Origin of the sequence: Paraburkholderia sp. SIMBA_030 (genome assembly GCF_046535245.1) — a bacterium.
GTDB lineage: Bacteria > Pseudomonadota > Gammaproteobacteria > Burkholderiales > Burkholderiaceae > Paraburkholderia.
Genome location: NZ_JAWRXB010000019.1, coordinates 1 through 57,671 on the forward strand (window position 1 = coordinate 1; position 57,671 = coordinate 57,671).

Sequence of the window (57,671 nt, forward strand, 5' to 3'; positions counted from 1 at the left end):
ACCAGTCCAAAGATGGTGTGGATGTCGTTCAGTTTCAGCGCATCGATGACGAGATGGAATCCGTCGGTCGTTTCGGTAGCTTGTGCGTCGTTTGTCATGTTGAGATGTCTCGCTGTCTTGCCTTCTATGGAACTTGTGCTACGCGGCGGGCCGTCGTTACGGCGACGTGCGCGGCAACCTGCAGGTGGAGGACGCGGAGGATGTGCAAGCCTTCCTCAACCCGGCCATCATTGCGGTCGATGAGGTGCTCTGCGGCAAGGGTCTCCCAGGTTCTGGCATGACGTCTCTCCTTGACGTGTGTCGTGATATACAATATTCCACACACAGTATTTGTACAAGCGCATTTTGAGGCTGTGATGTCATTGCTGCGCTGCGATGGACTGAATCGCCCGAATTCAACGGCGACCCACGGAATTCGATTTGCGACGCACAAAGCTTTGACGACGCCGAAACTAGCCTTCGAGCGTCGAATTCTGACGGCCCGCATAGACGGATGTACCAACCGAGCGGTGGTGAAATGTAATATTTCGTATTTCAGATGACGCGCTCCCAGACACCCAGCGACGCGTTGGCGCTCGAACCCGGCGCAGATGCACGCGAGCGAGCCACGCGGGCGCGATCATCTCGCGGCCGCGCAGGCTCGGCGGCCGCAAAGATCGACGCAATGAAACCGGCAGGTATTCACGTGGCCGCTTCACTGGCCACGTTGGGCGACACGATGGTTCGTGTGCGATGAGGGGCGCCCGGTAAGCGCGTGTGAACAAGTGCAGGGCGAGAATGAGAAGCGCTGCAACGCGTCGGGCGTTTCAGCGCAGCGCCGCTCTGGTGCTTCGGGTTGGCGTGCTCCGGTTGCCCTCTCTCCGGTTGCCCTTTTGATTCACCATCCGAAGGACATCGCGTCGTCAGTCGAGGAATTCGCAGTTGGCTTCGACGAACGCCGCGAGATCGAGCGAGTGCTGGCGCACGAGCCGCTCGACCAGCTCGGTGTCGCGCTTCTCGAGTGCTTCGATGATGCGCATGTGATCGACGATCGAGCGCAACGAGCGGTCACTCTGCGCGATCGTTATCTTCCGGATCGCGCGCACTTCAAGGCGCTTTTGTAATCGTCTGCGAAGTGCGCTGGAAGGTGCGTGATGGCAGAAGCCCGCAGTGTATGCGCCAAAAATGGCCAGCAGCCCGGCGGCCTTGCTTAAACCTGGAAAGAAAAGGTCAGCAAAAATCAGCGCAGACGCCGTGCCGTAGATACTGAAGTCGCACCACTCCATTGCGCTGCCTGCCGTGCTCGCAGCAATCACGCGGCGAAGATCGGCCATTCCGGCTGTCTGCGCGACATGCGAGTCGCCAGCCAACAGCTCTATCGCGTCAGTCGTCATAAGATCGTCTCCTCGGCTACCTGCCTCTTCAATGTTCAACATGCACCTGCTCGCTCTCCTGCATGCGGACGGCATGCGGATACGACACTACGGAATCGACATGCGGAATCCCGAGGTGCCAGCACAACGCCTCGATCACCAGTTCATGGTCCTTAACGTGATCCAGCCCGGACACCGACATGGCGCCGACGATACCCGCATTGGCGACCCGAAGAGGCACGCCTCCGCCGAACAGCGTGTAGTCCTGCCCGGACAACCCATGTGAGGACAGCGTCCACCCCTCGTGTGCGAACATGACACCTACCTCCAGCGAACTCCGGCCAAAATGGAAGACAGTGTTCTCCTTGCGGCGAATCCATTGAGCGTTGTCGGCGCAGCTCCCTTCCAGCGCGCAATAGAAGAGCGCATTGCACGGACGAACCACGCTCACGGCGATCGGAAGACCGCGCCGGGAGGCGATATTCACGACGATCTCTCCAAGCTTGCGCGCGATTTCCGCGTTGAACGCAGGCAACATTGTTCGCATCGCCTGCTCCTCGAGCGTCTCGTCTTTCAAAGTAACCCTATTCGGCATCTCTACCTCTCACGGCGCGATCCAGTCCGCAACCATTGCAATACAGGTCACTGGACGATTCCTGCCCGAACCTGCATGTATGCTTTCATCCGCTGCACGGCGAGTTCGGGCCTGATCAACACCCCACAGGCGTCCGCCTTCCGGAATACCTCGGCGAAATGCAGCATCGACCGCGCCGACTCCATGCCGCCAGCCATTGAGAAATGGTCCTGGTGTCCGTTGAGCCATGCGAGGAAGACTACCCCCGCCTTGTAGTACTGTGTCGGCGAACAAAAGAGCTCACGCGACAGCGCCACCGTGGGGCGCATCGTGTTGTGGTAGGCCTCGATATCGCTTCTGGCCAACTGGTCCAGCGCTTTTGCTGCAACCGGTGCAATCGGGTCAAAAATGCCCAGTAAGGCGTGCGAGATGCCCGTGCTGTCACCCGCAATCAGGTCGCCGTAGTTGAAGTCGTCACCGGTATACATCCGCACGCCATCGGGCAATTGCGCGCGAAGCTCGCACTCGTATTCGGCATGCAACAACGAGATCTTGATGCCCTCGATCTTGCCCGCGTGCTGGCGAATGATGTCGAGCACGGTTGCCATTGCGGCGCGAACGTCACTACTGCCCCAGTATCCCGCGAGCGAAGCGTCGAACGCTTCGCCCAGCCAGTGAAGAACGACCTTGTCACGACGCTCGGACAGCACAGCGTCGTACACATTCCTGTAGTCATCAGGCGATCGCGCCGCGGCGCACAGTGCGCGACTCGCCATCATGATGGCCCGGCCGCCCGCCGACTCCACGACTTCGAATTGTTCCCTGTACGCCTGAATAACGTCTGACAGGCTATGCCGGCGTCGATCGTCCAGATGATCGGTGCCTGCACCACAGGCAAGGTCCGCTCCAGGGATCGTTCGCGCGTGCGCGATGCTCCGGCGGATGAGTTCGGAGGCCGTCTTCCAGCCCACACCCATCCCTCTTTGTGCAGTATCCATGGCTTCGGCCACCTTGAACCCGAGGCCGTACAGATAGCTGCGAAACGCGAGCGTCCTGTCCCAGTCGATCGCTGGCGCGTCCGACCACGGTTCATCGTCGCGAGCGGGATCGACCACGACATGGGCAGCCGCGTATGCCACGCGGTTGAACTCGTGTCTCGACTGCGGCGCGACATACTCGTCCACGTTGTTCAATGCGTAGGGAGTCAGTTCGCCATTACGGGCTGGCAGAAGGATCTTCATAGCTATCTCTCAGAAGGCGGTCGATGTCGGAACCATGTTCACGCCTCGATCGGCACGCACGGCGTTTGGCTGCTGGATGCGCCCGAGGATATGATCGGCGGCTTTCTCCGCGATCATGATGGTCGGCGCATTGGTGTTACACGACGGAATGAATGGCATCACAGATGCGTCCACCACCCGAAGTCCGTCGATGCCGATCACGCGCAGGTCCGGCGTCACGACGCTATGTTCGTCGTCCGGCCGTCCCATCCGGCACGTACCAACCGGATGGTGATCGGTCTTCGCATTGGCACATGCGTAGTCAAACAGCTCATCGTCTGTGTTGACCTTCGCGCCCGGCAGGATTTCCGTCTGCACAAAGCGCTTGAGCGCCGGCTGTTTCATCAACTCACGCGCCAGGCGCAAGCCCTTGATCGCGGCATCGCGGTCTTCCGGCTCAGACCAGTAGTTCGGATCGATCAGGGGCGCTGCCGCCGGGTCGGCACTGGCAAGACGTACGCTTCCGCGCGATTTGGGACGAAGGTACGCGGTATTCAGGGTGACGCCTCCATGGCGAAGCTTCGCCATGCCTGCTTCAATCCCTGAGCCGAGGCCCAGATGGAACTGGATGTCAGGCGACCGGGCGTGTGTCGAAGCGATCCCGTCCGCATACCAGAAGCCGCCTGTCTCGAACAGGCTCGAAGCGACCGGGCCCTTCTTCAGGAGCAGGTACTGCAGGCCCGCCCACGCAGCATAGTGCAGTTTGTTGTACCTGTCGTACGTGTGATCGCCCGTACACTCGGCGATGACGAACAGGTCGAGATGGTCCTGCAGATTGGAGCCGACGCCCGGCATGTCATGTACGACGCGAACACCGGCTGCCTTCAGGTGATCAGCCGGTCCGATGCCCGATTGCATCAGCAGCTTGGGGGACCCAACGGCCCCGGATGACACGATCACTTCGCGTTTGGCTCGCGCAACAACCGGCGTGCGATCGGTTCCGCTCACCAGTTCTACCCCGACGGCGCGTCCCCCTTCGACGATCACGCGCAGTGCCTGGGACTGTAGCCTGACCGTGAGGTTAGGTCGCCCGAGGATCGGATCAAGGAAGCCGACGGATGCCGATGCACGCCGGGCATCGAGCTGCGTCAGCTGATAGTACCCGAGCCCCTCCTGGTGAGCGCCGTTGAAGTCGGGGTTGAATGGCATGCCCATCTCCTGACCGGCCTGGAAGAACGCTTCGCAAATCGGCAGAGGACTGATCGGGTTTGACACCCCGAGCGGGCCACCGTAGGCGTGGTACTCATTCGCAAACCGCTGATTGTTCTCCGACCGTCTGAAATAAGGCAGTACGTCGCGGTAGCTCCAACCCGCTGCGCTGCCGAGGCTTTCCCACTCATCATAGTCCGCTGGCACACCACGCGTATAGATCTGGGCGTTGATCGACGAGCCGCCACCGATTACCTTCGCTTGCGTGAAGCGCAGGACACGGTCCTTCAGATGCTTTTGCGGCACGGTGTACCAGCCCCACGAACCGATGCCTTTGGTCATCTTCGCGAAACCAGCCGGCATGTGGAAAAGAGGGTTCCGGTCCCGGCTGCCTGCCTCAAGCAGCAGAACCGTCACGGCAGGATCGGTGCTCAGGCGGTTCGCCAGTACACAACCGGCCGATCCGCCGCCCGTAATGATGTAGTCGTAGCTATCGGTTTTCATGCTGCTCACCTTCAAAAGGCAGAAATCGAGAGGCCACCGTCAACGTGCAGCACGCTGCCCGTGGCAAACTGCAACGCCCCGCCCGCAAGCTGGCCGACTGCCTTCGCGACATCCTCAGCCTCCCCCCAGCGGTTCATTGGAACGAGCCCATCCTTGAAACGCGCCTCATACTTCTGCGCAACCGCTTCGGTCATCGGCGTTCTGATAATTCCGGGCCTCACTTCAAAAACCGGGATACCTGCTTTGGCGAGGCGTAGTGCGAACAGCTTCGTCATCATCGGCAACGCTGACTTCGAGAGGCAATACTCAGCCCTCTCAGGCGACGCCATCATGGCTGATACCGAAGAGACCGTGATAATCGAGCGCGGGCGATCTGGTTCGCCGCTCAACATATGCCGCGCAACCGCCTGGGTCATGAAAAAGGTGCCGCGCAGATTCACTCCAAGCACGGTGTCGAAAGCCTCCGGGGCGACATCCAGCAGATCCCCGCGCGCAGGCGAGCCGATTCCCGCGTTGTTCACCAGGCAATCCAGATTGCCGGACCACGCCAGCACACGTTCGAGCACCCGCGCGTGGGATTCGACCTCCTGCAGGTTCGACTGGACAAACAGAGACCGCCGTCCCTCGTCCTCAATCGCGCGGAGCGTCAGAGCCGTATCTTCGTCGTCGATCACGTCGGTAATGGCCACGTCGTAGCCGCGCGAGGCGAGTTCAACAGCGATCGCGCGCCCTATTCCCCTGCGCCCACCGGTAACGAGCGCTGTGAGAGATTGCTTTGCATCGTCAGGCATGCCGGCCTCCGTCAAAAGCGTGGGGCCCACTGGCTGTCGCGCTGCCGCTCAGCGCAGAACGAAGGTGTTCGCCGACCCGTAGAGCCTGTGCCGCAACGGTCAGTGCGGGATTGACGGCAGCAGACGAAGGGAAAAAGCTCGCATCGACGACGTACAGGTTCTGGTGGTCATACGCCTTGCAGAACGGATCGAGCGGCGCGGCCCCAGGGTCATTGCCAAACCGGATCGTCCCACACTGATGGGAAGGCGTGTCGTCGCCAAACCGTCTGCTGACGACCAGCGGATAACCCGCATCCTTGAGCAGACGCTTCGTTTTTTGCACGAAGCGTTCATGCGGTTTGAGATTGGTGCGTCGCCACGTAAGCCGGATGTCGCCGGACGACGTCAGTTCGACGCGACTATCCGCGCTCGGCAAGTCTTCCGACATCGCGTAAAGATCGACACTGTGACGACTGATGTAATCCAGAACCCTCCGCGGCACATAGGGAAGCGCGCCACGAAGCATGGGTTCGCGGATTTTTCCCAGCATTTGCAGGTTGCCTAGCGGCCACCGGTCGTGCACGCCCCCGAAGTAGAAGTCGTTGACCGACAGCGTTTTCGGAAAACGGGTGTCGTTGACCGTTCTCGGATCAATGGCCAGAATCGCGGTGCAGTTATGGTTCATGTAGTACCGGCCGACCGCTCCAGACGTGTTCGCAAGCCCGTTCGGAAATTTATCGTTCGCCGAGGCAAGCAACAGTACGGCGCTGTTGATCGCCCCTGCCGCCAGGACAAATGTGTCGCCAGTCACGGTCAGCGGGCCATCCCGTGTTTCAACCTCGACGCTGGAAATCCTTCGTCCCGTCGGGTCGGTCACCAGTCGCGTCGCTCTTGCGCCTGTCAGCAGGGACACGCCGCCTTTATTCAGCGCGGGGCGTAGCAGACACATTTCCGCGTCGCCTTTTGCGTCCACGCGGCAAGGGAACGCATCGCACGTGCCACATCGCACGCACTTGCCGCCGTCGCCGAAGTCGACCGAAGCCGGCATAAAGAACGGATGCAGACCCTGGTCCCGAAGTTTCTCCCGAAGCCGTGCAATCACCGGCTCATCAGGTACCGGCCTGTGACCATAGTTACCGGATCTCGGAGGCTCAGTGGGATCCTGACCAGCGGCCCCTCTCACGCCGAAGAGTTCCTCGGCGAAGTCGTAGAATTGCTCCAGGTCCTGGTATGTGATCGGCCACGCGGGCGACACACCTTCCTCATGTGCCAGTTCAGCGAAGTCTTTTTCACGCAGCCGGAACATCGCGGTGCCGAAAAACTTCGTATGCCCGCCGACGAAGTAGTACTGGCCAGGGCGATAGCGCTTGCCGTCGCCATTGAGCCACGTGTCGCGCGTGCGATAACGGAGCTGACCGAACACAGCTTCCGCGTCCCAGTTCTGCAATTCGCGGGGCAGATTGTCTCCCCGCTCGATCACCAGGACACGGGCGCCGGTTCCGGCGAGCTGGAGCGCTATGGCGCTCCCACCGACGCCCGAACCGATGATGACGATATCGGCGTGCATCACGCGATCCTTTCTTCCGTTTGCGCATCGAACAGGACCAGCTTCGACAGGTCTACCTGCAGGTTGCAGTTCTCGCCAGGACTGTGTGGCATGTCGGCGCCAAGCCGGGCTGCGACCTCGACGCCACCCATCTCGAGAGCAGCCAGCGTGTCCGGTCCGGTTGGCTCCATGACCAGGACCTTCACCGCTACCTCGCGCACCGCATCGGGGACCCGCGAGCTTTCCACGCCGATCGCTTCGGGCCGAAGGCCGGCGATGACCTTCTTGCCCACGTATTGGGCAACCGCAGCTGGCTGGGGCGGCAGATCGAAGCTGATCGCCGCACTGCCTTCCCCCATCGTCAAAACGAGTGTGTCGCCGCTCCGCGCGGAGAGCGCGGCCGGAATGAGGTTCATCGACGGAGAGCCCATGAACGTCGCCACAAAGGTATTGGCCGGCGTGCTGTAAATCTCCGCTGGCGTGCCGAATTGCTGGATCACCCCGCCTTTCATGACCGCGATACGTGTCGCGAGTGTCATTGCTTCGATCTGGTCGTGAGTCACGTACACAATCGTGGCGCCGAGCCGTTGATGGAGCTTCTTGATTTCCGTGCGCATGTCGACGCGCAGCTTCGCATCCAGATTGGACAGGGGTTCGTCGAACAGGAAGATCTTCGGGTCGCGCACCAGCGCCCGGCCCATCGCGACGCGCTGGCGTTGACCGCCCGAGAGCTGGCCCGGGCGCCGCTTCATCAGATGCTCGATCTGCAGGAGCTTTGCCGCGTCTGTGACTGACTTCTCACGATCTGCCTTCGGCACCTTGCGCATCTCGAGGCCGAAGCTGATATTCTGGCCTACCGTCATGTTGGGATATAGCGCGTAGCTCTGAAACACCATCGCGATATCCCGCTCACTGGGATGCAGGTCGTTTACACGGTCGTTGTCGATCCGGATTTCCCCACCGGAGATCGTGTCAAGTCCGGCGATAAGCGATAGCAACGTCGATTTTCCGCAACCGGACGGTCCCACGAGTACAAGAAAATCGCCATCGGTTACGTCGATGTTGATGTCCTTCAGGATTTCCGTCGCACCGTAGGCCTTGCGGACATTTGCAATATGCAGAGCAGCCATTTCCTTACCCCTTGACAGAACCGGCCATCATGCCGCGCACGAAGTAGCGGCCGCCGATCACATAGACCAGAAGAGTGGGCAGCGCGGTAATCACGGCAGCTGCCATCTGAACGTTGTACTCACGGACTCCCGTCGACGTATTCACGATGTTGTTCAGCGCTACCGTAATAGGCGCTGTGCCGCCGGTCGTGAAGGAAGCCCCGAAGAGGAAGTCATTCCAGATATTGGTGAACTGCCAGATGACAGTCACGGTGATGATGGCGCCGGAGCACGGCAACAGGATTCGCAGGAAGATCCTGAAGAATCGCGCGCCGTCGATCATCGCGGCCTTCACCAGTTCATCGGAAAATGCGCTGTAAAAGTTGCGGAAATACAGGGTCGTGAAACACAGACCGTAGACAACGTGCACGAAAACCAGGCCGGTAATGGACTGTGCCAGTCCGATCTTCCCGAGGAACGTCGCCATCGGGATAAGCACGATCTGGAACGGGATGAAACACCCGAAGAGCACGAGACCGAACAGGATGTTGTCGCCCTTGAACCTCCATTTGGTCAGCACATAACCGTTCAGTGCACCAAGGAAGGTGGAAATCGCAACCGCCGAAACCACCATCCTCGTCGAGTTCCAGAAGAAGCCCTTTACACCTGAACAATCGAGGCCGACACAGGCTTCCCCCCAAGCCTTGAGCCACGGCTCCAGCGTCCAGGCTCGCGGCAGCGCGAGAATGTTTCCGCTGTACACCTCCGCAAGAGGTTTGAACGACGTAAGCATCATCACCACGAGCGGGACCAGATAGACCACGGCAAAGATTGCCAGCAGCCCGTATATCACGATCCTCGATACGTAGTTATGCTTACCCATCACCATTTGAGGTGAGTCCCAGCCTTTTTTCAACATGACGATCTCCTGACTGGATTAATGCGAGCCGCTGCCGCTACGCGGACGGAGCTCTGAATACAGGTACGGAACCATGATCGCGGCGACCGTGCACAGCATCATGACCGCACTCGCCGCCCCCATTCCCAGCTCGTTTCGCGTGAAGGTGAATGAGTACATGAACGTCGAAGGCAACTCAGTCGAATAACCGGGACCTGCGCCCGTCAATGCCACCACCAGCTCATAGCTCTTGACCGCGAGGTGTACGAGGATGACGAATGCAGAGACGAAAGCCGGACGCAGCTGCGGAATGATGATGCGTCGATAGATAGCCGGCAGTCTTGCCCCGTCGATCGAAGCGGCCTTGACCATATCCTGATCGATACCCCGCAGGCCTGCGAGGAACATGGCCATGACGAAGCCGGACGCCTGCCACACCGCGGCGATGACGACGGTGTAAATCGCCATCTTGCTATCGATGATCCAGTCGAACCTGAAACTGCTCCAACCCCAATCGTGGAAGAGCTTCGCCAGCCCGAGACCGGGATTCAGTATCCATTTCCAGGCTGTCCCCGTGACGATGAAGGAAATCGCCATCGGATAAAGGAAGATCGCACGCAGGCCGCCTTCCGCCCTGATGCGCTGGTCGAGCAGGATGGCGAGGGTCAGCCCGATCGCCATGCAGAGGACAACGTACAACGACGCATAGATACCCAGGTTGGTGACCGCGACGTGCCAGCGCGGATGGTCCCAGACGCGCCCATACTGCAGCAGACCGGCCCAGTGCAGATTGGCAAAGGCGCGTGACCGCGTGAACGACAGGACTGTTGTCCAGACGATAAAGCCGTAGACGAAAATCAGCGTCGTGATCAACGTGGGCGACAACACAAGCTTCGGCAAAGCCAGCTCAAACCGGTTTCGTAGACTCGAACGGCGTTTGTCGTCAAGATGGGATTCGTCCACAGTGCCTTGTGTCGGGGCGTGAGCGGGCCGGTGTGTAATATGCATGGCAACCACCTTTACTTCAGGAGCATCGGTGCTCACAGAGGCGCACCGTAGCGCCGCGTGAGCTCTGGGAGGGCCTAGTGCCTACTTCGCGTTGTTGACAGCGTCGACCAGCTGTTTCACCGCATCGGCAGATGACTGGTTAGAGTTGAAGAAATGGGTGACAACGTCATAGACGGCGTTCTTCGGCCCATCGGGCATCGCGTGTCCATGCGCGAAGCTGCCCACCATCGTGCCGTTCTTCAGCGCTGTACGAAGGTCAGCCATCGATTTCTGGCCACACTCGTCGAAGCCGTCGGACGGCACATCGAGACGCGCCGGTATCGATCCCTTGATCTGGTTGAATTTGGCCTGGACCGACTTGTCCATCACCGTTGAGGCGAACGCGTGTTCGCCCGGCAGGCTGGCATCGCCCTTCTTGAACGTCGCGAACTGGTCCGTGTTGAAGATGAAGTCGCCCTGGGTGCCGGGGTACTGGAAGCACAGGTAGTCGACATTGGCCTTCTTGCCCGCGCTCACGAACTCGCCCTTCGCCCAGTCGCCCATGATCTGCATGACAGCCTTGCCGTTGATGACCATCGACGTCGCGAGGTTCCAGTCACGGCCCGGGAAGTTCGGATCGACCATGCCACGCAGCGTGCGCATCTGGTCAAATGCCTTTTCCATCGTCTTCGAGCCAAGCGCATTCGTATCGAGATTGACGAGGGCTTGCGTATAGAATTTCGGGCCGCCGGCAGACATGACCGCGCTGTCGAAAATCGTTGCTTCCTGCCACGGCTGCCCACCATGGGCAAGCGGGATATAGCCAGCCTTGCGGATCACGGCGGCATCGGCCACCAGCTGGTCGAACGTCTGCGGCGGCGTGAGATGCAGTTGATCGAAGATCTTCTTGTTCGCCCAGATCCAGTTGGTCCGGTGGATATTGACGGGCACCGCTACCCAATGGCCGTCGACCTTCGAGAAGCGCTGGATCGGACCTGGTACGAGCTTGTCCCATCCCTCTTTCGTCGCGACAGGATCGAGGTTGGCCAGATAACCCTCCGATGCGTACTCGGGAATCGTAAAGCCGAGCATCTGGATGGCGTCGGGAGGATGACCGGATGCAACCCGCGCTTTCAGTACCGTGCGCGCTGCTTCGCCGCCGCCCCCTGCAATCGGTGCGTCCTTCCATGCATAGCCCCGCTGCTTCAAGCCGTCCTTTAGCACCTCAAGGGCCTTGGCTTCGCCGCCCGAGGTCCACCAGTGCATCACTTCGACGGTTTTGGTGTCGGCCGCCGATGCCGCGCCGCTGCCACTTACGGCGATAGCTGCCACGAGGGCAAAAAGTGTCTTCCTCAACATGTCTCACTCCAGTCTGGTTGCTCTCTCTTGCGGAGAGGGTTTTAAGGTTTTTCCCTACGATCCTTCCGCCTGAGGCTTATTTCTCAACTGCTACTTCTTCGCCGGCAGCCACAGGTTCTTGCGTCCGCCAATGTGCAGTTGAATCGTCTTCGTCTCTGTATAGTCCTCCACCGCCTGTTTGCCGAGCTCCCGGCCGACACCGCTCGCCTTGAACCCGCCGAACGGGAGTTCCGGATAGCCATCAAGGAAGGTGTTCACCCAGATCGTCCCTGCGTCGACACCGCGAGCGACCTTCAGGCAGGTATCGATGTCGCTGCTCCACACCGCCGCCGACAAGCCGTATGCGGTGTCGTTGGCAATTTCGATTGCATGATCCAGGTCGCGGAAAGCGATCACGCTCAAGACCGGGCCGAAAATTTCCTCTCTTGCGGCGCTCATGTCGGCCGTGACGTCAGTGAGGACCGTCGGCTGCAGATAAAGGCCGTCGGCACCGGCGTAGCGCGTGCCACCGAGACGCACCTTCGCACCCGCCGCGACGCCGTTCTCGATATGCCCAAGGATGTCTTTCATCTGCTGTTCGCTGACGATCGCGCCAACCTTCGCATCAGGATGAAGCGGGTCTCCGACAGGCACCTCACGGGCACGCTCGACGACCGCAGCGGCAAACCGCTCGACAATGGATTCATGCACAAGCACCCGGCTACCGCTATTGCAGCATTCGCCAGCGTTGAAGTACACGCCGAACACGACCGCATCGACCATCGCGTCCCAGTCACAATCCGGGAAAACGATCTGTGGATTCTTGCCACCCAGCTCCAGGGCAACTTTCTTGAGCTTCTTTGAGGCAACCCCGGCGAGCATTGATCCCACGCGAGTCGAACCGGTGAATGACAGCATGTCGACAAGGGGACTTTCAGCAAGCGGCTGGCCGACGCTCGGCCCCGTGCCTGTCACGACGTTCGCGACGCCGGCTGGCACGCCCGCCTTTTCGAGGATCTCCATCAGCATGACGGTCGTGCCGGACGTCAGTTCGCTGGGCTTGATCACGCATGTACATCCCGCCGCCAGCGCGAACGGCAGCTTCTGGCACAGGATCCACAGCGGAAAGTTCCACGGCGTGATGATGCCGACCACCCCGATCGGCTGGCGCAACACCAGACCTAGCATGTCCTCACCGAGGGTGTTGTAGGCATCGCCGCTTGTGGTACGGGCGAGGCTTGCTGCGTACTGCCACAGATCGACGCAACCGGCGACTTCGGCTCGCGCCTGGGTGAGCGGCTTGCCGTTCTCCAGCGACTCGATCAGCGCAAGACGCTCAACCTGGGCCTGGATGCCATCCGCGATCGCCAGCAGGACGCGGGCACGCTCCGCTCCCGTCATTTTTGGCCATGGGCCTTTGTGAAATGCGTGATGAGCTGCGTCGATCGCCGCCTGGACGTCTTCAGGCGTCGCAACGGCATAGGTACTCACAACGTCGCCGTGCGCCGGACTGCGCCGCTCGCTGCGTTCGCCATCAGCCGCATCGCGCCACTGCCCATCGATGTACAGTCGGCCGTGGTACACGTCAAAGTCAGGCTTCTGCGACGCCACAAGCAGGGGCGCCGGTTCCGGATTCGTATTTGCAGTCGTCATCTCAGTTACCCTCAAAATTTGCAGTGCGCTTCTCGCGAAAGCTCAGCATTCCCTCACGCGCATCCGCGGTGGTCGCGGCCAGTGCCCCCGCCATCGCCTCAAGGGTGACGGCAGCGCCTTCTCCGTTGGCGGCGTTCACCAGTTGCTTCGTAAGCTGAACCGACACAGGCGCGAGACGGGCAACCTGCTCAGCCATTTCGATTGCCGCCTTCAACGCGCCACCCGGTTCCGCAATTTCTTCGACAAGACCGATTTCACGCGCGCGCATTGCGTCAATTCGCCTGCCGGTGAGCGCCAGCAACTTCACCTTGCTTGCCCCGATGATCGAGACGAGCCGTTGGGTGCCGGACCAGCCCGGGCACGTCGCAATCCCCGCTTCCGGGAGCGCGAAGGTCGCGGCAGGGTCAGCGATCCGGATGTCCGCGACCGCGGCTAGCTCCAGGCCACCGCCGAGTGCGTGTCCATTGATTGCTGCGATGACCGGTGCACGCAGCGCGGCCAAACGGTCAAAGATCCTGTGTCCACGCGGCACCCACTGACGCCACATATCAAGTGGCGCAAGCGCGGACCATTCATTGATGTCTGCGCCCACGCAGAAGGCCTTCGGTCCCGCACCCGTCAGGATCACAGCGCGCACATCGGTCCCCGCGTCAAGCTCCGCAGCGACCGCCTCCATGCGCTCGAGCATGGCCGGCGTCAAGGCATTGAGTTTTTCCGGGCGGTTCAGCGTGACAACTGCGATCGCGCCTCGGCGCTCAACCTGGATTCCATCGATATCAGCCACGATGAGCCTCTTCCTTGAGTTGCAGTCCGAACGGCGATTCGCTGAAAATCGCGGCATCCATGATTTTTAGATCCGGTGAAACGAGCAGCGGGAAGTCGGCCTGCTCAAGTACGTCCTTCGTCAGGTCGATGCCCGGTGCGACCTCAATCACCTCAAGACCATTACTCGTGAGCCGCAGGACACAGCGTTCAGTCACATACAGCACCTGCTGACCACGCTGCTGCGCCATGCGGCCGCTGAAAGTGACGTGGTCGACGTCGCCGATGAACTTCTTCGATTTGCCTTCCTGGAGAATCGTCAATCGCCCGTCACCGACCTGCAACCTGGCGCCGGCCGTAAAGAAGCCGGAGAACACCAGCTTTTTCGCGTGGGTTGTGATGTCGATGAAACCGCCGCATCCCGCGGTCAGATACGGCTTGCTTGGCAGCTTTGACACATTCACATGGCCAAAGCGATCGATCTGCAGGAACGACAGCAACGAAACATCGAAGCCGCCTCCCTGGAAGTAGATGAACTGCGACGGCGACGGCATGATCGCGTCGGCGTTTGCCGAACAACCGAACGCGAAGCCAAGCAACGGCATCCCGCCCACCGCGCCCTGCTCGATGACCCAGGTCACTCTGCCGTTGAGTCCTTCTTCAAGGAGAATGCGCGGCACGTTGGCCGAGATGCCAAAGCCGAGATTCACCGCGTCTCCATCCGCGAGTTCCATCGCCGCGCGACGGGCAATCACCTTTTCCGCGTTCCACTCGGCAAACTCAAATTCGCTATCCGGGACCTTGATTTCGCCGCTGATCTCCGGGTCGTATTCAATCTGCGTCGTCTGTTTCTGCTCGCGATCCACGACAACGTAGTCAACGAGATTGCATGGAATATGCACCTGCTGCGTGCCGAGCGACCCTGCCTTCACGACGCGCTTGACCTGTGCGATGACGATGCCGCCGTTATTGCGCGCGGCGAGCGCCTGATCCCGGCCGCCCAGAAGCGCGCCTTCGTGTTCGTACGACAGGTTGCCCTTTTCGTCGGCAGTCGTGGCGCGCACGATGGCAACGCGCGGCACGATGTTCGGAAAGAAGAGCCATTCCTCACCTGCGAACGTGACCTTTTCCACGACCGGCTCGGATTCCGAGAGACGGTTCATTGCGCCGCCCTGCCGGTCCGGGTCGACAAAGGTGTCGAGCCCCACCTTGGTGAGGACACCCGGACGCTTCGCAGCCGCATCCCGATGCATGTCGAACATGACGCCGCTTGGCACGTTGTAGGCACGGATTTCGTTGTCGACCACCATCCGCCAGATGTCGGGCATCGGAAGACTCGACGGGCCGCTCGGAAATGAGCCCGCGATGATCGACTTGATCAGACCATGTTTCGCCAGATGATCAACGCCCTTGACGCCATACATATCGCCGGCCGCGATCGGATGCAGCAGCGTAAGCTGGCGAGGATGGCCTTCGGTCTCAAAGCGCGCCCCAATCGCCGCCAGCATGGCGTCGGGACAACCCAGACCGCTCGACGAACTGACGGTCACGACATCACCGTCGTTGATCAGGCTTGCGGCGGTCGCCATCGAAATAACTTTGCTAGAACCCACAATACATCTCCTCAAACTGACTCAGCGCGCGAATTGGGACGACACGGCGACGTGAGCACCGTTTGAAGCTGACTCTTGAAGCGCCAGCGCGGTGGCGAGTGAGCGGTAGCCGTCCCGACCGGTCGCTGCAGGATCCTCACCGAGGAGAACAGCGCGATGGAACTGGGCGACCGCCGTGACATAGATGTCCTTGGGGACGACCTCGACGATTTCGAAACCTTTTGCCGAACGCAGCTCGATTTCTCCGACGGCGCGCTGGGTCATCACGTCACGTGCGAAAAGCGAGCCTTCGGTCCCGTGGATCTCGAGGCCGGTCGGCGCGTAGGGCACGTTGAACGCGTCATGAATCTGCGCAAGCACACCGTTACTGAAGCGGATGATTCCCATGACACCATCTGCAAGCCCCGCTGCCCCCATGCTTCCGGAAGAGGTCATCGCGCTCGCCTCGAGGGGTTCTGCGTCCAGAAGGAAGCGAAGGGTGTCCGCGTCGTGCACGGAAATGTCGAGGACGACGCCGCCGCCCGCATCCGGGCGCTCGATTCGCCAGCCGCGGAGATGGGGAGGTAACGAGACCGCGTGAAAGACGCGCACATAAAGCGGCGTCCCGACTGCACCTGAACGGATGAGGTCGCGCATACGGCGGTGGGTCGCCGCACACCGCAGGTGATGGTTCGTGCCGAGGACAACCTTGTGTACAGCGCACGCCTCGATCATCTGGCGGGCGTCAGCCTCTGAGAGCGCGAGCGGCTTTTCGCAGAGCACGTGTTTGCCGGCTGCGGCAGCCGCCAATACCTGAGGCAGGTGTTTTTCGTTTGTGCTGCTGATGTAGACGGCGTCGATATCGCGATCTGCAAGGATCTCGTCGAGGCGTGTGCTGGCCCTCGAAATTCGGTGCTTGTCAGCGAACTCGCGGGCGCGCCCGGCGCTGCCGCTGACCACCGCTTGGATCTTGCCGTCCGGCTGCGACCGGATCGCGTTGACCATCCACTCGTCTGCTATGGTGCTGGCGCCAATCAGCGCCCAGCGAATATTGGTAGCCATCGTCTCTCTCCATTGGAACGTTCCAATTCGTGCGCGTTGGATCGTTCCAATAAACTGTAGTAGACTGATCTCCTGGTGTCAAATATTTTTTGGAACGTTCCAATTTCGCAGAGCAACATGAAAACAGGTCCGACCATCCAGGATATCGCCGCAGTTGCCGGAGTGTCCAAGTCGACGGTCTCGCTGGTCCTTCAGCAGAGCCCTAAAATCAAGGCGGAGACCGCCGACAAGGTTCGTGCGGCGGCGCAACTGCTCGGCTATGTGTACAACCGCGGCGCAGCAAATCTGCGTGGCGGCCGCAGTACCACCGTGGGTATGGTAATTAACGACCTTACTAACCCGTTCTTTGTCGAACTGCTTGTCGCTATCGAACGGGTACTCGCGCAGTCCGGATACACCACCCTGATGGCACACACTGCGGAAAGCCTCGCGACTCAAACACGGGTTCTGCAATCGATGCGCGAGCAGAATGTGGCTGGCCTGATCATGTCTCCCGCGCTCGGAACCCCTGAGGAGCTGCCAGCCGAAATCAAGTCCTGGGACATTCCGCTTGTCCTGGTTATGCGGCCGATGGGCCCGGATGTCGACACAGTCGGTGTCGACAACAGCTTCGGATTCGCTCTCGCGACGGAACATCTGATCACGCAGGGACATACACGTATCGCATTCGCGGGAAACCGAACGGGGTATGCCGTTGCGAACCAGCGTAGACAGGGCTACCTCACGGCGATGGCAAATCATGCGCTGCCTGTCTCCGACGAATGGATCATCGACGTTGAACTGACTCCGGAGGGCGGCCGCAAGGCAGTCCGCTCTATCTTCGATATGCGGCCTCGTCCGACGGCGGTGGTTTGCTACAACGATCAGGTTGCGTTTGGCGTACTGCACGAGCTCGACAGAATGGGCAAACGTGCGGGCAAGGCGCTCGCGGTCGTAGGCTGCGACAACGTGGTGGCGGCGGAACACACCAATCCGCCGCTCACCACTCTTTCTGCCGGCGCGGACAAACTGGGCACCATTGCGAGTGAGACGCTTTTGGCCCGACTTGATCCCGCGGCGGACGGGAAAGAGCCGCCCGTGCAGTACTTCGCCATTCCCCAGCTAGTCGTCAGGGAGTCAAGTGTGGGCTCCACGGCGCGCCAGCCGCGTCTCTCGCCTGACGCAAGGCGCACGGAACGTCGCGTTGCAGGCCAGCCCCAATAGACTTCCTTCGCCTCGTGCATGGCTCGTCAGCCCGCGTGCCCGACCGGAGCTCGCGGGTCCGTTTTGCTGACGCAAACGGACCGCGCTATCCGCGAGCATACGACCGTCGACATTCATCCTGGAGTCGAGCGTACGAGCCATGTTTCGGTCGATCGGGGACGCAGCAGAAGCTGCATAGCGGCCGTCCGCGATCAAGCGTTTCATGAGCGACGTTATGCCCGATGGCCCGGCTCAGATCATCCGCGCAGCACAACCAGAAGCCCTCCACATGCTTCTTCGCAAAGCGGCGATGTCGATGCGCTCGCCTGGACGGATTATGTGCCGCCCGCCTGACCGCTCGCGATCGGTTCGGCGGTCGCGCGCAACATGACCGGATGGATTGCCGGCGCTGCGTTGTAGGGGGATGCTTGCCCGCCTTGAAGTCGGCCCTCAAGGCGTCGAGTGTCTCCCGCATCGACATGACACTTCTCCATCGATTCCTGAAGGCTGAACGAATCACTCTTCGTCAGGGAGCGCCCGGCATGGCTCGGCTTCGGCAACTAGCGGCAGCGCAGCCGGCGAGCCTCCATCATGGCTTGCGACGCCGTTTCACTTCTGTCGTCAGTCTTACCGCTAGCGTCGCTGCATCGGCAGGACTCCTCGCGGCCTGCACCGTGGGACCCGACTTTGTGCCGCCAAAGCCAGCGATGCCGGCGAGCTTTACCGAACAAACCAGCGCGGCAAAAGCATCGCAAACCTCGGACGACGCGTGGTGGAAAAGCTTTGGTGACGCAACGCTCGATTCGCTGATGGCGGACGCGCTGCAATCCGCGCCCGACCTGGCCGTTGCCCAGGCGCGCATACGCGAAGCGCGAGCCTTGCGTGGCATCGCCGGAGCAGAGCAATATCCTACCGTCGACGTCGGCGCGCAATACGATCGCACGCATGGCGCGTCCATCTATCGCATTGGCGCGCTGATCGGGCAACCACCGGAACAACTGCTGGCCCAGCTGGATGCGCCGCAAGCAATTCCGTTGGCAGTGGCGGAGGTGCCTGTCGGCCTTCCGTCCGACCTCCTGCGCCGCCGGCCGGATATCCGGGTGGCCGAACACCGGATTGCCGCCGCGAACGCCCGTATCGGCGTCGCTCAGGCCGATCTCTATCCGCACTTCTCGCTGACTGGCGCTGCGGGCCTGGAGAGCCTGAACGCGTCGACGTTTCTCACCGCGCCGAGCCGCTATTTCTCGATCGGTCCGAACATCAGCTGGCTCATATTCGGTGCGGGTAAGGTCCGCATTCCAAATGCGCGCCGAAGAGGCGCGGACCGAAGTGCGATGACTTTTCGACGGCACTACTCGGACGTTGGCAGGAGAGCTGGAAATGATCGCCTTTAGCCGCACTCCGACCCAAGATTTGATCGCAGGTGGTCTCGAGTGAACGAGTCTATGCAGAGGCATAAGACGACCCAATTCGGCTGTTCGTCATGCCTCGTTCCAGATGGCCGCTTCCTCCTCCATGTTCTGCCCGGCGGCGTCCATCGTATCCGTCACTTCGGACTGCTCGCCAACCCGGTGAGCCGGGGCCAGTCTCGCGAAGGTGCGTGAACTGCTACACGTCCCGACCGGGGTCAACACCTCCCCCCGAAACCGTCATCGAAACGCGCCCCGCCTTCATCTGCCGGCACTGCGGCGCGCCGATGATCGTCATCGATATCCTTGCGCGCACCGCGCCGATTCGCGCATCACCCACGCGCCTAGGCGAGACATGAGAACAACTGTCCCAGGACAAGCAACCCGACCGTCGGCTCTGCGGCAGGACGTTTGCGCCTACAGCTTTGCGTAGTCCCTCGCACGTCCGCTTCGCCATCACAACTGCGCGACTGCACCGCTTCGGCACAGCATCAGCGCCCATCCACCATCCCGCCTGCCCGCACGCGCCGTCGCGCGCCCCGAACCCACGGACATGGGCAGGCGTCGAACAAACCTCAAGAAAAGCCGCCTACTAGCCGCTGCCCCTCGCGGCAATGCCGACGGCAACTGCATTACCCAGGAGCTGCAAACCGCCGCGCATTAAGATCACGTAATTCCGCCGAGCCTAGCTTCCATTTGGACGCTAGAATCGTAAGCTGATGGTATGCCATGAAGGCCGTTCGCAGTGAAGTGCTCGACAATGACGCCAAATTTTAGTCAAAAAAATCCTTAACTGTTATTTTTAGTCAGGCAGACCGATGCCCCTTGCACAGCGGGCCTCGCAGCCCATCAAAAAGTCCATAACTTTAGGAAAATAAAGTCTGGTACGCTGCGCGCTTTGCCACCGCTTGCATTCGATTCGATGGAAACCCCTTTCAATGATCGTGGCGTATCGGTCACGCGTAACGCGCTCTCAGCCGCCGGCCAGGTGTTCCCGCTGCGCGACGTTCTGGACGTGCAGGTCGTCACCGTGCAGAAGAACAAAGTCTTACCGTCCACGATCTCGCTGATCGGGCTGGCCGGCGCCATTGCCGGCGCGATATGGCACTCGCCGGCGGGCATTGTGTGCGGCACGATGCTGGCGGTGGTCGGCTGGCTCACCTGGGCGACCCAGGACATCACCCATCGTCTGATGGTGCAGACCGCCGATGGCGAACGTGAGGCACTGGCGAGCATCGACCGCGAATTCGTCGAGCGGGTCGCCGTGGCCGTGCATGAAGCGAAGGCGGCCGCTGCCGCGCCCGCGGCTTAAGCCGTGCGCAAAGCGCTCGGCGTGGTGCGCTCAAGTGGCACATTCAGGCGCCGCGCGTTAACACAAAATTAATGCGCGGCGCGGCAGCTTTTGCGCGTCGTTGAGGCGCGCATCGCTAGAGTGGACAGGTATCAACAACGCGCGCCGCCTCGCCGCAGCGGCGCAATCACGATGCTAACGTCCGCTGCCACATCAGAACTCTCCCTGCCGCGCGCGCTGCGCGTTGCCCGTCCCACGCATCTCATCATTCCGCTCGTGATCATCGACGTGACCGTGCCCGGCACGTCGTCCGCGAGCGGACGGCGCGCATTGCATGCCGCGCTCGGGGACGATTTGCGTCTCTATGTCGTCACCATCGACAAACAACACGAGTGCATGACCTTTCGCATCGAAGTCACCTCGCGCACGCTCGACGACGTCATCGGTCTGCTGACAACGGCCCTCGACCGCGCCACGTTGGGCCGCGCGCAGACCACCGTGATTCGGCGTCCACGCGACTATTGACATAGATCAATGCTTGCACGGGCGCATCTTTAGCAGCACGCCAAACCTTTACACATCTTTGCAATTGCCCGCGGGTGGCCATGTAGAGTCGGCGCTCCTGTTATCGCGTGTTCCCTCCCGCAGGCCCCCGCAAGCGTCCCGGTTTCCCCGCCCGCGCCGCGGCAAACCAGTGAAATTGCCGCCCGTGCTGTCCATTTCGCAGCTCACGATGCTTCGCCTTCGCCAGGGACCGCCTTTTTTGCAAAGCGTGATCCTATGTTCCTGTCGTCTCCCGATGCCACCCACCGGTCCTTTCGGCATTTTCATCATCATTTTCGTCATTGCACCGCGGCGGCGCTGGCCGCGACCGTCGCCAGCGTCGCGCTGACCGGCTGCTCGACTACCTTCCCCACGCCTACCCCGCCTGCCTCGACTGCCGCGCTGATCAACGGCGGCAATGACGGCCTGCTGATTCCGCTGCATGTGGAGCGCGCCGACGAAGATCACGCGCGCCTCGGCCTGCCGGTTCAGCTCGACGGCAAGCCGGTGTATGTTGCGCTCGACACGGGCACGCAAGGCGTACGGGTATTGAAGTCGGTGCTGCCCGGCTCGAACTACGCGAGCGCCGGCGGCGTGTCGTCGCTGCCGTTGGCGAACGGCGCGGAAGTTTTGGGCGCGGCGCTGAAGTTGCCGCTCAGCATCGCCGGCACGACACCGGTGCAGGTCACCGCTCAAGCAGTCGAAACCGTGCGCTGCCAGCCCACCGCAAGGCGCTGCGTCGCGATGGACGGCTACACCGGCGAGTTCGGCTGGGCCTTTTCCGGCATTTTCGGCGTCGGCGCCGGCGCCGGCGCCGCGCAGCCGAATGACGGCAGCTACACGCAACCGCTGCGCGCCCTGCCCGGCAACATCGGTCAACGTTATCTGGTGCATTCGAACTTCGCGAAATCGTACATGGTGCTGAGCCCATCGAGCACGATTACGAAGGACTACACGATGGTGCCGATGACCGTGTCGAAAGACGGCACCGCGCAATGGCCGAGAGGCTGTGTGAACGTGGGCAACAAGATGACTTTTTGCGCGCCGCTGGTGTTCGCAACCGGCAGCACCGGCATGATCCGCATCGAAACAGACAAAGCGCCGAACTGGACCGGCGACGACGAAGAAGGCAAGGTGCTCAATCGGGGCAACTACGAAGTAGCAATTGGCACGGGGCCGTGGGTGCACCGTTATGAGAGCGCGCAGGTCGCAATCGTGAAGGCGAAACCGCATTCAAACCGCATCGTGGTCGGCTTGATGGGGATGCAGAACATCGACGTGCTGTTCGACTTCCCGCGCGGGCAGCTGGGTCTGTATGCAGCGAAGGTGAGCGAAAGGTTCGCGCCGTGATAATCGTCGAGCGCTAGAAAAAAGGCCGGTTCTCTCGAACCGGCCTTTTTCTTTGAAGCAAACAACCGCACCCCGTCACTCCATATCGAGCGACTTCACATGCCAGATGTCGCGCGCATATTCGCCGATCGTGCGATCCGACGAAAACTGCCCCATGCCCGCAACATTTTCGATCGCACTCCCGGCCCACGCGCGCGGGTCGACGAAACGCGCATCCACGTCGTCCTGCGCCTTCGCAAATGCCGCGAAATCGGCGAGCACCATGTAGTGGTCGCCCCAATCGACTAACGTGTGGAAGATGTCGGAGAACCGCAGCGGATCGTCCGGCGAGAAGAAGCCCGTGCGAATCTGGTCGAGCGCCATGCGCAAGTCCGGATTCTCCTCATAGAGTTGCCGCGGCCGGTAGCCGGTGGCGCGCAAATCGTCCACTTCGTCGGCGGTGTGGCCGAAGATAAAGATGTTCTCGCGTCCCACCGCGTCGCAGATCTCGATGTTCGCACCGTCCATCGTGCCGATCGTCAACGCACCGTTCAGCGCGAGCTTCATGTTGCCGGTGCCTGACGCCTCGGTGCCGGCCATCGAAATCTGTTCGGACAGATCGGCTGCCGGAATGATCAGCTCGGCCACGCTCACGCCGTAGTTCGGCACGAACACCACCTTCAGCCGGTCGCCGATCAGCGGATCGTGGTTAACCTTTGCGCTGACGTCGCCGATCAGCCTGATGATCGTCTTCGCCATCCGATACGCAGAGGCGGCCTTGCCGGCGAACATCACTACGCGCGGCACCCAGTCCCGCGCGGGGTTCGCGCGAATCTGGTTGTAGCGCACGATCACGTGCAGCACGTTCAGCAACTGCCGCTTGTATTCGTGGATGCGCTTGACCTGGAGGTCGAATAGCGCGTCGGGATCGAACTGAAGTTTCGTGTGATGCGCGAGCCGTTGTACGAGCCGCAATTTGGTTTGCCGCTTCGCTTCACGGAAGGCGTCGATGAACGCCGAGTCGTTGCGCAAATCGCGCAGCTGCGCCAACTCGAACAGATTGCTGCGCCAATGCTTGCCGATCTGCTGATCGATCAGCGACGACAACGAGGGACTCGCCTGCGCGAGCCAGCGCCGCGGCGTGATGCCGTTGGTCACATTGGTGAAGCGCTCCGGAAAGATGCGCGCGAAGTCGGCGAAAATATCGCGCGTCATCAGTTGCGAATGCAGCTTCGACACGCCGTTCACCTTGTGACTCGCGACGATCGCCAGGTACGCCATCCGCACGCGCCGCTGGCCATATTCGTCGACCAGCGAAATGCGGCGGATCATCTCGGCATCATGCCCCGAACGCTCGCTGACATGCTTGAGAAACTCCGCGTTGATCTCGAAGATGATCTCCAGATGGCGCGGCAGCAGACGCGCGAGCGTCTCGACGTCCCACGTTTCGAGCGCTTCGGGCATCAAGGTGTGGTTCGTGTACGAGAACATCTGCGTGATCTGCTTCCACGCCTTGTCCCACGGCACGTGATGCACGTCCACCAGCAAACGCATCAGCTCCGGAATCGCCAGCACCGGGTGTGTATCGTTCAGATGCACCGCCACTTTTTCGGCGAAACGGCCGAACGTGCTGTGCGTGCGCTGATAGCGGCGGATCAGATCCTGCATCGTCGCCGAAACGAAGAAGTACTCCTGGCGAAGCCGCAACTCGCGGCCTGCCGGCGTCGAATCGTCGGGGTACAGCAGGCGCGACACGTTCTCCGACATATTCTTCGTGTCGACCGCGTTTCGATAGTCGCCGCGGTTGAACGCGCCGAGGTCGAGTTCTTCGGTCGCACGCGCCGACCATAGGCGCAGCGTGTTCGTCGCGCCAGTCGCGTAGCCGGGAATGACCGTATCGTAGGCCATGGCGTTCACATGCTCGGTGTCGATCCACTCGACGTGCTCGTTGCGCTGCACCGTGCGGCCGCCGAAGTGCACCATGTACTTGATCTCGGGCCGCGGAAACTCCCACGGATTGCCCGCGCGCAGCCAGTAGTCCGGCGCTTCGACCTGCTCGCCGTTGACGATCTCCTGACGGAACATGCCGTATTCGTAACGGATGCCATAGCCGAAGCCCGGAATGCCGAGCGTCGCCATCGAATCGAGGAAGCAGGCGGCCAGCCGCCCGAGGCCGCCGTTGCCGAGCGCGGCATCCGGCTCGAGATCGGTCAGCGCTTCCATGTCGACGCCCAGGCTCGCGAGCGCTTCCTTCATCTGATCGTAGATGCCGAGCGCGAGCAACGCGTTCGTGAAGGTGCGCCCGATCAGGAATTCCATCGACAGGTAGTAAACGCGCTTCACGTCCTGTTCGTATTGCAGGCGCGTGGTCTTCATCCAGCGCGCGACCAGCCGGTCGCGCACGGCCAGCGCGGCGGCGTGCAGCCAGTCGTGCGGGTGAGCAGTGACGGCGTCTTTGCCGACGCCGTACATCATGCGATTGGAAATTGAGCGCCGTAGCGCGTCGACGGTACTGTTGAGCTGGTCGAATTCCAGATCGACGGCTGTCATCGAAGCCTCCGGGAGAAAGCGACGCGGCATGCGCAAACCGCACAGTTGACGGACGGGAGGCGCGTGCCGGTCAGGCGGGTTAACAAGCAGAGTAGAACATTTTACGGCCCGCGGACACCGGCGAGCGCGAGCGGCTACCACGCACATGCCATGCCCGCCGACATGCGGTACTTCGCAGGTTTTGCGCACGCGCGCGGTGCAAGCGGCGCATTCACGGCACTGCGCACGTGCATCGGTGTGCAAAAAAAGCAAACGATCCGGCAAACGCCGGCGAGCGATGAGCGTGCGCTTCGACGAGACGCAGCGCGATTATTTTTCTATCGTGTGACGTGCGGATGAACGACTCGATGCCGGCGATAGGTGGTCGAATCGGGCCGCCTCGCCTGCTCGACGTGTTTCCCGCGCGAGCTTGTATCGTGCGGTCGCCGCCCGAGTTCGAAGACGCGGCGCGGGCTTGACCGTTAGTTGCATTAAGACGTCACCAGAACCGCCGCCCCTGCCGCCGCCTTCTCAGCACGATTTCCACGTCTCTGTAACAATTGCTACATTCACTGCGCAAGCCGCCCTGACCGCTGCACTCAGGCCATGCGCGCTTCACTCCACACCCAACCCTGCCGCATGCGCACCGCGTCATCCTTGACGCGGCCGGCGCTTCGGCATGCTTAACCCGACGAGCCACGCCTTGTCCGACAAATCCAACGCCAATTCCGCTCACACTTACCCGGCGGACGGCCCGATGTCCGCAGCGAACCGCCGCGCGATGGCCGCGATCATGCTGGCCGTCGCGCTCGCCACGCTCGACACCGCGATCGCCAACACCGCCCTGCCCGCCATCGCCGCCGATCTGCACGCCGCACCCGCCGCGTCGGTATGGGTCATCAACGCGTACCAGCTTGCGATGGTCGCGACGCTGCTGCCGCTCGCCGCGCTCGGCGACATCGTCGGGCATCGGCGCATTTATATCGGCGGCATTGCACTGTTCACGCTGGCGTCGCTGGCCTGTTCGCTCGCTTCGACGTTGCCGCAACTGGCCGCCGCGCGCGTACTGCAAGGGCTCGGCGCGAGCGCGATCATGAGCGTGAACACCGCGCTGATCCGTTTTCTCTATCCGCCGCATCGGCTCGGCCGCGGCCTGGGCACCAACGCGCTGATCGTCGGCGTGTCGTTCGCGGTCGGGCCGACGGTGGCGTCGCTGATTCTGTCGGTGGCGGCATGGCCGTGGCTATTCGCGATCAACGTGCCGCTCGGTCTGCTGGCGCTCGCCTTCGCATGGCCGGCGTTGCCGCACACCGGGCGCGGCACGCACAACTTCGACCCGGTCGCCGCGCTGCTCAACGTGATCACTTTCGCGGCGCTGATCTTCGCGCTCGGCGAGGCCGCCCAGCGGGCTCCGGCGCAACAGGTGCTGAGCGCCGCGGCGGTTGCCGTCGGGTTCGGGCTGCTGCTGATCCGGCGTGAAGCGGGACACCCGGCGCCGATGCTACCCGTCGACCTGTTCAAGCGGCCGGTATTCGCGTTGTCGGCGGTGACCGCCGTGTGCTCGTTCGCCGCGCAAGGGTTGGCGTTCGTGTCGCTGCCGTTCTACTTCGAAGATGTGCTGCATCGCAGCCAGGTCGAGACCGGCTTTCTGATGACGCCGTGGCCGGTGGTGGTGGCATTGGCCGCGCCGCTGGCAGGCAGGCTGTCCGACCGCTATCCGGCGGGCTTGCTCGGCGCGATCGGCCTCGCGGTGATGTCGGTGGGAATGGCGTCGCTCGCGTTGTTGCCGGCGCATCCGCACGTGCTCGATATCGGCTTCCGAATGGCGGTGTGCGGCGCGGGCTTCGGCTTCTTTCAGTCGCCGAATCTCAAAGCGTTGATGGCGAGTGCGCCGCCCGAGCGCAGCGGCGGCGCCAGCGGCATTGTCGCGACCGCGCGGCTGCTCGGGCAAACCACCGGCGCGGCGCTGGTCGCGCTGAGCTTCGGCATCGCGGGCCGGCACGGGCCGACGCTCGCGCTAGGCGCCGGGGCTTTCTTCGCCGGCGCAGCGAGCCTTGCGAGCGGGCTGCGGCTTCTGGCGCCGTCTCACCGGACCGGCATGCCCGCAAAAGCGACGGCGAAATGAACAAAGCGGGCGCACTGCCGTGACAGTGCGCCCGCTTTTTGCTGCTTCAGTGCTTCAAATGCGTCGCCGCTTCAATGCGCGGCGAAATACCCCTTCACTGCCGCGATAAACGTATCGATATCGGCACGCGACACATCCTTATGCGTGACGAATCGCGACGCGTACAGCATCTGCGTAAGAATGCCACGCTCCTTGAGCCACGCTTCGAGCCGCACGCAATGCTGCTGCGGAAACTGCGCGAACACCATGTTGGTCGCCACGGACTGCACCTCGACCTGCCCGATGTCGGCGAGGCCGGAAGCCAGATGCGCGGCGTTCGCGTGATCGTCGGCGAGACGCTCGACATTGTGATCGAGTGCATACAGGCAAGCAGCCGCCAGCACGCCCGCCTGGCGCATGCCGCCGCCCAGCACCTTGCGCCAGCGATGCGCCACGTCGATCAGCGCCTGGCTGCCGACCAGCACCGAGCCGACCGGTGCGCCCAGGCCCTTCGAAAAGCAGATGGATACGGAATCGAACGGCCCGCACAGCGCCCCGACCGGCTGCCCGGACGCGACCGCCGCGTTGTAGACGCGCGCGCCGTCGAGGTGAGCCGACAGCCCGTGCTGGCGCGCCAGTTGCACGGCTTGCGCGACATAACCCGCCGGCAGCACCTTGCCGCCGATGGTGTTTTCCAGCGCAAGCAGCCGCGTGCGCGCGAAATGGTTGTCGATCGGCTTGATCGCGGCGGCAATCCTGTCGAGCGGAATCGAACCGTCGGCGGCGTTGTCGAGCGGCTGCGGCTGAATGCTGCCGAGCACCGCGGCACCGCCGCCTTCGTACTTATAGGTATGCGCCAGCTGGCCGACGATATATTCGTCGCCGCGCGCGCAGTGCGCCATCAGCGCGGCCAGGTTGCTTTGCGTGCCGCTCGGGAAGAACAGGCCGGCCTCTTTGCCGGCACGCTCGGCGACGCTCGCTTGCAGACGCAGCACGGTCGGGTCGTCGCCCCAGACGTCGTCGCCCACTTCGGCGGCCGACATGGCGGCGAGCATGGCCGGCGTCGGACGGGTTACGGTATCGCTGCGCAAATCGATCATCGTGAGAATCCTCTGTTTGACGGCCCGCCACGGCGGGTCGGCGGGCCGCTTCGCATGCTTCATCTGGCGGGCGCGGCTCCGGTTGTCGAACCACACAGTGTATTTCAATTACCGCAGCGCCGTGAATCGCGCCCAAAACCTGCGCACGCCGTCTCCGCTTGCTCCCGGCCAGGGCACGGAACTCAGCCGCCGGACTTGGGCAACCAGCCAAGCGGATCGACCGGTTGGCCATTCTGGCGCACTTCGAACTGGATCGACGCCACACCCCGGCTATCCACGCCGACTTCGCCGATGGTCTGGCCTTGCGCGACGGCGTCGCCTTCCTTGACGAGCAGCGTGCTGTTTTGCCCGTAGGCGGTAATCAGTGAATCGTCGTGCTTGATGATGATCAGCGGCCCGTACGCCTCGATACCGGAGCCCGCGTACACCACCCGGCCGGTGGCGGCCGCCTTGACCGGATCGCCGGGATGTCCGCCGATTACGATGCCGTTCGACCTGCCCGGCGCGAAGCCTTTGAGCACCGGCCCGCGCAACGGCCACAGCAACACGCCCTGCTGCGGAGCGGCGGCGGCAGGCGCGCCAGCGGGGCCGTTCGCGCCGGCCACGTTGACCGGTGGCGTCACCACGCTGCCGGAGGCCATCGGCGGCGCAACGCGCAGCACCTGCCCTGGGTTGACGGCCGCGGTGTTCGGCGCCAGACCGTTCCATGTCGCGAGGTCCTGCGGCCGACGGCCGAACGCCGAAGCGATCCCGGCGAGCGTGTCACCCGGATTGACGCGATAGAAACCGGCCGGCACGGGGACCGTGCCGAGGGTGGTCGGCCGGCTCGGCGTACTGTTATAGAATGGCGTGCTTTCCCACGGCATCGTCGTGCAGCCGCCGAGCACGACGCCAAACGTGGCCGCGATCAGAAACCGCGTCCCCGTGAATTGTTGCCATTGTCTTGTCATGTGATGATCCTCGACACGTTGATTCAATTGATCTGCCAGCGTGCGCGGCAAAGCGCAGCTGTCGTGTTCAACCGAAGCGGCAACACTCATTATGCCCGCCGCGCGCGCCCGTACCGGCACCGCCGCGAATGATCTTCGTAGTGATTTGACGGTTGACGAGCACGGCACAGCCTTCCCGCTCTCCATCCGGCATACAGGCCAGCCGGGGCAGCGCACCCGCATGTTTCGGCTGGCCCCATTATATGACTCGCAGCGGCGCTCTCAGCGGGTCGCACTGCCGCCCGAAAACCGCGCCGCGCTATTCGTATGACTGATTGAATCCTTTGAGGCCTCGCCTATACTCAGTCATGCTGCCGCAACGTGCCGTACGCAAAACGCTCTGATCTGTGAGGAGTCGGGGATGAACAAAGCCACCTTTCTGGCCGTGCAACTCAACGTCGACGATGTCGCGGCGTCGCCCGGGCTGGTCGAGTTGCTGAACACCCATCTGGTTTTCGCGGTGGACGTGGCCGAAGCCGCCGACGCGCTGGTGCAGCTCGCCAGCATCGCGGGCCTGTCGAGCGGTGTCGAGGCGAGCGTCGAGATTCCCGCCGTGGCGATCGAGCGGCTGCGCGAGGCGCTCGACAATTTGAGCGGTTACGATGAATCCTGGCTGCTCGCGCTCGAACCGAGCCGCGCGCTGTTCGACGATATCGGCCACCGGCATCGCACCTTGCATTAGGCCGCATCCGCACTGGCGCGCCGCGACCTGCAACGGCGCGGCGCGCAGGAGCAAGCGGTGTCGAACCGGCAGAATGCGCTCAGGCGAGCCGCACACGACAAAACGCCGACCGGAAGCGGTCGGCGTTTTTTATTGCGCACCACCTGTTCGCCACGCGACGCTTGCATCAGCTTCGACGCAAATTAGTTGCCGAAGTAAACCGATTGACGGTCGTTGCCGCTGATCGGGCGGCCAGCTTGCGAGCTGCCGGCGATCGGTGCGCCGTAGCCACTATTCACGGCTTGAGCAGTACCGTTCTGTGCGTCGACACGTGCTTGTGCGGCCTGAAGGTTGGCCGGATAGTCGATGCGATCGCCATTCGGGTTGTAGCCGGCCTTTTCGAGTTGCACCAGTTCAGCGCGAACTTGAGCGCGCGTCACGGGCTGATTCGATTGGGCAAACGAAGCAACAGGAGCGGCCAGAGCGGCGGCAACAACAACTGCGGAAATAAACGTCTTCATGATTAACCTCCAAAACTTGTTTTGAATTCGCTTCGGGACCCATGTCTCGTAGCGCTTAAGAACAAGTTTAGGAGCGTCGACATCTAGGGGAAACCCCTGAAACGACTAAACTCTATTTCGCTTTTCGCAACAGTTGGTAGACCATTGTGTCCGCATGCTATTTGAATAATAGCTTTCAGCAATAATTGCCAGCCCCGATTTCAATCGCTGCCGCAACCCGGCACGCCTTATGGCAAGCGCGCGACGGGCCGCGGTTCAAACGCCTAGCTCCAGTTCGCGTGGAAGCTGCCCGGCTTGTCGATACGCTCGAACGTATGCGCGCCGAAGAAATCGCGCTGTGCTTGCACCAGGTTCGCCGGCAGGCGTTCCGAACGATAAGCGTCGAAATACGCAATGGCCGAGGCAAAAGCCGGCACCGGCACGCCCGCATCGATCGCGGCGATTACCACGTCGCGCAACGCCGACTGGTAATTCGCCGCGATGTCGCGGAAGTATGGGTCGAGCAGCAGATTGGCGATCGCTTTGTCTTTCGTATAAGCGTCCGTGATCTTTTGCAGGAAGCGGGCGCGGATGATACAGCCGGCGCGGAAAATCTTCGCGATCGTGCCGAAGTCGAGATCCCACTTATATTCCTCCGACGCCGCCCGTAGCTGCGCGAAGCCCTGCGCGTACGAAATCACCTTGCTGAAGTACAGCGCGCGGCGCACCGACTCGATGAACGCTTCACGCTCGGTGCCGAGCGGCTTCGCCCGCGGTCCTTCGAGTACCTTGCTCGCGGCCACGCGTTGAGTCTTCAGCGACGACAGCACGCGCGCGAACACGGCTTCGGTAATCAGCGGCAGCGGCGCGCCGAGATCGAGCGCGTTCTGGCTGGTCCACTTGCCGGTGCCCTTTTGTGCGGCGCGATCGAGAATCACGTCGACCAGATCCTTGTCGGTTTCCTCGTCTTTCTTGCCGAAAATCTTCGAGGTGATTTCGATCAGGTAGCTGTCGAGTTCGCCCTGATTCCATTCGGTGTAGACCTTGCCCAGCTCTTCATTCGACAGACCCGCCACCTGCTTGAGCACCGCATAGCTCTCGGCGATCAGCTGCATGTCGCCGTATTCGATGCCGTTGTGCACCATCTTCACGAAGTGGCCCGCGCCGTCCGGTCCCATGTAGGCGACGCACGGCTCGCCGTCCGGCGCCTTCGCGGCGATTTCGGTGAGGATCGGTGCGACCAGATCATAGGCGTCACGCTGACCGCCCGGCATGATCGACGGGCCTTTGAGCGCGCCCTCTTCGCCGCCCGACACGCCCGTGCCGATGAAGTGCAGACCGGCTTTCGCCAGTTCCTGATTGCGGCGGATGGTGTCGGTGAAGTGCGTATTGCCGCCGTCGATCAGGATGTCGCCCTTGTCCAGCAAAGGCTTGAGCGAGGCGATGGTGGCGTCGGTCGGCTCGCCTGCCTTGACCATCAGCAGAATGCGGCGCGGCTTTTCCAGCGACTCCACGAAAGCTTCCAGCGTGAAGGCCGGCACCAGCTTCTTGTCCGGATATTCGGCGATGAGTTCGTCGGTTTTCTCGCGGCTACGGTTGAACACCGACACCGCGTGGCCGCGGCTCTCGATGTTGAGCGCCAGATTGCGGCCCATGACCGCTAGCCCCACCACGCCGATTGCCTGTTTGCCCATGTGAATTCTCCAGAGTCCAAAAAATGTCGGGACGTCGCGCCGGAACGATCGTCGGCGGGACATCGAGGGTGAAAGGATAAAAGAAATGCCGGCTTGCCGCTTGGTGGCGGGCAGCGAATGGGGCTTTCCACTGCGTGCCGCTCACTAAGCTTGCGTATGGTTCGCATCCAGCCGAACGCTTGTCAGACTCGCACTGCGCCGTGCCGTTTCCTGAATACCAGGCTGAAATTGTTGGCCGGCATCGCGATCGGCTCGTCGCACAGCAAACCGACCGATTCGCCTAACGCTACCACGGCTTCCATATCGCGCACCCCCCATGCGGGATCGCGGCTGCGCAATTGCTGATCGAACGCATCGTTGCTCGGCGACGTATGCGCGCCGCCGCGCTTGTAAGGACCGTACAGATACAGTACACCGCCATCGGCGAGCCGGCGGCTCGCGCCGGCAAACAGCGCTTGCGCCGCAGTCCATGGCGAGATGTGAATCATGTTGATACAGACTACTGCGTCGAGCGTACCGGGCGCGCCGGTGCCCCAATCGGGCTGATGCACGTCGAGCGCGAGCGGCGCGCGCACGTTTTCGAGCCCGGCATGCGCGGTCCACGCGGCGATCGAAGCCCGCGCGTCGGCATCGAGATCGCTCGGTTGCCAGTCGAGGCCGGGCAACGCACCGGCGAAGCAGATTGCGTGCTGGCCGGTGCCGCTGGCGATTTCCAGCACGCGGCCGGCGGCCGGCAACACCGCGCGCAATACCGCGAGGATCGGTTCGCGATTGCGTTCGGCGGACGGCGAGTGTTGCCGCAGCGCGGGATGGAAATCAGTCATGTTCAGCTTCAGTCAAACGGCCCGCCAGCGCGGTCAACGTCTCCGCGCAAGGCGCGGCAATTTTCAGCGACAGCAGCGGATCGGCCCGCGTGCGCCCAAGATTGATCGCGACGACCGGCTTGCCCTGCTTCTGCGCCCACACGCAGAAGCGATAGCCCGAATAAACCATCAACGACGAACCGACCACCAGCACAGCGTCCGCCGCATCGAGCGCATGCGAAGCGGCTTCGACGCGCTCGCGCGGCACGTTTTCGCCGAAGAACACCACCGACGGCTTCAATAAACCACCGCAATTCGAGCACGCCGGAATGCGGAACGCCGCAAGATCGTGCCATTCCAGATGCGCATCGCCATCGGCGGCGGTTTCGGCGGCGACGTTCAGCAAGGCGGGATTCTCGGCTTCGAGCGTCTGCTGGATCGATGCGCGCGCGTGCTGCGTTCCGCAGTCGAGACACGTCACGCCGTTGATCCCGCCGTGCAATTCGATCACCTCGCGGCTGCCCGCGCACTGATGTAAACCGTCGACGTTCTGCGTGATCAGCGTCGGCACATGACCGGCCGCTTCGAGCCGTGCAAGCGCGGTATGCGCGGCGTTCGGCCGCGCATCGGCGACCACCGGCCAGCCGACCATGCTGCGCGCCCAGTAGCGCTGGCGCATCGCGACGGTGCCGAGGAATTCCTGCAACGTGATCGGCGGCGAGCGCTTCCATTCGCCGTTGTCGTCGCGATAGCCGGGAATGCCGGAGTCGGTGCTGATGCCCGCGCCGGTCAGCACGAACAGACGCGGATAACGCTGCACGAAGCTGTGCAGGTCACCCAGGGTATGGGAGTCGACTTGCGATTCGCTGAAGGGTTCGACGCGAGCGGGCTGAAGGTCGGTCATGACGGAGACGTTTGGGATGGCTGCGGCCTTGACATGAAGCGTAAGCGCCGTTCAGCGGCGTGCGCGCGGCTTGCTCCGCCGCCCCTGTTGCGCATGCCGCGCTTGCCATTGCGCGAGCGCGGCCTGATAGCGATCGAGTGCGTCGTCGTAAAGATCGAAGACGCAGGGAAAGCAGCCGCTATGACAACAATCGTCGAGATCGGGCTGCACGGGCGGCACCGGCTTCGGGTCGTCCTTGGGCGTGGCGCGGGGCACGGCGAATGGCTTCCGGATGGCGGGAAGCGTTCAGTATACGGTGATCTTCCGCGCCGCGTGCGGCGACGCCTGGCGACGGCCCGCGAGCACGACGCACGGCGCAACAATGGTATCGTTTGCCGTTGTGCGCGATGCGCGCGAAGCAAGGCCTTCCCTGGACGGGGGAAGGAAGACTGGAAGCACCCGGAAGCACCGTTAATGACCGAACTCTCCTCGCCACCACGCCACGCGGCTGGCGCCGCAGCCACGCCGCGCCGCCGCTGGCCGCGCACCGGCTATCCCGCGATGCTGACCGCCACCGCCGCATGGCACGTCGCCGTACTGGCCGGCTGGCTGCTCGTGCCGTCCGCGTGGCCGTGGTGGCTCGCCGCGATCTTCGCGAATCACGCCATTTTCACGGTGGCAGGCCTGTTGCCGCGCACCTCGCTGCTGGGCCCGAACTGGACGCGGCTGCCCGCCGGCGCACGCAATGCCGACGCCATCGCACTGACCATCGACGACGGCCCCGACCCGGAGGTCACGCCGCAAGTACTCGATCTGCTCGACGCCTACGGCGTGCGCGCCACGTTCTTCTGCATCGGCGCGAAGGCGCAGCGCTATCCGCAGCTGGTGCGCGAGATCGTCGCGCGCGGCCATGCGCTCGAAAACCATTCGCAGGTCCACGTGCACACCTTTTCGGTGACGTTTCCGGGCGCGCTCACGCGCGAGATCGACGCCGCGCAGCGTACCTTCGAAGAACTGAGCGGCGAGCGGCCCATGTTCTTCCGCGCGCCGGCGGGTCTGCGCAACCTCTTTCTCGAACCCGTGTTGCAGACGCTCGATTTGCGACTCGCGGCATGGACGCGGCGCGGCTTCGATACCCGCGAGCGCGATCCGCAAGTCGTCGCCGAGCGGTTGCTCGACGGCCTCGCCGCGCGCGATATCCTGCTGCTGCACGACGGCAATGCCGCTCTCACCGTCGAGGGCAAACCGGTGATACTCGCGGTCCTGCCGCGTGTGATCGACGCGGCGCGCCGCCAGCAATTGCGTTTCGTGACGCTGCGCGAAGCGCGTACCGACGCCTGAACACAGCATTTGCGTCTGCGTCCCGCCGCCCGGCACGCTGCGAACCGCGCAAAAACCACCGCTACACGCGAAAATCCGCCGCCATATCTTCGTCGGTGCGAGCCTGCAGTACACCGCTGCGGCAGGCCTTCATGAACAATTCGTAATCGCTCTCCACCTGGTCCGCATATCGGCTTTTTACCATCGATATCCCAGGCCGGCAAAAATCACATCCGAATCCCGGTCATAGCGGGTGACGACCCGATTCCATTCGATCCGCCCGTCCCAATGGTCCGTCAAGCGATATGAACCCGCGATCGTGACGAGGCCGGAGAACTTCCCGGCGCCCGGCCCTGGCGTGAGACTGCCCTCATATTCGTTGATCGCGTAGTACGTGCCGACGCCGAGCGCCAGCGTGACCTTGTCGTTAAGAAACGCGCGGGTTGCCCACAACTGGCTGGTGAAACCGTCGCGCCGCGCCACCTTGCTGCTGCCTTCGTGAAGATAGCCGACCGTGACGTCGAGGTACTTCGCGAGGCCGCGCCGGTACTCGATCGCGCCGCCTAGCGCGGTTGGCGAGCTGGTCGAGTTGATGATGGTTTCGCCGGCATACACCGCCACTTCGTTATTCGTGACCTTGTGCGTGCTGCCGCTGGCCCAATCGCGCGGACCGGGCGAGTTCGGCGCATCGAGTTGATAGCCGACGCCGAACATCACGCTCGTCGCGTCCGGCCCGCGTTGCACATGCACGCGGTTCAACTGAAGTTGCGTGATCCATTGGTTCGATGCGTAATATGCAGCGCGCACGCTGTAGACCACGCCCCAGCCGTGGGTATCCGAATAGCTTCCGCCTTGCACGGCCGTCGTCGTATCGAAGTAGCGGTATGGGCCGATGCCCGCTTGCAGGACGAACTGCGGGTTTCCTACTGGAATACGGCCCCATAGCTGGATCATCTGGCCATCGCGGTGATGGTTTGGGATGTGGCCTTCGTTGAGCCACGTGAAGCTGGCGGCGAAGTACTGGCCCAGGCCTTCCTGATAGTTGATGGCCCAGGTGTAGGTGTTCGTGTTGCCGGCGCGCGAGCCGCCGCCGAACAGGGAGAACTCCTGAGCGTGGCCCGCGGTCGATGCGAGCAGGAGGCATAGACCGGCAATGCAGGGAGCGGCCTTGACTGCCGGCTTGTGCTTGTTGTTGCCTGGAACAGGTTTCAGATTCAGCATGCGGTGGCACCTCCGGATCTGTCGTTTCAGGCGAGTGTTGTGCGCTCACCGCTCTGTACGTTAGCGGCATTCTGGCCTGGGATGGGGTCGGCGTCGATACCCTTTGTTAGGCTGGGGCCGCCGTGCGGCGGATGGTTTTTTGTTTTGCTTTGGTGTTTTTTGTTCTGTTTGGTTTGTGCAGTGCGTGTTGTTTGTGCGCCTGCGGCGGTGTCTTTTCTTGTTCTTTTTGTGCCTGCGCGGCGCTTTGGTTGTTGTGCCTGCGGTGGTGGCCTTTCCTTGTTTTCTTTTTGGTCTATTAGCGTTCCCCCTGTGCGGGGGGGCACCTACTTTTCTTTGCCGGCCGCAAAGAAAAGTAGGCAAAAGAAAGCGGCTCAAACCGCTAATTCTTAAGCGGGTCCCCTGGCTTGGAGGAGGCAGTGGAGCATCTGGAATCGGTGTTCTCGCACACTATGCCCTGGTGACAAGGCAGTCATTCTTCCGGCGGCGCTGCGCGCGCCGCAGCGGTACTTCTCAAAACCGAAGGGAATGACGCGTCTTCCGTGTCGTTCTTCCCGCCTCGCACTGCGTGCTCGCCGGGACAGTCTGCAAGTGAAACCAATGGCTTGTTTGTGGGCGGAGTGGGACCGTTGGCTTCGCCTCAGCGAAACGCTGAATTGCGCCGACGATTTGGAAATGCCACCGCGGCGTGCGCGACCAGCGCAAGGCAAATCGCGCTTACGCGTGTTATGGCAAGCCACCGAGTCGAGCGAACTACGCGCGCCAGACTCGGCGGACGGTTTGATGAAGTACCGCCACGGCGCGCGCAGCGCCGCCGGAAGAATGACTGCCTTGTCACCAGGGCATAATGTGCGAGAACACCGATTCCAGATGCTCCACTGCCTCCTCCAAGCCAGGGGACCCGCTTAAGAATTAGCGGTTTGAGCCGCTTTCTTTTGCCTACTTTTCTTTGCGGCCGGCAAAGAAAAGTAGGTGCCCCCCCGCACAGGGGGAACGCTAATAGACCAATAACAAAGCAAGGAAAGGCCACCACCGCAGGCACACAGACATAAGCCCCGCACAGGAACAAAAAAACCTCAACTCATAACAACAACTCTCCGAGGAGACAACACCGAGACACCGAAACTAACAACAACATTAGCCGCAAGCGCAATCAACCCGATATAAACCGGATAGACAGCGTCGCCAAAATGCATGGCAAACACCGGCTTGAGCCCTTGCGAAACAGCCATCCCGGTCCCAATGACAATCCCGACAAGCCACCCCAAGAACAACCCCGGCGTGTTCAACCGCCGCGTATAGAGAGAAAAAACAATAGCCGGAAAGATCTGCAAAATCCAAACCCCACCCAGCAACTGCAAATCAATCGCATACTGCGTAGGCAAAAACACAATAAACAACAGCGCGCCAAACTTGACGACCAGAGAAACAATCTTCGCAGTAGAAGCTTCCGCGGCAGGCGTGATATCCGGCGAGACGAGAGGACGCCACAAATTCCGCGTGAAAAGATTGGCCGCCCCAATCGACATGATCGCGGCGGGCACCAGCGCGCTAATCGCAATCGCAGCAGCCGCAAAGCCGACGAACCACGATGGGAACAGCGTGTTGAACAGCGCGGGCACCATGTCGGACGCCGACTTCACGTGCACGCCGGCCGCAATCGCCATATACCCAAGCAACGCAATCAGCCCGAGCAACAAAGTATAAGCCGGCAAGAAAATCGCATTCTTACGCACCGTGCTCACGGAGGAAGACGACAACACCGCCGTCATCGTGTGCGGATACATGAACGCGGCCAGCGCCGAGCCCAAGGCAAGCGATGCATACGCTGTAAATTGCGCCGGCTTCAGGATGATGCCCGTCGCGCCACCCTTGGCCTTGAAATATGTATCGGCCGCATCGAACACGTGCGCGTAACCGCCAAGCTTCGACGGAATCAGCCACACCGCCGCGATTACGACGATGTAGATCATGATGTCCTTCACGAACGCGATCATCGCCGGCGCCCGCAAGCCGCTGGCGTACGTGTACAACGCAAGAATCACGAAGGCGACGATTAACGGCATTTCGCCGCTCACACCCAAGCCCTTGATCACGACCTGCATGCCCACCAGTTGCAGCGCGATATACGGCATCGTCGCGACAATGCCGGTCAGCGCAACCGCGGCCGGGAACCATTTGCCGCCATATTCGCCCTGCACGTAGTCTGCCGCCGTGATGTGGTCCTTCTCCTTCGCGACTTTCCACAGCCTCGGCATCACCGCGAACACGAACGGGTAGACGATGATCGTGTACGGCAATGCGAAGAACCCGTACGCACCCACCGAGTACACCAGCGCGGGCACCGCGATCACGGTATAGGCGGTATAGAAGTCGCCGCCCACGAGGAACCATGAAATCACCGTGCCGAACTGGCGGCCGCCAAGACCCCATTCATGCAACTGCGTGAGATCACCCCGCTTCCAGCGCGCGGCAAAAAAACCGATCACGGTGACGAGAACAAAGAACGCGATAAAGACGGTCATCGCAACCGGATTCACAGGATTCAGATCGCTCATTTGACACCTCGGTACACGACGTAAATCAGCAGCGAGGTCAACGGCACCCACAGGAACTGATACCAGTAGAAGAACGGAAAGCCCGCAAACGAAGGACGCGTGTCGTTATAGAACGGCAGCCACAACAGTGCGATGTACGGAATCAGCAAGATAAGCCATAGCCATGAACGGCCGGCCGGTTGGGAGGTCTCCACGAACTTCTCCTAAGTTTATTATCGAAACCGCGTGACATGACTTGTGATCCGGCACGCGGACAACCGGTTACCTGCTATCAGGCGGAAAAACCGGAGTTTGAAACGAGGTTCATGTGTCTCCTGCTGATTTTATAAATATGCCGGGCCAGCCCGGATTCGCGACTGCGGGCAAGAAGGCGTGCCGCGCCCGAAAGGCGCGGTACGCCGTGGGGATGTAGTATTCGCCTTCGTGAGCGTCCTCACAAGCGCGCAACTACGTAAGCCGGCTACGCAATACTACGTAGCCCATCGGCCGTCTTTTCAACGATGAAACTCAAAGCGAAGATCTTCCTGCTGGCTATCGTGCCCTTTCTGGCCGCCATCGCGAGCATCGAAATCGGCGTGCGCCACGAGGCCACGGCGCTCGCCGAAACGCAGCACGCCACGACGCAGGCAGCGTACATGGCCAGCAAGGAAATCGAACTCAAGCATTACGTCGAACTCGCCACCACCGCGATCGCGCCGCTCTACGACGCCGGACGCGACAACGCGCGCGACGATGCGATGCTGCGCACCCGCGCGCTCGACATCCTGGAGAAAATGGACTTCGGCCAGGACGGCTACTTCTTCGTCTACGACATGCATGGCCGTTCGCTGATGCATCCGCGTGAGCCCGATCTGGTCGGACGCGATCTGTGGGCGCTGCGCGATCCGCAAGGCACGCCGACGATTCAACAACTGCTCGCCGCCGCCTCGCGCGGCGGCGGCTATGTGCGTTACGTCTGGCATCGTCCGTCGACGGGCAAGCTCGCGTCGAAACTCGGCTATGTTGTACCGCTCGAACGATGGGGCTGGATGCTCGGCACCGGCATCTATCTGGACGACGTGGATACGACGCTCGCGCACATCGACCAGCGCGCGGCGGCGAACATCGATCGCACGATGAAGTGGATCGATGCGATCGCACTGGCCGGACTCGCCGTGATCGCCTTATGCGCGCTGGTGCTCAACGTCACCGAATACCGCAGCGCCGACGCGAAATTGAAGCGGCTCGCGCAGCAGGTGGTCGAGTCGCAGGAACACGAACGCGCGCGACTCTCGCGCGAACTGCACGACGGCATCAGTCAGATGATGGTGTCGGCCAAGCTGCTGCTCGAATCGGCGCTGGCGCGCTTCGAACGCAGCGAGACGCGCGTGCCCGCGGCGGAAGCCGCGCTCTCGACCAGTCTCGCACGGCTCGGCGACACGCTGCGCGAAGTGCGCCGCATTTCCCACGCGCTACGTCCGTCGATGCTCGACGACCTCGGCGTAGCGGCCGCGCTGGAACAACTTACGCGAGAACTGGGCGACGAGTCGGGTATCGCGATCGGCTTCACGCAGATCACGCACACGAACGCCGCGGCTTTGCCGGAAGCGGTCAACACCGCGCTGTTCCGCATTGCGCAGGAAACGCTGACGAATATCGTGCGGCACGCGCAGGCATCGAACGCGGCGCTGTCGCTGGAAGTATCGAACGACGCCGTCACGCTGTCGATCTCCGACAACGGGCGCGGTTTCGACGTGGCGCACGCGTTCGTCGGGCCACGCGCCGGTGTCGGACTGCGCAATATGCGCGAGCGGCTGGACGCGCTGGGCGGCAAGCTGTCGCTCAGCTCGCAAACCGGCCATACGATCGTGACCGCGCGCGTACCGTTGCCGTTGGGAACACACGCGCCTCATTTGCCGGCCTTGCAGGAAAACCGAACATGAACGACACCTCATCCGCCATCGCACGTCTCATCCTGATCGACGATCATCCGCTCGTGCGCGACGGCCTGCGAGCCCGGCTCGAAGCGGTGCGCAACATCGAGATCGTCGGCGAAGCGGGCAATGCGCAGGAAGCGCTCGCGCTCGCGGCCAGCCACGAACCTCATCTGGTGCTGATGGATGTCGGGATGAACGGCATGAACGGCATCGCGCTAGCCGGCATGTTTCATGAGCGCTTCCCGGCGATTCGCGTGCTGATGCTGTCGATGCACGACAACCTCGAATACGTGACCCAGGCGGTGCGCGCGGGCGCCAGTGGCTACGTGCTGAAGGACTCGCCCGCGACCGAGATCATCCAGGCGATCGGCGCGGTGCTCGAAGGCAAGACGTTTTTCAGCGCGGGGCTGGGCGCGCGCCTGATTCAGGCGTCGGCGACGCAATCGCCGATTGAACGGCTCACCCCGCGCGAACGCGATATCCTCGATGCACTCGCGGAAGGTCTATCGAGCAAACAGATCGCTCAACGCAACGACCTGTCCGTGCGCACCGTCGAGACACACCGGCTGAATCTGAAGCGCAAGCTCGATATCGAAGGCCAGGCCGAGTTGATCAAGTTCGCCGTCGAGAATCGACGCAAGGGCCGGTGAGGTCATGATCGAAGGCGGCTGCGCCGCTTTCAACCCGCGGAGCAAGCGCGCCCAAAAACCGGAGACGAAAGAATGAAACATCCGATCCGTCGCACGCTGGCAAGTCTGCTGATCTGCGTGCTCACTTGCCAGGCCCACGCGGAAGACGCACGTGCCAATCGCGGCCACGATCCTTTCTTCCAGATTTCCAGGGCGATCAGCGGATGCCCGGTGCCTTTGGGTCCGCTCGAAACCGAACGGGAATGGTTGGACGACAGTCATTACCGGATCGAGCGCGGCAACAGCTGCTGGGTGGAAGGCCGTTGCCGTTTGTCGAACGCGTACCTCTACGACGTCGAAATCGCCGAGGCTGTCCAGCGGCGTCTGGCCAACATCAACTTCGCGACCCATTGGCGCGAACAGTCGACGCTGTGGCTCACGCTGCAACGTCGCTTCATTTACGTGCAAGGCTGCGTTGCACCCGGGTTCGACAAGCAGACGTTCCTGACCGAACTCGCAAAAACCGCGGACGTCGAGCGCGTCATCGACGACACGACGCCCAACCCGCATGCCGCGCAATTACCCTATAAAACCCTGGCGGATCCGGACAAACCGGTGATCGATCCCGGCAATTAATCGGGCGATGCAATCACGCGAGAAAGATACGGTAACGATGAATGGTGCTACCGGACCAGCGAGAACGCTTCCCGGCTGGCAATCTCACCCGCGCCAAATACGCCGATCACCGTGTAGTCCGAGGCCACGCATTCGAACGTCGAGTCCTGAAAAGTGATCACGAAATGGCGCCGCCTGGGTCCTGGAGAGGTGACGGCCGAAATCTCCGCGGACAGCGATGAATTCGTCACTTCGTGAACCGAATACGCATTCAAACCTTGTGATGCAAGCGGATGAATGTCGAGATCGTCGCCGCCGGGTGGCCCGAGCCGATGAAAGACCGCGTCCGGAAATAGCACCGCGCAGAACGGGTCGTCGTCGGAATCGAATGGGCCGAACCGTTCGAAGTCGGATTCCGCAATCGGATACGACACAATCACTCGCCGGTCGCTGGCGACAATGAACGGCTCGGCGGCATCGGCTGCCGGATGAGGAACAGCGTCCAGCAGGACGATCTGGTCTTCCTGCTGGTTTGAGTCGAGCGTGCTAGTCATCTACTTCGCTACTCCGTTGCACTCACGCGCTCGCTTGCACCGCCGACGTTGCCGGCGCCGCCGTCGTGGCCGTTACGCCGGCTTTGCCTTTACTCCCTGCCTTGCGGCCTGGCGCTTTTCCTGCCGCCGTCCGGTTCGTTGCGGTCTTCTTTGCAGCAGGCTTTGCGGCGCCTTTCTTTGCCGCTACTTTTTTGGCCGCAGTACGGGTTTTCTTCGGCGCCGTTTTAGAAACCGCGGTCTTTTTCGCCGCCACTCCTTTTCTGGCTGCCGTCTTCTTGCTGACCGTGCCGCCGGTCGCCGCTGCGGCGCTGTCGATCAGGAACCTGCTGCGGTCTTTGACTGCCGCGAGCCATGCCGGCGCAGGACCACGTCCACTCCAGGTGGCGCCGGTTTTCGGGTTGAGGTACTTCGGCGGCTGTGCGCCTTTAGGTTGTCCTTTGCGGCCGGCAGCGGCGGGCGTGACCGCAGCTTTGGCCACGGACTTCGGTTCGCTTGCGCCCTCAATCAGAAATTGAGTCCGGTCTTTCACGCCGGCAATCCAGCCCGGTGCTCGCCCGTGACCGGTCCACGTCGCGCCGGTTTTGTCGTCGCGATACTTGGCCACCTTCTTGACGTTTGCACTGGCGACGGCTTTTGCCTTGCCATTCGCAGCACGGCCATGCAAGGCATTCGCCGCGCGTTTCGCCTTGGCCTTTGCTTCGATATCCGCAGTAGTCAGACCATGCTTCATCATCAGTTCACGAATCTGGTCGACCGCGAGTTGTGCTTTCCTGGCGATAAGGACGTCAGCTTGCGCCTGGAGTTTCTTAAGCTTGGCCTGGATTTGCTCTAACGTGGGCATTTGATTGCTCCTTATGTGGTAATCGACCGAACTATGCCACGATTGGCGCGAGAAAGGCAGATCCAATTCAACTCCAAAGAGAGCGATTTGATGTAATGATGCTTCCAGCGGAGTGCGAATCTTTCAAAGCCACTGCTCAATAGCCGCAATCTTTTGCCTTTCCATGTACTGGCCAACCGCTTACGTCGGCGTAAAAACAACGACCTGGCGGTCGGCAATGTACCTCACGCTGCGCATGAACCGGTACTGCTGGTCGTCCGCGGTTATCCGGTTCAACCCCAACTGCGTCAACGCCAGCATTTCGTCTGCCTGAAAGGCGGCCACTACGCCGTGATCCGTCAAATCTTCAAATGCACCGGACGGATTGCCGACATAAACGCTGCGCACATTTATGCCGATGCGCATCAGAACCACACTTTCGCCTTCGTCGAGCGCCAGTTCGAGGTAGCCGGCCAGCGTCCGTAACGACTCCGGCGTGCAAGTCTGGGTTCGATAAATCGCAGCGTTCGTCGGCGTCATGTTTGTTTCCCCGTCGTACCTATCAAGAGAAGCCCGGCTACTGTGCATTGCGGCAATAGTCGCTTCTACTATAGGCAAGCATCCGGAGATTCAAAACCTGTCCGGCTATTTTTTTGTCGTGCGAGTGCAATTGCGCGCCTGTCGGCGTTTAGAAGGCGAACCTGATGACCGGGCTTTGCCGTTACCGGGATTTGGGCCAGGCACGGCTTTAATCCTGGCCCAAATCCCGGTAACGACGCGTTACCAATCTCGCAGAGCTGTTTCACCTGTGTCCGCATTGCCCTCCTACACTCCGAACCGTACCCAGAAGCAAATCAGCGGCAAACCAGTAACCGGCGCAGTAACAGCCGAACGTGCAAGGAGAAGGGAAATGAACAGGAAGATCGTTGGCACAGCACTTGGTCTGGCAATTCTGGCGGCATCGTCGGTGGCGTCGGCGCACGTGAATGTGGGCATCGGAGTCGGACTTCCGGTTGCCGTTTATGCACCGCCCCCGCCCGTTTATGTTGCACCGCCGGTTGCTTACGGACCGGCTCCGGTACCGGTCGCGTATGGCGGCTACGGCGACGGCGATTGGAGAGCCCGCGAGTGGCGCGAGCGTCGCGAATGGCGCGAACACGAATGGCGCCGCGAACAATGGCGCGAGCATGAAGGGCATGAGCGCGGCCGCTGGGGCGGCTATTGAAATGACGCCCAAATGCGCCATCTTCGAAAAACTCGACAGCACGGTACATTCAGATGAAAGCTAGCCTTATCAAGGCCGCCCTCATGACGGTCGCACTGACCTTCGCCGCCTCGGCCACTATCGGCACGGCGAATGCTGCCGGCTGCGTCAAGGGCGCCGTCGTGGGCGGGGTCGCGGGGCATTATGCCGGGCATCACGCGGTAGTGGGCGCGGTAGGCGGGTGCCTGGTGGGAAGACACATGGCCAGGAAACATGCGGAAGAACAGGCTGCCCAGCGTCAGGCAGTCCGGGCGGAATAACCAGGCAGGCCGGTGCTTATTGCCGGCTTATTCCAACCTTGGAGTCGGCTCATCTACGCGATCCGCAGTCCATGAGCCGGCAGGATTTCCTGCGTCGTTACGAAACGGTGCCCTTCCAGGAACCCAAACGTTGGCCACATAATCCGGAATGGACTCGCGCAAGCCGGGAATGGCGCCGACTTTTACCGCATCGCAAATGGATTGCAAGCGCTTGTTGTCGTCCGTGTTCCGATTGGTAGCGAGCAGTTCGGTGAGCGCCTCTTTCACGTTGTCCGGCATGCCGGGCTGAAATTCGAAATCTGCCCGTCCCGCAACATAAGCGCGAACCGCGCGGCAAGTCATCTCCGCCGCTTGCACGAACTCCGGCAGATTGTGCCTTTCGACGCGCACGCCTCTGCCATCGATGTAATTCCATATCGCCCACGGCTGGTCGGGAAAGTGCAATGCGGCGCCGTGGCCGACTGGCAGCGCGGCCGTCAGTACATCGGACTCGATTTGATCGATCAGATGGCGCGTGGCGCGGGTAAGGTGCGCAAGCCAGTTTTCCGGCGTTCAATCCTCGGCCTCCAGCAGATGGATCCGGTTCATCCGGCTTTCGATACCGGCGAACCCTTGATGCGCCCAGGTATCGACGTAGGTATGAAGCGTCACACCCAACCGATGCAACGCCGTATCGGCTCCTTTCTGCCGGATCGCCCGCCGAACGGTCTCGCGCGCGATCGCACTATCCGCCCGGCACACCGCTCTATCTTCCAGGGTTGCTCCTTCACCGGCAGGCAGAAAATGGAAGGGCGTCCACACCAGCCTATTCTGGTCGTTCTCGGTGTTGGAATAGTCGAACAGCTTGTGCGCGGTGGCAAAACGTTCAAAGGTCTCGCCGCCTGAGAAGCGTAGTATTCCGTGGGTCGTCGCGTCGTCGACATACTGGCACGCGTGTGCCACCGTGAGCGCTTCGCAGGCCGTCATTCCGCCGATGCGAGCGACGATATAGACGACCCCATAATGAAAGTCGATGTTCATGGCAGGCGCTCCTGACGTGCGGCGAATGGCGGCGGGTCTTCTCGAATGCGCGAAGCGGTTCTTGCCACGTTCGCACATGAGTAGAAAGTAAACGACCGGGAACAGCCGGACTTGAAAAAAAGACCTCTTCCACTCGTTCCTTGAAGACCTGCCGTGCCGCGGCGCGCGCGGAGGCATTTCGTCACTGTCGACATAGTTCGCGCTGCCGGTTTCGCGAAGCTGGAGACGCAGAAGCTGAATCCGGGTTGTCGTTAGTACTGTTTGGCGAGTCATCTATGCTTTGTCTAATTGGCAAGCCACTCGCAATGCAAGCGGGCCTCCTTTTATCGCATTACTCTCCAACTCCGCTCTTCATTCATCGCAGACAAAATGCTGTGGGCACATCCAATGCTCCTAAAAGAAAAAGCCCCGCCTCGGTGTCCGAAGAAGGGCTTGATCCTAACGAAGCTGACGCCGCGTTACTTGACGATGCCGACCAGTTCGACTTCAAACGTCAGATCGCTGTTCGGCGGAATCGGCCCGGCGCCGCGCTCACCGTAGGCAGTAGCCGCCGGGCAAGTCAGCTTGGCCTTGCCGCCGACCTTCATTTTTTGCACGCCTTGCGTCCAGCAAGGAATCACTCGTCCGAGCGGAAAGGTTGCCGGACCGCCATGCTTCGCGGAACTGTCGAACTCCGTGCCATTGGCGAGCGTGCCGCGGTAGTTGACCTTCACGACATCGTCAGCTGTCGGCTGGGCACCCGTGCCCTGCGTAATATGCTGAACGACGACGCCGGACGGGAGCGTTTCGGTAGTGGGTGCAGCGGCCATCGCCGTTGAAGAAAGAACAGCCGCGGCGACCAGAGCGACAATAGATTTCAAAGCGAGTCTCCAAGTGGGTAGTGCGCATCATTGTAGCGGATAGCATGCTGCGGATCGGCTCGCGACCAACGCGTTAAATCTGGCTGCGGTGGCCGTCGCATCCATGCGGGCTTCGCGGTGGTCACTATGCTCCCGACCGCGGGCACGGTGGCGTTGCTGTGGGCCGTGCCCGCGCGGCAACGCGATACGGTGGGCGCGGCGCAGCATTGAAATAGAAACGCGCCCGTGAATCTAGTCCAGACGACGCACCGCGTAGACACCCGATCTCTCGTCACCGCGCGCGTTAAAATCCGCGAGCACCGTCTCACGCTCGCGGACGTCGGCTAGAACCGCTGGATCGATTAGCGCTGTAATTACCTCTGCGCAATCACGGCTTGCCTCCGTCACCACATCGCCATATGGGTTCCAGATTGCGCTTGCGCCGCACGTCTCCCAGCCGCCCGTCGTGCCGACGTGATTCGACATCAGCACATACATGGTGTTGTCAAAAGCACGCGCGGGAAACCAGATGCGCGACTGGTGGTAGCCGGTCTTCACGCTGAAGAGCGCACTCAGCAGATAAGCGTGGGCACCGTTTGTTGCCGCAAGGCGCGCGTGTTCCGGAAAACCCGAGTCGTAGCAGATGCCGAGCGCGAGCCGCCAGCCGTCGATCTCCAGCATGGCGCCCTGCGTGCCCGGCCGATAAATCCGCGTCTCGCCGCTGTAGAGGTATTGCTTGTGATACGGCTCGATGAACTCACCAGAACGGCTGAACACCAGCGAAGAAATATAAAGACCGTCAACACTACGCGTCGCTGCGCCGACCACTACCGCGATTTCGCGCTGGCGGCAGATCTCACGAATCGGATCGAGCCGCGCATCGTGTGCGTCGAACGCATATTTCGTGGGGTCGCCGGCAATCAGGTCGGGCTCGTAGCCGCTCAGGAATTTCTCCGGAAACACCACCAGTTTCGCGCCACGATCAGCGGCGAGGCCGGTTAGTTCGACCGTTCTGGCTATGTTTGCCGATACGTCGCCGGATACCGGCTGCGCTTGCGCCGCCGAGATGCGAACGCGTTTTGGCGGTGGTACGCGTGAGGATGACAATGCTGCCGGGGAGATAGTTTTTTTGGTGGAGCAGGAGCGGTGAATCCAGGTTGAGCGGCGAGGGTTGCCTGAGCGCTTTGCAGGGTGATGGTTGGGAAGCGCGAGGTCGTGAGTAATCCCCTCGACGAGATTGCCTTTGGTTCGAAGGCCTATCTGTCGAGGGGATTTTTTGTGGCTTGTTTTTTGTGCTTTTTGTGCCTTTTTGTTGGGTACGGGTGCGTGACAAAGAACGGCCGTCCTGGTGTCCGCTCACGTCTCCAAAGCGAGGGCGTCTGTGCGAAAGGCCGTTTCGCCGACCGCCGCGCACTGAACGAAATTCGCCGCGTCAGTGCCCGTGACCACCGCCGTTTCCCTGGCCGCCGTTGCCCTGCCCGCCGCTGCCGTGACCGCCGCTGCCCTGGCCGCCGTTGCCCTGACCACCGCTGCCGTGCCCGCCGTTACCCTGACCACCGCTGCCCTGACCGCCGCTGCCCTGGCCGCCGTTGCCCTGACCACCGCTGCCGTGCCCGCCGTTACCCTGACCACCGCTGCCCTGGCCGCCGTTGCCCTGACCACCGCTGCCGTGACCGCCGTTACCCTGACCGCCGCTGCCGTGACCGCCGTTACCCTGACCGCCGCTGCCCTGGCCGCCGTTGCCCTGACCACCGCTACCGTGACCGCCGTTACCCTGACCGCCGCTGCCGTGACCGCCGTTACCCTGACCGCCGTTACCCTGACCGCCGTTGCCCTGACCGCCGCTGCCGTGCCCGCCGCTGCCCTGACCGCCGCTGCCCTGACCGCCGCTGCCCTGGCCGCCGCTGCCCTGGCCACCGCTGCCCTGACCGCCGCTGCCCTGACCGCCGCTGCCCTGGCCGCCGCTGCCCTGACCACCGCTGCCCTGGCCACCGCTGCCGTGACCGCCGCTGCCGTGACCGCCGTCGCCCTGGCCGCCGTTGCCCTGGCCGCCCGTACCTGTCCCACCCGTACCTGTCCCGCCCGTACCTGTCCCGCCCGTACCTGTCCCGCCCGTACCTGTCCCGCCCGTACCTGTCCCACCCGCACCTGTCCCGCCCGTACCGGATCCACCTGTGCCACCGGCACCCGTAGCTGTTCCACCTGTGCCACCAGCACCCGTCCCACCCTTGCCTGTTCCGCCTGCGTCACCGGCGCCCGCCCCCCCGGTGCTCGCGCCACCGCCGCCAGTAGCAGTACCACCACCAGCCGCCCCCGCCACCCCATTGCCACTGCGGCCACTACTGGAACTCCCCGCCCCAAACCCTCCCGGCCCCGACGCCGTCCCATTGCTGGCACCGCCATCGCCCGAGCTATCCGACGAAGCCCCGTTCCCCTTGCCGCTCCCGTTGCCGTTCTGCGAACCGGCCGCCGATGTCGAGCCAATAGCCGCAATCATCCCGGTCCCGCCAACCGCCACCAAACCGTCGTATTCGCGCTTGCAACCAATCGTGTCGACTATCGGGCAATCGGCCGGCAAAGTTTGCGCCAGCGTCAGCCTCGCCGAGTCGGCCGACGGCGCGACAGGTGTCGCCGGATTGGTTTGAGCACCAGCCATCGCAGCATACAGACTCACGGCAACAGCCAGGACCGCCTTGCATGTCCCTAGTGCCCTTGTTTCCCCGTTGTACTTTTTCATTTCAGTCTCCTAACCATATTGCAAAGTCAGATTCATATAACCAGCGAATCTCTGTTCACCATCGAAAATGAAACGTCAAAACCTGTTCACCAGTGCTTCGCACCACTCGAAAATCGCGTAGCGCCCGGCATCTTTCTCGCGGAAAATCCCGGTCCGATTTGATATGCCCCGAGAGAAACCGTTGGCTGTGCGCGAACAAAGTCGTGGAAAGATCACAGCAGGACTTGATGGAAGTTCACGTTATGCGGAGCTCAACTCATCGACCGTTCGCTACCCCACGCAAAGCGATATCACCGGCCTTTTTTCAATTAAATTCGCGGTCGATTCGTCAAATATCGTCATTTCTCAATCTTGAAAAACGCTACTTTTTTCTTTGGTCATGCAGTCCGACCGATTCTTTTTATTTAACATCCAGCCCGCTTCGGCATAGGAATCGAGCGGTTGTGTTTCGGGGCCGAGCCGTGGCGCAGAAGCGGCATGAAGGCGCGACTGAGGTTTGTTTTCGAGGTGGGAAACAGGCGGCGAAACGACGATGAAGCATTCGAACGCTTCACATAAGCGTTTATCCGAACATAGGGGAGAGATTAGAAGGACGGGAGTGAGGGCAATCACACAGACAGTTCAAACCGAGCGGGTTTACACTGCCGTCCAATTGCCCTTTGTCTGTCAGTATTACTCTGAATACGGCGCTCGAATCAAAGCGACGCAATTACGTCGCCACCAACATACAAAATATGTCCATTGACGAAATTCGATGCATCGCTGAATAGAAAGACCGCGATATGTGGGACCCAATCGGCACGCGGTAACCGGTCAGAACCGGACCGTCGGAGCCGGGTGCGCCGAGAAAATCAGCAGCGCCGTCAGCGACAGCAAACCGAACATCACCGCGGGACTGTTGAAGTGCGTCGTCGGCAGCAACGATGCGAGCGACTCGCCCCCGGCACGGCACCGGATAAGAGCAAGATGTGGGCGAAGGTTAGGCGCGTGTCGAAATGACATGTCAGCAGATTGCCTGGCACTTCGAACAACACGTGCGAAGGCGTGTTGCGACAACTGGAGTTCGACGCGGCGAGGGCCGATCAAGCGCCAGCGGAACTGCGAGCAACTCAGCGCAACTCAGCCCAGCTCGAACCGTCCTGCTCCGCTCAAGCAACCCCGACCACCACCTTGCCTCGCGCGCTGCCGTCGGTCAGCGCATCATAAGCAAGCTGCGCCGAACCCAGATCGAAGCGGCGCGCGTCGAGGCGTGGCGCGAGCTTGCCTTGCTCCGCCAGTCGCGTCGCCACCCGCAGCATCTCGCCGTGATGCGCGCGGCCTTCGCCGGACAGCAGCGCATGAAGCGTGAACACGCCCGAATAAGTGGCTTCCCGAAACGACAGCGACGCCAGTGCATGGGTGCCCCAGCCGAGCGCGCTCACCACATAGCCGAAGTGCTTCACTGCGGCGAACGAAGCATCCAGCGTCGCCCCGCCCACCGTATCGACGACCAGGTCGAAGCCCACACCTTGCGTCGTCGACGCCACATACTGCTCGACCGACTGCGCGCGGTAATCGATCGGCGTGGCGCCAAGCGCTTCGACCACGCTGCGGTCGCGCTCGCTGACCGTCGCGAAGACAGTCGCGCCGAGCGCGCTCGCCAATTGCACCGACACATATCCGACACCGCCCGCGCCGCCGTGCACGAGCACGGTTTGCCCGGCCTGCAAGTGCGCGCGATCGACGATGCCCGAGTACGCCGTGATGAAAGCGAGCGGCAGCGCGGCGGCCTCGCGCATAGACAGATTCGACGGCTTCAACGCCACTAGGTCCGCATCGACGGCTGCATATTGCGCGAGCGAACCCTGTATCCCGCCGACACCACCGGTCATGCCGTACACCTGGTCGCCTGCCTTGAACGCGCTGACACCGGCGCCTACCGCCTCGACGACGCCCGCCATGTCGATACCCAGCACCAGCGGCAGCGGATGTCTGGCGTGGCCGGCCGCGCCAGCGCGAATTTTGGTGTCGAGCGGATTCAGGCCGCTCGCGGCGATGTGCACCAATACTTCGCCGCGCGCCGGCTCGGGCCGCGGCAGTTCGGTGAACTCGAGCGGACCGTTGTATTGCGTCAGAACGAGGGCTTGCATGGACATGATGGCTTCCTGGGATGTGGGTACGTGAACGAGTCGATACGTGCATAATCGTCCATGCGAAAAGGCACGTAAATCGACACTTCTGCACAGCACGCAAACGAAAATGAATGGCTCGACACTGGACTGGAGCGATGTCCGCATCTTTCTGGCAATCGCTCGCGGCGGCACGCTCGGCGCGGCCGCGAGGCTCGCCGGACAGACCCAGCCGACCATGGGACGCCGGCTGCGCGCGCTGGAGTCGGCCGTCGGTCATACGTTGTTTCAACGCACCCGCGACGGCTTCGTGCTGACCGACGAGGGTAGCGCGGTCATGCTTTACGCCGAGCGCATGGAAGAAGAAGCGCTGGGTTTCAGCCGCGCGCTGAGCGGCAAGGAACAGCAACTCATCGGAGCGCTGCGGGTTTCGTCGTCGGACTGGTTCGGCGTTCATGTGCTGACGCCGGTGTTCGCGCGGTTTCTTGAAAGACATCGCGAGGTGTCGATCGAACTCGTCACCGATTCGCGCCGCTACAATCTGGCGCGTCGCGAGGCCGATCTGGTGTTTCGGATCACGCCGTTCGACGAGGCGGATGTCATCCAGCGCAAGCTGATGCACATCGACTACGCGCTGTACGGCCGCGCCGATCTGGCGGCGGCATACACGGGTGAAGGCGACGGCGCCGGTCAGACGCTCATCGGTATGGACAGCGCGTTCGGCTCACTGCCCGACGTCGTCTGGGTCAAGCGGATGCTGCCTCAAGCGCGCGTCGCCTTCGGCAGCAACAATCGCGGCGCGCAGGCACGCATGTGCGCGGAAGGCGCGGGCCTCGCGGTGCTGCCGCGCCCGCTCGGCGACAGCACGCCCGGACTTGCGCGCATCGAACTGGACGAAGCGCCGCCGGGCCGCGACGTCTGGTTCGGCTATCACCGCGACTTGCGAGGGCTGGGACGGCTACGGGCGCTGCTCGATATGACGATCGAGGCCCTAGGCAACGTGTAGGACGGCGCGGTTTCGTCAAAGCCTGTCTTGAAGCAATTGCACGCGGTTGCACGCGGTTGCATCTCGGGGCTGCATGATTCATCAGGGGGAGATCGTGCGAAGAAGCAGCACTGAGCACGGGCCACACGAGGCGACGTAACAGGCACGGGAACTGCTGTCCCCAGATTGCGTCACATGCCTGTTCCCGGTCGATTCCGGCGGGGGCAAAGAGGACGGCGACAGCCGAACCTCCCATAACGAACGCATAGGGAGAGCCATCATGCGCAGACGACAATTCATCACCACCACCGGCGCCGTCCTGGCAACGGCGGGTCTTGGCCTCGCCGGCTGCACCACAACGTCTCCGTCTTCGAGCGCGTCTGCTTCGGCCAACGCGGGCAAGCGCGACACGATCAATGCCGGCGTCGATTCAACCCTCGATCGGCTTTACTCGAACGTCGCCGGTTCACGCGAACTCGTTGCCAAAGCGCGCGGCGTGCTCGTGTTTCCGTCCGTCATCTCCGCCGGCTTCTGGGTCGGCGGACAATATGGCGAAGGCGCGTTGCGCGTCGGCGGACGCACGGCGGGATACTACAGCACGGTCGCAGGGTCGCTCGGCTTGCAGATCGGCGCGCAATCCAAGGCGCTCATATTCCTTTTCATGACGCAGGATGCGCTCGACAAATTCCTTGGCAGCCAGGGGTGGGCGGCGGGTGCCGATGCGACGGTCGCGGTGCTGAAGGTTGGCGCCAATGGCGCGATTGATACGTCGACCGCTACCAAACCGGTCGAGGCTTTCGTGCTGACTAACGGCGGGTTGATGGCTGGGGTGTCGCTGGAAGGCACCAAGATTTCACGATTGATTATTTGAGCCAACGGGCCCATTGCGTAGCGCTTTTTGGTTGCACGCCACAGGGCAAGCAGACAAAAAGCGCCACGCAGGCGAGAAACAGCGTTTCAGCCTGCTGGCAAGGTCAGCGAGGCGACCTCGCATCGAGGCAACTGCCGCAATATATCCGGCGCCAACAGCAGCTTGGCTGCCCTAACCCCGGCGCCCATCACAATCTGAGCACGCTCCGTCACGGCAGCATCGACGAGAATGCGCCAATCGTCCGGCAAGCCGAAGGCCGTAATCCCGCCGAACTCCATTCCGCTATGCTCCACAGCGGCTTCCCGCCTGGCAAACGAAAGCCGCTGCGCACCGAGCGCAGCCTTCACCGCGCCGTTGATATCCAGACGCAACGACCCCAGCGAGACCAGCGCCGCATAATGCTCGGCGCCCTCCTTCTTATAGCGAATCACGATGGTGTTCGCGCAGTCTTCCAGGCCGAAGCCGTAACGTGCGCTGAATTCGGCGGTGTCGGAGGCGTCGTCGCTGACGGCGAACACCGTGACGCCCCGGGCCGGCAACTGCGCGGCGACATGCGCGGGCAGACACGCGCCCAGTTGTTCGGCTGGAATCACGTCCAGCTGCTGTACGAGTTCGTGTGAGTGCATAGTGACAAGAATGTGAGGGTCCACTGGCATTCTAACGGCACACCTGGCTCGCGCGTGTCGACGAGACCTGCATGCCGCCTTGCTATAGTGACAGGCGCACGGTTTGCAGAAGACCTCAACGCAAAGACGGCTTCGAGACCGCCTCAACGGCACAATGCCGCATCCGGCGCCAGGACCCCATTGAGAAGACGACCATGGACACGGACACGCTTTCCGCCGACAACCTCCGGATGGTGGCCCGCAAGCAAGCCAACTGGGCAATCGGCGCATTCAAACAGTTTGCCGACGACCGCTGCGCAGCCATGGCCGCCAGCATCGCGTTCTATGCAGCCTTCTCGCTCGCGCCGACGCTGGTGATGGTGATTGCCGTAGCCGGCTGGTTCTTCGGCGCGCAAGCCGCGCGCGGCGAACTATTCGACCACATTCATGGCCTGCTCGGCGACCAGGCCGCCGCAGGCGTGCAAACCATCGTCGAGAACGCGCATCACAGTGGCAACGCGGGCGGCGTCGCAGCGATCATTTCGTTCACGATGCTGGCGATCGGCGCGTCCGCCACCTTCTCATCGCTCAACAGCGCACTCAATATAGTCTGGCCCAACACCGGGCCGCGCTCGTCGAGCGTGATCGCGATGGTCCGGGTCCGGCTGATTTCGTTCGGTCTCGTACTGGGCGTCGCGTTCCTGCTGATCGTCTCGCTGGTGCTCGATACGGTCATCACGTTCATCGGCAAGTGGCTCTGGGGCGACTCTCCGTATGTCGTGATCGGAAACCTGCTGCAACTCGGGGTCGGTTTGCTGGTGCTGGCGTTCGCGTTTGCCGGCTTGCTGAAGTTCTTGCCCGATGCCCGGGTGCAGTGGCGCGATGCGTTGGTCGGCGGGATCGTTGCGGCCGTGCTGTTCTCGACGGGTAAGAAGCTGTTCGCCTTGTATATCGCTCATGCGGGGATGGCAAGCACGTTCGGCGCGGCCGGCTCGCTCGCGGTGCTGCTGATGTGGCTGTACTTCTCGGCGGCCGTGCTGCTGCTCGGCGCGGAATTCTCGGCGGCGCGCGGCCGCCTGCACGACCCGCGCGGCGAATGGGGCATGCAGGACAACCCACCCCCCGGCAGCCGCGCGAAGCTTGCTTCGGTGCTCGCCGCGTCGACGGTATCAGCGGATGCGGTGCCGCGCGCGAACGGGCGCGCGACCGGCGGCGGCGCCGTCACGCCCGTGGCCGGCGCTGCGGCCGCGGCGGGTTCCGCTTCCGCTCAAGGCATGGCTTCCTCGACGGACCAACCACGGCGGAAAGCGTCGGCGCGCACTACGGCAATCAAAATCGGCCGCGGCGTCGTGCATGCCGAAGCGCAAGCCACCCGCGCCGCGGCCGTCACGCTGGTGGAGGCAAGGCGCAAAGCCATCGCGGCGGATCGTTATGTCAGGCGGCATCCATGGGGCTCGGTCCTGCTGGCAGCGGCCGCCGGGATTGCCGTCGCCACAGTGGCGCGCCTTGGCGCTGATAACGACGAAAGCGGTGCATGAGGCGGAAAGCCTCATGCACCGCTGCAAGGCGGCATGTGAGGCCCCCGAAGATCGCAAACTCATGTGATGCTCATTCGTGGTGCATGCCCACAATCTCCAGCGCGTTCGTCAACTGACAAGCATTCCCGCTTTTATGCGAACGCTACGGATCCGGCACAAAAAATAGACGACTAGATTACAAAAATCATACAAACAGGTGTCTGAATTGCATGTGCTGCAATCTTCACTGTCGACAAAACAACAATAATGCTCAGTCAACGAATCAATATTGCCGAAACAGCAACAATCGTTAACGGGCTTTAAATACAAGGCTTTGTAGCTTTTGTTACTTTTTGGCGACACTCTTTTTTTTCCTGTTCTTACCTTTAGAGGCAGTGAGCTATTCTCCTTTCCGCAACAAAGAAACTAATCATCTGCGTGGAGAAATGGATGAAACGAATCGCACTGTCGACCCTCTCGCTGGCATTGCTCGGCGCTGCAGGCGCAGCACATGCACAGAGCAGCGTGACGCTTTATGGCTTGATCGATGACTCGATCCAGTATGTTCATAACGCGGACACGGCCAACAACCACCTTTTTCAACTCTTTCCGGGCAACCTGCAGGGTAGCCGCTGGGGCATGAAGGGTACGGAAGACCTGGGCGGTGGCCTGAAGGCGATCTTCCAGTTGGAAAGCGGCTTCAACCCGAACAACGGCAAGATGGGCTCGTACGGCACGGGCACGAAGCTGTTCGGCCGTCAGGCATATGTCGGTGTGACGCACGACGCGTACGGTACGTTCACGCTGGGTCGCCAGTATGACCCGGTCGTCGACCTGGTCCAGCCGCTGACGGGTGACAACTACTTCGGCAGCACGTTCACGACGCCGGGCGACGTTGACAACAACGACAACAGCTCGCGTACGAACAACGCCATCAAGTACGTCTCGCCGGTGTGGGGCGGCTTCCAGATCGAAGGCATGTATGCTCTCGGCGGCGTCGCTGGCGCAACGGGCGCAGGCCAATCGTGGGCAGGCGCAGCAACGTGGAGCGGTGGTCCGTTCAGCGTTGCAGCTGGCTACTTCCGCATGGAAAACGGCAACACGCTGGCAAGCCGCGGCGTCACTCCGGCAACGCCGGCTGGCGTCTGGAATACGGGCGTGACGTCGGACGCTACGTTTGACGGCTCGAACATCAACGGTGCGTACCAGTCGGCCAAGCAGATCGACATCACGTCGGCAGCTGGCCAATTTGTCACGGGTCCGTTCACGTTCAACATCCGTTACAGCTTCGCGCAGTACAAGCCGGACGCATTCTCGGGCTTCGCGTCGCAGCAGAAGTTCCAGGTTGCTGGCGCTTACGCAGGCTGGCAGGTCACGCCGGCAATGCTGCTCGGTCTGGGCTACATCTACACGCACGGCTCTGGCGACGCGTCGGCAAGCTACAACCAGGTTTCGCTGGGCGGCGACTACAATCTGTCGAAGCGTACCGACCTGTACCTGGTCGGTGCTTACCAGAAAGCAAGCGGCCATCAGCGTGATCAAGGCACGGGCGCCATCGTCGACGCAGGCGCATCGGTCGGCTCGTATGGCTACCAGGCAGGTAAGGACCACCAGGAAATCATCAGCCTGGGTATCCGTCACAAGTTCTAATCGAGCTTGACGAACTGCTGAAGCAGCACGCAGTTGAAAACCAGCCACGGGTGATAAACCTGCGGCTGGTTTTTTTTCGTCCCCGGTTTGAAGCGGCAGAGCCGGTCGGCATGTGCAAGGCATAGCAGGACGGACGCCCACGCGGGCATACATTGCACGTCCAGCCGGATCAACGGGGGATAAAAGAAAAGGCCGCCAGCGAAGCCTTTGGCAGGCTCGTGACGACATTGGTGTGACCTCTCGGCAGCGGGTTCCCCCGACTGTCCTTCTATGAGCAGGAAATTGTCAAGCGCCGTAGCGGGGTCAAGGGCAGGCGAAGGCTGGCGTAGCGGCCCCCCTTGACGCTGCGAAGGCGCGATATGCTGGCGTATGGCTGGCGATCGCCTGGATTATTGCGCTCGCCAGCCATACAGGCGCATTTCTGCCGTGCCTGTTCCTCACCGTCAACCATTGCTGCGATGCGTTCTACGTCCTGGCCCGAAGCCGATCGTCGCGTGCGTCGGAGCTGACGTCCCGACCACCTTCTATCCGCTGGCAAGGAGCCAGCCTCATCCTGCATGCGCGTTGCGCCGACATCCTCACCGGGAACATG

At 61.9% G+C, this 57,671-nt stretch carries 51 protein-coding genes and 2 pseudogenes; 18 read left to right on the top strand and 35 right to left on the bottom strand.

The genetic code is table 11. From position 1 onward, the window contains the following. Window positions 1-902 precede the first annotated feature (902 nt). The 14 genes from SB772_RS28410 to SB772_RS28475 all read right to left on the bottom strand — a co-directional run bounded on the left by SB772_RS28410 (window position 903) and on the right by SB772_RS28475 (window position 16,576). The gene (locus SB772_RS28410) at window positions 903-1,448 is read right to left on the bottom strand and encodes an FCD domain-containing protein (protein ID WP_410836497.1); all 546 of its coding nucleotides are present in this window, start codon (window positions 1,446-1,448) and stop codon (window positions 903-905) included. Further along, window positions 1,402-1,947, bottom strand: a complete 546-nt coding sequence (locus SB772_RS28415) for a heme-degrading domain-containing protein (RefSeq protein ID WP_410836498.1) — start codon at window positions 1,945-1,947, stop codon at window positions 1,402-1,404. Before SB772_RS28415 ends, SB772_RS28410 begins: the two co-directional genes overlap by 47 nt. Before the next feature lie 47 nt (window positions 1,948-1,994). Next, a complete protein-coding gene (locus SB772_RS28420) occupies window positions 1,995-3,167 on the bottom strand; it encodes a dihydrodipicolinate synthase family protein (RefSeq protein WP_410836499.1) in 1,173 nt (390 codons plus the stop codon). 9 nt (window positions 3,168-3,176) lie between these two features. Beyond that, on the bottom strand, window positions 3,177-4,859 hold the full coding sequence (locus SB772_RS28425; RefSeq protein ID WP_410836500.1) for a GMC family oxidoreductase: 1,683 nt from the start codon (window positions 4,857-4,859) through the stop codon (window positions 3,177-3,179). A gap of 11 nt (window positions 4,860-4,870) precedes the next feature. After that, on the bottom strand, window positions 4,871-5,650 hold the full coding sequence (locus tag SB772_RS28430; protein WP_410836501.1) for a 3-ketoacyl-ACP reductase: 780 nt from the start codon (window positions 5,648-5,650) through the stop codon (window positions 4,871-4,873). Further along, window positions 5,643-7,196, bottom strand: a complete 1,554-nt coding sequence (locus SB772_RS28435; RefSeq protein ID WP_410836502.1) for a GMC oxidoreductase — start codon at window positions 7,194-7,196, stop codon at window positions 5,643-5,645. Before SB772_RS28435 ends, SB772_RS28430 begins: the two co-directional genes overlap by 8 nt. Further along, window positions 7,196-8,305, bottom strand: coding sequence for an ABC transporter ATP-binding protein (locus SB772_RS28440; protein WP_410836503.1), 1,110 nt, complete (start codon window positions 8,303-8,305; stop codon window positions 7,196-7,198). Before SB772_RS28440 ends, SB772_RS28435 begins: the two co-directional genes overlap by 1 nt. Before the next feature lie 4 nt (window positions 8,306-8,309). After that, window positions 8,310-9,203 (bottom strand): carbohydrate ABC transporter permease, encoded by an 894-nt coding sequence (locus SB772_RS28445; RefSeq protein ID WP_410836504.1) that lies wholly within the window; start codon window positions 9,201-9,203, stop codon window positions 8,310-8,312. Window positions 9,204-9,221: 18 nt separating this feature from the next. Further along, complete coding sequence (locus SB772_RS28450; protein WP_410836505.1) at window positions 9,222-10,190, bottom strand: carbohydrate ABC transporter permease; 969 nt, start codon at window positions 10,188-10,190, stop codon at window positions 9,222-9,224. 81 nt (window positions 10,191-10,271) lie between these two features. Beyond that, a complete protein-coding gene (locus SB772_RS28455) occupies window positions 10,272-11,528 on the bottom strand; it encodes an ABC transporter substrate-binding protein (RefSeq protein ID WP_410836506.1) in 1,257 nt (418 codons plus the stop codon). A gap of 90 nt (window positions 11,529-11,618) precedes the next feature. Next, the gene (locus SB772_RS28460) at window positions 11,619-13,160 is read right to left on the bottom strand and encodes an aldehyde dehydrogenase family protein (RefSeq protein WP_410836507.1); all 1,542 of its coding nucleotides are present in this window, start codon (window positions 13,158-13,160) and stop codon (window positions 11,619-11,621) included. Between the two features lies 1 nt (window position 13,161). Next, entirely contained in the window at window positions 13,162-13,944 is a 783-nt protein-coding gene (locus SB772_RS28465) for an enoyl-CoA hydratase/isomerase family protein (protein ID WP_410836508.1), read from the bottom strand. Then, window positions 13,937-15,511, bottom strand: a complete 1,575-nt coding sequence (locus tag SB772_RS28470; protein ID WP_410836640.1) for an acyl CoA:acetate/3-ketoacid CoA transferase — start codon at window positions 15,509-15,511, stop codon at window positions 13,937-13,939. Before SB772_RS28470 ends, SB772_RS28465 begins: the two co-directional genes overlap by 8 nt. Before the next feature lie 45 nt (window positions 15,512-15,556). After that, entirely contained in the window at window positions 15,557-16,576 is a 1,020-nt protein-coding gene (locus SB772_RS28475) for a Gfo/Idh/MocA family protein (protein ID WP_410836509.1), read from the bottom strand. A gap of 117 nt (window positions 16,577-16,693) precedes the next feature. Between SB772_RS28475 and SB772_RS28480 the strand changes: the two genes are divergently transcribed. From SB772_RS28480 to SB772_RS28505, 6 genes are all read left to right on the top strand, one after another. Next, complete coding sequence (locus SB772_RS28480; protein ID WP_410836510.1) at window positions 16,694-17,779, top strand: LacI family DNA-binding transcriptional regulator; 1,086 nt, start codon at window positions 16,694-16,696, stop codon at window positions 17,777-17,779. A gap of 653 nt (window positions 17,780-18,432) precedes the next feature. Beyond that, the gene (locus SB772_RS28485) at window positions 18,433-19,152 is read left to right on the top strand and encodes a TolC family protein (RefSeq protein ID WP_410836511.1); all 720 of its coding nucleotides are present in this window, start codon (window positions 18,433-18,435) and stop codon (window positions 19,150-19,152) included. A 51-nt stretch (window positions 19,153-19,203) separates the two neighbouring features. Continuing rightward, window positions 19,204-19,362: a transposase gene (locus SB772_RS28490; RefSeq protein WP_410836512.1), complete on the top strand. Its 159-nt coding sequence runs from the start codon at window positions 19,204-19,206 to the stop codon at window positions 19,360-19,362. Between the two features lie 727 nt (window positions 19,363-20,089). Further along, a complete protein-coding gene (locus SB772_RS28495) occupies window positions 20,090-20,479 on the top strand; it encodes a DUF6232 family protein (protein ID WP_410836513.1) in 390 nt (129 codons plus the stop codon). A 171-nt stretch (window positions 20,480-20,650) separates the two neighbouring features. Further along, the gene (locus SB772_RS28500; protein WP_410836514.1) at window positions 20,651-20,983 is read left to right on the top strand and encodes a hypothetical protein; all 333 of its coding nucleotides are present in this window, start codon (window positions 20,651-20,653) and stop codon (window positions 20,981-20,983) included. Window positions 20,984-21,238: 255 nt separating this feature from the next. Continuing rightward, complete coding sequence (locus tag SB772_RS28505) at window positions 21,239-22,351, top strand: hypothetical protein (RefSeq protein ID WP_410836515.1); 1,113 nt, start codon at window positions 21,239-21,241, stop codon at window positions 22,349-22,351. A gap of 75 nt (window positions 22,352-22,426) precedes the next feature. Here the strand turns inward: SB772_RS28505 and SB772_RS28510 are convergent, their stop codons facing one another. After that, window positions 22,427-24,880, bottom strand: coding sequence for a glycogen/starch/alpha-glucan phosphorylase (locus SB772_RS28510; RefSeq protein WP_410836516.1), 2,454 nt, complete (start codon window positions 24,878-24,880; stop codon window positions 22,427-22,429). Between the two features lie 736 nt (window positions 24,881-25,616). Between SB772_RS28510 and SB772_RS28515 the strand changes: the two genes are divergently transcribed. Then, window positions 25,617-26,984 (top strand): MFS transporter, encoded by a 1,368-nt coding sequence (locus tag SB772_RS28515; RefSeq protein WP_410836641.1) that lies wholly within the window; start codon window positions 25,617-25,619, stop codon window positions 26,982-26,984. A gap of 71 nt (window positions 26,985-27,055) precedes the next feature. Here SB772_RS28515 and ltaE read toward each other — a convergent pair whose 3' ends face one another. After that, window positions 27,056-28,063, bottom strand: coding sequence for a low-specificity L-threonine aldolase (ltaE, locus tag SB772_RS28520; RefSeq protein ID WP_410836642.1), 1,008 nt, complete (start codon window positions 28,061-28,063; stop codon window positions 27,056-27,058). Between the two features lie 182 nt (window positions 28,064-28,245). After that, on the bottom strand, window positions 28,246-29,013 hold the full coding sequence (locus SB772_RS28525; RefSeq protein ID WP_410836517.1) for a peptidoglycan DD-metalloendopeptidase family protein: 768 nt from the start codon (window positions 29,011-29,013) through the stop codon (window positions 28,246-28,248). Window positions 29,014-29,413: 400 nt separating this feature from the next. On the opposite strand from SB772_RS28525, the gene SB772_RS28530 reads away from it, so the two are divergent. After that, window positions 29,414-29,734 (top strand): hypothetical protein, encoded by a 321-nt coding sequence (locus SB772_RS28530; protein ID WP_410836518.1) that lies wholly within the window; start codon window positions 29,414-29,416, stop codon window positions 29,732-29,734. A gap of 182 nt (window positions 29,735-29,916) precedes the next feature. Here SB772_RS28530 and SB772_RS28535 read toward each other — a convergent pair whose 3' ends face one another. The 5 genes from SB772_RS28535 to SB772_RS28555 all read right to left on the bottom strand — a co-directional run bounded on the left by SB772_RS28535 (window position 29,917) and on the right by SB772_RS28555 (window position 33,869). Continuing rightward, on the bottom strand, window positions 29,917-30,234 hold the full coding sequence (locus tag SB772_RS28535; protein WP_410836519.1) for a DUF4148 domain-containing protein: 318 nt from the start codon (window positions 30,232-30,234) through the stop codon (window positions 29,917-29,919). A 263-nt stretch (window positions 30,235-30,497) separates the two neighbouring features. Next, window positions 30,498-31,907 carry an NADP-dependent phosphogluconate dehydrogenase gene (gene gndA / locus SB772_RS28540; protein WP_410836520.1) on the bottom strand — a complete coding sequence of 470 codons (1,410 nt, stop codon included), beginning with the start codon at window positions 31,905-31,907 and terminating at the stop codon, window positions 30,498-30,500. Between the two features lie 182 nt (window positions 31,908-32,089). Beyond that, entirely contained in the window at window positions 32,090-32,731 is a 642-nt protein-coding gene (locus SB772_RS28545) for a DUF938 domain-containing protein (protein WP_410836521.1), read from the bottom strand. Further along, window positions 32,724-33,614 (bottom strand): NAD-dependent protein deacetylase, encoded by an 891-nt coding sequence (locus tag SB772_RS28550; protein ID WP_410836522.1) that lies wholly within the window; start codon window positions 33,612-33,614, stop codon window positions 32,724-32,726. Before SB772_RS28550 ends, SB772_RS28545 begins: the two co-directional genes overlap by 8 nt. A 51-nt stretch (window positions 33,615-33,665) precedes the next feature. Then, window positions 33,666-33,869, bottom strand: coding sequence for an oxidoreductase-like domain-containing protein (locus SB772_RS28555; protein ID WP_410836523.1), 204 nt, complete (start codon window positions 33,867-33,869; stop codon window positions 33,666-33,668). Window positions 33,870-34,067: 198 nt separating this feature from the next. Between SB772_RS28555 and SB772_RS28560 the strand changes: the two genes are divergently transcribed. Then, entirely contained in the window at window positions 34,068-34,934 is an 867-nt protein-coding gene (locus SB772_RS28560; protein ID WP_410836524.1) for a polysaccharide deacetylase family protein, read from the top strand. Between the two features lie 177 nt (window positions 34,935-35,111). Here SB772_RS28560 and SB772_RS28565 read toward each other — a convergent pair whose 3' ends face one another. From SB772_RS28565 to SB772_RS28575, 3 genes are all read right to left on the bottom strand, one after another. Continuing rightward, the gene (locus SB772_RS28565) at window positions 35,112-36,134 is read right to left on the bottom strand and encodes a hypothetical protein (RefSeq protein ID WP_410836525.1); all 1,023 of its coding nucleotides are present in this window, start codon (window positions 36,132-36,134) and stop codon (window positions 35,112-35,114) included. Window positions 36,135-37,207: 1,073 nt separating this feature from the next. Beyond that, entirely contained in the window at window positions 37,208-38,689 is a 1,482-nt protein-coding gene (mctP, locus tag SB772_RS28570) for a monocarboxylate uptake permease MctP (protein ID WP_410836526.1), read from the bottom strand. Next, window positions 38,686-38,883: a DUF3311 domain-containing protein gene (locus tag SB772_RS28575; protein WP_007177944.1), complete on the bottom strand. Its 198-nt coding sequence runs from the start codon at window positions 38,881-38,883 to the stop codon at window positions 38,686-38,688. The genes mctP and SB772_RS28575 overlap by 4 nt, the downstream gene beginning before the upstream one ends. Window positions 38,884-39,189: 306 nt before the next feature. On the opposite strand from SB772_RS28575, the gene SB772_RS28580 reads away from it, so the two are divergent. From SB772_RS28580 to SB772_RS28590, 3 genes are all read left to right on the top strand, one after another. Next, window positions 39,190-40,611: a cache domain-containing protein gene (locus SB772_RS28580; protein ID WP_410836527.1), complete on the top strand. Its 1,422-nt coding sequence runs from the start codon at window positions 39,190-39,192 to the stop codon at window positions 40,609-40,611. Further along, entirely contained in the window at window positions 40,608-41,255 is a 648-nt protein-coding gene (locus SB772_RS28585; RefSeq protein ID WP_410836528.1) for a response regulator, read from the top strand. Before SB772_RS28580 ends, SB772_RS28585 begins: the two co-directional genes overlap by 4 nt. 72 nt (window positions 41,256-41,327) lie before the next feature. Next, window positions 41,328-41,870, top strand: coding sequence for a hypothetical protein (locus SB772_RS28590; RefSeq protein ID WP_410836529.1), 543 nt, complete (start codon window positions 41,328-41,330; stop codon window positions 41,868-41,870). 47 nt (window positions 41,871-41,917) lie between these two features. Here SB772_RS28590 and SB772_RS28595 read toward each other — a convergent pair whose 3' ends face one another. The 3 genes from SB772_RS28595 to SB772_RS28605 all read right to left on the bottom strand — a co-directional run bounded on the left by SB772_RS28595 (window position 41,918) and on the right by SB772_RS28605 (window position 43,763). Beyond that, complete coding sequence (locus SB772_RS28595; protein WP_410836530.1) at window positions 41,918-42,403, bottom strand: hypothetical protein; 486 nt, start codon at window positions 42,401-42,403, stop codon at window positions 41,918-41,920. 22 nt (window positions 42,404-42,425) lie between these two features. Beyond that, the gene (locus SB772_RS28600; protein ID WP_410836531.1) at window positions 42,426-43,244 is read right to left on the bottom strand and encodes an H-NS family nucleoid-associated regulatory protein; all 819 of its coding nucleotides are present in this window, start codon (window positions 43,242-43,244) and stop codon (window positions 42,426-42,428) included. A gap of 180 nt (window positions 43,245-43,424) precedes the next feature. Beyond that, window positions 43,425-43,763 (bottom strand): hypothetical protein, encoded by a 339-nt coding sequence (locus SB772_RS28605; protein WP_410836532.1) that lies wholly within the window; start codon window positions 43,761-43,763, stop codon window positions 43,425-43,427. Between the two features lie 370 nt (window positions 43,764-44,133). Here SB772_RS28605 and SB772_RS28610 point away from each other — a divergent pair, with 370 nt between their 5' ends. Next, window positions 44,134-44,448, top strand: coding sequence for a hypothetical protein (locus SB772_RS28610; RefSeq protein ID WP_410836533.1), 315 nt, complete (start codon window positions 44,134-44,136; stop codon window positions 44,446-44,448). Between the two features lie 53 nt (window positions 44,449-44,501). Beyond that, the gene (locus SB772_RS28615) at window positions 44,502-44,747 is read left to right on the top strand and encodes a hypothetical protein (protein ID WP_410836534.1); all 246 of its coding nucleotides are present in this window, start codon (window positions 44,502-44,504) and stop codon (window positions 44,745-44,747) included. 27 nt (window positions 44,748-44,774) lie between these two features. On the opposite strand, the pseudogene SB772_RS28620 reads toward SB772_RS28615, so the two are convergent. From SB772_RS28620 to SB772_RS28645, 6 genes and pseudogenes are all read right to left on the bottom strand, one after another. Continuing rightward, window positions 44,775-46,040, bottom strand: a pseudogene (locus SB772_RS28620) (DUF6765 family protein). A 185-nt stretch (window positions 46,041-46,225) separates the two neighbouring features. Further along, window positions 46,226-46,576 carry an FKBP-type peptidyl-prolyl cis-trans isomerase gene (locus tag SB772_RS28625; protein ID WP_410836643.1) on the bottom strand — a complete coding sequence of 117 codons (351 nt, stop codon included), beginning with the start codon at window positions 46,574-46,576 and terminating at the stop codon, window positions 46,226-46,228. Between the two features lie 282 nt (window positions 46,577-46,858). Next, window positions 46,859-47,713: a carbon-nitrogen hydrolase family protein gene (locus SB772_RS28630; protein ID WP_410836535.1), complete on the bottom strand. Its 855-nt coding sequence runs from the start codon at window positions 47,711-47,713 to the stop codon at window positions 46,859-46,861. A 325-nt stretch (window positions 47,714-48,038) separates the two neighbouring features. After that, on the bottom strand, window positions 48,039-49,343 hold the full coding sequence (locus SB772_RS28635) for a hypothetical protein (RefSeq protein ID WP_410836536.1): 1,305 nt from the start codon (window positions 49,341-49,343) through the stop codon (window positions 48,039-48,041). A 695-nt stretch (window positions 49,344-50,038) separates the two neighbouring features. Beyond that, a pseudogene (locus tag SB772_RS28640) lies at window positions 50,039-50,122 on the bottom strand (gluconate 5-dehydrogenase); the annotation flags it as partial. Between the two features lie 369 nt (window positions 50,123-50,491). Further along, complete coding sequence (locus SB772_RS28645) at window positions 50,492-51,478, bottom strand: zinc-dependent alcohol dehydrogenase family protein (RefSeq protein ID WP_410836537.1); 987 nt, start codon at window positions 51,476-51,478, stop codon at window positions 50,492-50,494. Between the two features lie 103 nt (window positions 51,479-51,581). On the opposite strand from SB772_RS28645, the gene SB772_RS28650 reads away from it, so the two are divergent. Together SB772_RS28650 and SB772_RS28655 are read left to right on the top strand one after the other, a co-directional pair. After that, complete coding sequence (locus SB772_RS28650) at window positions 51,582-52,457, top strand: LysR family transcriptional regulator (RefSeq protein WP_410836538.1); 876 nt, start codon at window positions 51,582-51,584, stop codon at window positions 52,455-52,457. A 259-nt stretch (window positions 52,458-52,716) separates the two neighbouring features. After that, entirely contained in the window at window positions 52,717-53,307 is a 591-nt protein-coding gene (locus tag SB772_RS28655) for a YSC84-related protein (protein ID WP_410836539.1), read from the top strand. Between the two features lie 86 nt (window positions 53,308-53,393). Here SB772_RS28655 and SB772_RS28660 read toward each other — a convergent pair whose 3' ends face one another. After that, on the bottom strand, window positions 53,394-53,933 hold the full coding sequence (locus tag SB772_RS28660; protein WP_410836644.1) for a YbaK/EbsC family protein: 540 nt from the start codon (window positions 53,931-53,933) through the stop codon (window positions 53,394-53,396). Between the two features lie 194 nt (window positions 53,934-54,127). Here SB772_RS28660 and SB772_RS28665 point away from each other — a divergent pair, with 194 nt between their 5' ends. Both SB772_RS28665 and SB772_RS28670 read left to right on the top strand, forming a co-directional pair. Then, window positions 54,128-55,450: a YihY/virulence factor BrkB family protein gene (locus SB772_RS28665; RefSeq protein WP_410836540.1), complete on the top strand. Its 1,323-nt coding sequence runs from the start codon at window positions 54,128-54,130 to the stop codon at window positions 55,448-55,450. Window positions 55,451-55,879: 429 nt separating this feature from the next. Then, entirely contained in the window at window positions 55,880-57,079 is a 1,200-nt protein-coding gene (locus tag SB772_RS28670; protein WP_410836541.1) for a porin, read from the top strand. The last annotated feature ends 592 nt before the right edge of the window (window positions 57,080-57,671 follow it).

Coding starts and splice junctions, on each gene's coding strand:
- SB772_RS28410 (WP_410836497.1), bottom strand. CDS start 1,448: ATGCCGTCCGCATGCAGGAGAGCGAGCAGGTGCATGTTGAACATTGAA.
- SB772_RS28415 (WP_410836498.1), bottom strand. CDS start 1,947: ATGCCGAATAGGGTTACTTTGAAAGACGAGACGCTCGAGGAGCAGGCG.
- SB772_RS28420 (WP_410836499.1), bottom strand. CDS start 3,167: ATGAAGATCCTTCTGCCAGCCCGTAATGGCGAACTGACTCCCTACGCA.
- SB772_RS28425 (WP_410836500.1), bottom strand. CDS start 4,859: ATGAAAACCGATAGCTACGACTACATCATTACGGGCGGCGGATCGGCC.
- SB772_RS28430 (WP_410836501.1), bottom strand. CDS start 5,650: ATGCCTGACGATGCAAAGCAATCTCTCACAGCGCTCGTTACCGGTGGG.
- SB772_RS28435 (WP_410836502.1), bottom strand. CDS start 7,196: ATGCACGCCGATATCGTCATCATCGGTTCGGGCGTCGGTGGGAGCGCC.
- SB772_RS28440 (WP_410836503.1), bottom strand. CDS start 8,305: ATGGCTGCTCTGCATATTGCAAATGTCCGCAAGGCCTACGGTGCGACG.
- SB772_RS28445 (WP_410836504.1), bottom strand. CDS start 9,203: ATGTTGAAAAAAGGCTGGGACTCACCTCAAATGGTGATGGGTAAGCAT.
- SB772_RS28450 (WP_410836505.1), bottom strand. CDS start 10,190: ATGCATATTACACACCGGCCCGCTCACGCCCCGACACAAGGCACTGTG.
- SB772_RS28455 (WP_410836506.1), bottom strand. CDS start 11,528: ATGTTGAGGAAGACACTTTTTGCCCTCGTGGCAGCTATCGCCGTAAGT.
- SB772_RS28460 (WP_410836507.1), bottom strand. CDS start 13,160: ATGACGACTGCAAATACGAATCCGGAACCGGCGCCCCTGCTTGTGGCG.
- SB772_RS28470 (WP_410836640.1), bottom strand. CDS start 15,511: ATGGCGACCGCCGCAAGCCTGATCAACGACGGTGATGTCGTGACCGTC.
- SB772_RS28475 (WP_410836509.1), bottom strand. CDS start 16,576: ATGGCTACCAATATTCGCTGGGCGCTGATTGGCGCCAGCACCATAGCA.
- SB772_RS28480 (WP_410836510.1), top strand. CDS start 16,694: ATGAAAACAGGTCCGACCATCCAGGATATCGCCGCAGTTGCCGGAGTG.
- SB772_RS28490 (WP_410836512.1), top strand. CDS start 19,204: ATGCAGAGGCATAAGACGACCCAATTCGGCTGTTCGTCATGCCTCGTT.
- SB772_RS28495 (WP_410836513.1), top strand. CDS start 20,090: ATGGAAACCCCTTTCAATGATCGTGGCGTATCGGTCACGCGTAACGCG.
- SB772_RS28500 (WP_410836514.1), top strand. CDS start 20,651: ATGCTAACGTCCGCTGCCACATCAGAACTCTCCCTGCCGCGCGCGCTG.
- SB772_RS28505 (WP_410836515.1), top strand. CDS start 21,239: ATGTTCCTGTCGTCTCCCGATGCCACCCACCGGTCCTTTCGGCATTTT.
- SB772_RS28510 (WP_410836516.1), bottom strand. CDS start 24,880: ATGACAGCCGTCGATCTGGAATTCGACCAGCTCAACAGTACCGTCGAC.
- SB772_RS28515 (WP_410836641.1), top strand. CDS start 25,617: ATGTCCGCAGCGAACCGCCGCGCGATGGCCGCGATCATGCTGGCCGTC.
- ltaE (WP_410836642.1), bottom strand. CDS start 28,063: ATGATCGATTTGCGCAGCGATACCGTAACCCGTCCGACGCCGGCCATG.
- SB772_RS28525 (WP_410836517.1), bottom strand. CDS start 29,013: ATGACAAGACAATGGCAACAATTCACGGGGACGCGGTTTCTGATCGCG.
- SB772_RS28530 (WP_410836518.1), top strand. CDS start 29,414: ATGAACAAAGCCACCTTTCTGGCCGTGCAACTCAACGTCGACGATGTC.
- SB772_RS28535 (WP_410836519.1), bottom strand. CDS start 30,234: ATGAAGACGTTTATTTCCGCAGTTGTTGTTGCCGCCGCTCTGGCCGCT.
- gndA (WP_410836520.1), bottom strand. CDS start 31,907: ATGGGCAAACAGGCAATCGGCGTGGTGGGGCTAGCGGTCATGGGCCGC.
- SB772_RS28545 (WP_410836521.1), bottom strand. CDS start 32,731: ATGACTGATTTCCATCCCGCGCTGCGGCAACACTCGCCGTCCGCCGAA.
- SB772_RS28550 (WP_410836522.1), bottom strand. CDS start 33,614: ATGACCGACCTTCAGCCCGCTCGCGTCGAACCCTTCAGCGAATCGCAA.
- SB772_RS28560 (WP_410836524.1), top strand. CDS start 34,068: ATGACCGAACTCTCCTCGCCACCACGCCACGCGGCTGGCGCCGCAGCC.
- SB772_RS28565 (WP_410836525.1), bottom strand. CDS start 36,134: ATGCTGAATCTGAAACCTGTTCCAGGCAACAACAAGCACAAGCCGGCA.
- mctP (WP_410836526.1), bottom strand. CDS start 38,689: ATGAGCGATCTGAATCCTGTGAATCCGGTTGCGATGACCGTCTTTATC.
- SB772_RS28580 (WP_410836527.1), top strand. CDS start 39,190: ATGAAACTCAAAGCGAAGATCTTCCTGCTGGCTATCGTGCCCTTTCTG.
- SB772_RS28585 (WP_410836528.1), top strand. CDS start 40,608: ATGAACGACACCTCATCCGCCATCGCACGTCTCATCCTGATCGACGAT.
- SB772_RS28590 (WP_410836529.1), top strand. CDS start 41,328: ATGAAACATCCGATCCGTCGCACGCTGGCAAGTCTGCTGATCTGCGTG.
- SB772_RS28595 (WP_410836530.1), bottom strand. CDS start 42,403: ATGACTAGCACGCTCGACTCAAACCAGCAGGAAGACCAGATCGTCCTG.
- SB772_RS28600 (WP_410836531.1), bottom strand. CDS start 43,244: ATGCCCACGTTAGAGCAAATCCAGGCCAAGCTTAAGAAACTCCAGGCG.
- SB772_RS28605 (WP_410836532.1), bottom strand. CDS start 43,763: ATGACGCCGACGAACGCTGCGATTTATCGAACCCAGACTTGCACGCCG.
- SB772_RS28610 (WP_410836533.1), top strand. CDS start 44,134: ATGAACAGGAAGATCGTTGGCACAGCACTTGGTCTGGCAATTCTGGCG.
- SB772_RS28615 (WP_410836534.1), top strand. CDS start 44,502: ATGAAAGCTAGCCTTATCAAGGCCGCCCTCATGACGGTCGCACTGACC.
- SB772_RS28625 (WP_410836643.1), bottom strand. CDS start 46,576: ATGGCCGCTGCACCCACTACCGAAACGCTCCCGTCCGGCGTCGTCGTT.
- SB772_RS28635 (WP_410836536.1), bottom strand. CDS start 49,343: ATGAAAAAGTACAACGGGGAAACAAGGGCACTAGGGACATGCAAGGCG.
- SB772_RS28645 (WP_410836537.1), bottom strand. CDS start 51,478: ATGTCCATGCAAGCCCTCGTTCTGACGCAATACAACGGTCCGCTCGAG.
- SB772_RS28650 (WP_410836538.1), top strand. CDS start 51,582: ATGAATGGCTCGACACTGGACTGGAGCGATGTCCGCATCTTTCTGGCA.
- SB772_RS28655 (WP_410836539.1), top strand. CDS start 52,717: ATGCGCAGACGACAATTCATCACCACCACCGGCGCCGTCCTGGCAACG.
- SB772_RS28660 (WP_410836644.1), bottom strand. CDS start 53,933: ATGCACTCACACGAACTCGTACAGCAGCTGGACGTGATTCCAGCCGAA.
- SB772_RS28665 (WP_410836540.1), top strand. CDS start 54,128: ATGGACACGGACACGCTTTCCGCCGACAACCTCCGGATGGTGGCCCGC.
- SB772_RS28670 (WP_410836541.1), top strand. CDS start 55,880: ATGAAACGAATCGCACTGTCGACCCTCTCGCTGGCATTGCTCGGCGCT.